53 protein-coding genes, 1 tRNA gene, 1 pseudogene and 1 riboswitch (1 of these 56 only partly in view) are annotated in these 57,671 nt (G+C 41.6%); of the genes and pseudogenes, 36 read left to right on the top strand and 19 right to left on the bottom strand.

All coding sequences use genetic code 11. The annotated features are described in order from the left end of the window. Both JZO70_RS02380 and JZO70_RS02375 read left to right on the top strand, forming a co-directional pair. Positions 1 to 9: the 3' end of a FeoB-associated Cys-rich membrane protein gene (locus JZO70_RS02380; RefSeq protein ID WP_207671938.1), read on the top strand. The gene continues 123 nt to the left of window position 1, outside the view; the window shows 9 of its 132 coding nt (coding positions 124–132); its start codon lies beyond the left edge, outside the window; it ends in the stop codon at positions 7 to 9. A 76-nt stretch (positions 10 to 85) separates the two neighbouring features. Further along, a complete protein-coding gene (locus tag JZO70_RS02375; RefSeq protein ID WP_207671937.1) occupies positions 86 to 340 on the top strand; it encodes a hypothetical protein in 255 nt (84 codons plus the stop codon). A gap of 36 nt (positions 341 to 376) precedes the next feature. On the opposite strand, the gene JZO70_RS02370 is transcribed toward JZO70_RS02375, so the two are convergent. Then, positions 377 to 1,159: a MerR family transcriptional regulator gene (locus JZO70_RS02370; protein ID WP_207671936.1), complete on the bottom strand. Its 783-nt coding sequence runs from the start codon at positions 1,157 to 1,159 to the stop codon at positions 377 to 379. A gap of 419 nt (positions 1,160 to 1,578) precedes the next feature. Here JZO70_RS02370 and JZO70_RS02365 point away from each other — a divergent pair, with 419 nt between their 5' ends. Both JZO70_RS02365 and lepB read left to right on the top strand, forming a co-directional pair. Beyond that, positions 1,579 to 2,913, top strand: a complete 1,335-nt coding sequence (locus JZO70_RS02365; RefSeq protein WP_207671935.1) for a dihydrolipoyl dehydrogenase family protein — start codon at positions 1,579 to 1,581, stop codon at positions 2,911 to 2,913. 95 nt (positions 2,914 to 3,008) lie between these two features. Further along, positions 3,009 to 3,536: a signal peptidase I gene (lepB, locus tag JZO70_RS02360; protein ID WP_207671934.1), complete on the top strand. Its 528-nt coding sequence runs from the start codon at positions 3,009 to 3,011 to the stop codon at positions 3,534 to 3,536. Between the two features lie 39 nt (positions 3,537 to 3,575). Here the strand turns inward: lepB and JZO70_RS02355 are convergent, their stop codons facing one another. Next, complete coding sequence (locus tag JZO70_RS02355; protein ID WP_207671933.1) at positions 3,576 to 4,286, bottom strand: GntR family transcriptional regulator; 711 nt, start codon at positions 4,284 to 4,286, stop codon at positions 3,576 to 3,578. Positions 4,287 to 4,413: 127 nt separating this feature from the next. Between JZO70_RS02355 and JZO70_RS02350 the strand changes: the two genes are divergently transcribed. Together JZO70_RS02350 and JZO70_RS02345 are read left to right on the top strand one after the other, a co-directional pair. Next, positions 4,414 to 6,291: a beta-glucoside-specific PTS transporter subunit IIABC gene (locus JZO70_RS02350; RefSeq protein ID WP_207671932.1), complete on the top strand. Its 1,878-nt coding sequence runs from the start codon at positions 4,414 to 4,416 to the stop codon at positions 6,289 to 6,291. A gap of 21 nt (positions 6,292 to 6,312) precedes the next feature. After that, entirely contained in the window at positions 6,313 to 7,743 is a 1,431-nt protein-coding gene (locus tag JZO70_RS02345) for a 6-phospho-beta-glucosidase (RefSeq protein ID WP_207671931.1), read from the top strand. Between the two features lie 47 nt (positions 7,744 to 7,790). On the opposite strand, the gene JZO70_RS02340 is transcribed toward JZO70_RS02345, so the two are convergent. After that, the gene (locus JZO70_RS02340; RefSeq protein ID WP_207671930.1) at positions 7,791 to 8,177 is read right to left on the bottom strand and encodes a hypothetical protein; all 387 of its coding nucleotides are present in this window, start codon (positions 8,175 to 8,177) and stop codon (positions 7,791 to 7,793) included. A 99-nt stretch (positions 8,178 to 8,276) separates the two neighbouring features. Between JZO70_RS02340 and JZO70_RS02335 the strand changes: the two genes are divergently transcribed. Further along, complete coding sequence (locus JZO70_RS02335) at positions 8,277 to 8,633, top strand: winged helix-turn-helix transcriptional regulator (protein ID WP_207671929.1); 357 nt, start codon at positions 8,277 to 8,279, stop codon at positions 8,631 to 8,633. Positions 8,634 to 8,682: 49 nt separating this feature from the next. On the opposite strand, the gene leuD is transcribed toward JZO70_RS02335, so the two are convergent. Genes leuD through JZO70_RS02315 form a run of 4 tightly spaced genes read right to left on the bottom strand, consistent with a single transcriptional unit; the run spans position 8,683 to position 13,208 of the window. Continuing rightward, positions 8,683 to 9,264, bottom strand: a complete 582-nt coding sequence (gene leuD, locus JZO70_RS02330; RefSeq protein ID WP_207671928.1) for a 3-isopropylmalate dehydratase small subunit — start codon at positions 9,262 to 9,264, stop codon at positions 8,683 to 8,685. Then, positions 9,264 to 10,637, bottom strand: coding sequence for a 3-isopropylmalate dehydratase large subunit (leuC, locus tag JZO70_RS02325; protein WP_207671927.1), 1,374 nt, complete (start codon positions 10,635 to 10,637; stop codon positions 9,264 to 9,266). Before leuC ends, leuD begins: the two co-directional genes overlap by 1 nt. Positions 10,638 to 10,639: 2 nt before the next feature. Then, positions 10,640 to 11,689, bottom strand: coding sequence for a 3-isopropylmalate dehydrogenase (gene leuB, locus JZO70_RS02320; protein WP_207671926.1), 1,050 nt, complete (start codon positions 11,687 to 11,689; stop codon positions 10,640 to 10,642). A 4-nt stretch (positions 11,690 to 11,693) separates the two neighbouring features. Continuing rightward, a complete protein-coding gene (locus JZO70_RS02315; protein ID WP_207671925.1) occupies positions 11,694 to 13,208 on the bottom strand; it encodes a 2-isopropylmalate synthase in 1,515 nt (504 codons plus the stop codon). A gap of 380 nt (positions 13,209 to 13,588) precedes the next feature. Between JZO70_RS02315 and JZO70_RS02310 the strand changes: the two genes are divergently transcribed. Both JZO70_RS02310 and JZO70_RS02305 read left to right on the top strand, forming a co-directional pair. Beyond that, a complete protein-coding gene (locus tag JZO70_RS02310) occupies positions 13,589 to 14,575 on the top strand; it encodes an ornithine cyclodeaminase family protein (protein ID WP_207671924.1) in 987 nt (328 codons plus the stop codon). A 21-nt stretch (positions 14,576 to 14,596) separates the two neighbouring features. Continuing rightward, the gene (locus JZO70_RS02305) at positions 14,597 to 16,177 is read left to right on the top strand and encodes an L-serine ammonia-lyase, iron-sulfur-dependent, subunit alpha (RefSeq protein ID WP_207671923.1); all 1,581 of its coding nucleotides are present in this window, start codon (positions 14,597 to 14,599) and stop codon (positions 16,175 to 16,177) included. A gap of 88 nt (positions 16,178 to 16,265) precedes the next feature. Here the strand turns inward: JZO70_RS02305 and JZO70_RS02300 are convergent, their stop codons facing one another. The 4 genes from JZO70_RS02300 to JZO70_RS02285 all read right to left on the bottom strand — a co-directional run bounded on the left by JZO70_RS02300 (position 16,266) and on the right by JZO70_RS02285 (position 19,606). Then, entirely contained in the window at positions 16,266 to 16,499 is a 234-nt protein-coding gene (locus JZO70_RS02300) for a putative Se/S carrier-like protein (protein WP_207671922.1), read from the bottom strand. A gap of 23 nt (positions 16,500 to 16,522) precedes the next feature. Then, a complete protein-coding gene (gene yedE / locus JZO70_RS02295; protein WP_207671921.1) occupies positions 16,523 to 17,584 on the bottom strand; it encodes a YedE family putative selenium transporter in 1,062 nt (353 codons plus the stop codon). A gap of 5 nt (positions 17,585 to 17,589) precedes the next feature. Further along, a complete protein-coding gene (locus tag JZO70_RS02290; RefSeq protein ID WP_207671920.1) occupies positions 17,590 to 18,732 on the bottom strand; it encodes an aminotransferase class V-fold PLP-dependent enzyme in 1,143 nt (380 codons plus the stop codon). Between the two features lie 274 nt (positions 18,733 to 19,006). Then, positions 19,007 to 19,606, bottom strand: a complete 600-nt coding sequence (locus tag JZO70_RS02285; protein ID WP_207671919.1) for a TetR/AcrR family transcriptional regulator — start codon at positions 19,604 to 19,606, stop codon at positions 19,007 to 19,009. Between the two features lie 99 nt (positions 19,607 to 19,705). Here JZO70_RS02285 and JZO70_RS02280 point away from each other — a divergent pair, with 99 nt between their 5' ends. From JZO70_RS02280 to JZO70_RS02265, 4 genes are all read left to right on the top strand, one after another. Continuing rightward, positions 19,706 to 20,311 (top strand): ECF transporter S component, encoded by a 606-nt coding sequence (locus tag JZO70_RS02280; RefSeq protein ID WP_207671918.1) that lies wholly within the window; start codon positions 19,706 to 19,708, stop codon positions 20,309 to 20,311. Positions 20,312 to 20,626: 315 nt separating this feature from the next. Next, positions 20,627 to 20,797, top strand: a riboswitch (M-box (ykoK) riboswitch). Positions 20,798 to 20,988: 191 nt separating this feature from the next. Beyond that, on the top strand, positions 20,989 to 21,384 hold the full coding sequence (locus JZO70_RS02275) for a GNAT family N-acetyltransferase (RefSeq protein WP_207671917.1): 396 nt from the start codon (positions 20,989 to 20,991) through the stop codon (positions 21,382 to 21,384). 209 nt (positions 21,385 to 21,593) lie between these two features. Beyond that, positions 21,594 to 24,248 carry a magnesium-translocating P-type ATPase gene (gene mgtA, locus JZO70_RS02270; RefSeq protein WP_278252583.1) on the top strand — a complete coding sequence of 885 codons (2,655 nt, stop codon included), beginning with the start codon at positions 21,594 to 21,596 and terminating at the stop codon, positions 24,246 to 24,248. A gap of 62 nt (positions 24,249 to 24,310) precedes the next feature. Next, positions 24,311 to 24,694, top strand: a complete 384-nt coding sequence (locus tag JZO70_RS02265; RefSeq protein ID WP_207671915.1) for a VOC family protein — start codon at positions 24,311 to 24,313, stop codon at positions 24,692 to 24,694. Positions 24,695 to 24,742: 48 nt separating this feature from the next. On the opposite strand, the gene JZO70_RS02260 is transcribed toward JZO70_RS02265, so the two are convergent. The 3 genes from JZO70_RS02260 to JZO70_RS02250 form a co-directional block, all read right to left on the bottom strand. Beyond that, positions 24,743 to 25,822, bottom strand: coding sequence for an LPXTG cell wall anchor domain-containing protein (locus JZO70_RS02260; protein WP_207671914.1), 1,080 nt, complete (start codon positions 25,820 to 25,822; stop codon positions 24,743 to 24,745). A 255-nt stretch (positions 25,823 to 26,077) separates the two neighbouring features. After that, entirely contained in the window at positions 26,078 to 26,935 is an 858-nt protein-coding gene (locus JZO70_RS02255; RefSeq protein WP_207671913.1) for a DegV family protein, read from the bottom strand. Further along, positions 26,928 to 27,467, bottom strand: coding sequence for a DUF1836 domain-containing protein (locus JZO70_RS02250; protein ID WP_207671912.1), 540 nt, complete (start codon positions 27,465 to 27,467; stop codon positions 26,928 to 26,930). The genes JZO70_RS02255 and JZO70_RS02250 overlap by 8 nt, the downstream gene beginning before the upstream one ends. Before the next feature lie 163 nt (positions 27,468 to 27,630). Between JZO70_RS02250 and JZO70_RS02245 the strand changes: the two genes are divergently transcribed. From JZO70_RS02245 to dhaM, 9 genes are all read left to right on the top strand, one after another. After that, positions 27,631 to 27,703, top strand: a tRNA-Lys gene (locus JZO70_RS02245). 214 nt (positions 27,704 to 27,917) lie between these two features. Next, positions 27,918 to 28,622, top strand: coding sequence for a response regulator YycF (gene yycF, locus JZO70_RS02240; protein ID WP_207671911.1), 705 nt, complete (start codon positions 27,918 to 27,920; stop codon positions 28,620 to 28,622). Positions 28,623 to 28,630: 8 nt separating this feature from the next. Further along, positions 28,631 to 30,469, top strand: coding sequence for a cell wall metabolism sensor histidine kinase WalK (gene walK, locus JZO70_RS02235; protein ID WP_207671910.1), 1,839 nt, complete (start codon positions 28,631 to 28,633; stop codon positions 30,467 to 30,469). Further along, positions 30,466 to 31,791 (top strand): YycH family regulatory protein, encoded by a 1,326-nt coding sequence (locus JZO70_RS02230; RefSeq protein ID WP_207671909.1) that lies wholly within the window; start codon positions 30,466 to 30,468, stop codon positions 31,789 to 31,791. Before walK ends, JZO70_RS02230 begins: the two co-directional genes overlap by 4 nt. Further along, entirely contained in the window at positions 31,792 to 32,628 is an 837-nt protein-coding gene (locus tag JZO70_RS02225) for a two-component system regulatory protein YycI (RefSeq protein WP_207671908.1), read from the top strand. A gap of 48 nt (positions 32,629 to 32,676) precedes the next feature. Beyond that, positions 32,677 to 33,486, top strand: a complete 810-nt coding sequence (locus JZO70_RS02220; RefSeq protein WP_207671907.1) for an MBL fold metallo-hydrolase — start codon at positions 32,677 to 32,679, stop codon at positions 33,484 to 33,486. A gap of 146 nt (positions 33,487 to 33,632) precedes the next feature. After that, on the top strand, positions 33,633 to 34,616 hold the full coding sequence (dhaK, locus tag JZO70_RS02215) for a dihydroxyacetone kinase subunit DhaK (protein WP_207671906.1): 984 nt from the start codon (positions 33,633 to 33,635) through the stop codon (positions 34,614 to 34,616). A gap of 39 nt (positions 34,617 to 34,655) precedes the next feature. Next, entirely contained in the window at positions 34,656 to 35,234 is a 579-nt protein-coding gene (gene dhaL, locus JZO70_RS02210; RefSeq protein WP_207671905.1) for a dihydroxyacetone kinase subunit DhaL, read from the top strand. Continuing rightward, positions 35,227 to 35,595, top strand: a complete 369-nt coding sequence (dhaM, locus tag JZO70_RS02205; RefSeq protein ID WP_207671904.1) for a dihydroxyacetone kinase phosphoryl donor subunit DhaM — start codon at positions 35,227 to 35,229, stop codon at positions 35,593 to 35,595. The genes dhaL and dhaM overlap by 8 nt, the downstream gene beginning before the upstream one ends. Positions 35,596 to 35,687: 92 nt before the next feature. Here the strand turns inward: dhaM and JZO70_RS02200 are convergent, their stop codons facing one another. Together JZO70_RS02200 and JZO70_RS02195 are read right to left on the bottom strand one after the other, a co-directional pair. Continuing rightward, entirely contained in the window at positions 35,688 to 36,317 is a 630-nt protein-coding gene (locus JZO70_RS02200; RefSeq protein WP_207671903.1) for an NAD(P)-dependent oxidoreductase, read from the bottom strand. Between the two features lie 77 nt (positions 36,318 to 36,394). After that, the gene (locus JZO70_RS02195) at positions 36,395 to 37,033 is read right to left on the bottom strand and encodes a CPBP family intramembrane glutamic endopeptidase (RefSeq protein ID WP_207671902.1); all 639 of its coding nucleotides are present in this window, start codon (positions 37,031 to 37,033) and stop codon (positions 36,395 to 36,397) included. A gap of 199 nt (positions 37,034 to 37,232) precedes the next feature. On the opposite strand from JZO70_RS02195, the gene groES reads away from it, so the two are divergent. The 12 genes and pseudogenes from groES to JZO70_RS02135 all read left to right on the top strand — a co-directional run bounded on the left by groES (position 37,233) and on the right by JZO70_RS02135 (position 53,825). Next, a complete protein-coding gene (gene groES, locus JZO70_RS02190) occupies positions 37,233 to 37,517 on the top strand; it encodes a co-chaperone GroES (RefSeq protein WP_010755750.1) in 285 nt (94 codons plus the stop codon). A 22-nt stretch (positions 37,518 to 37,539) separates the two neighbouring features. Next, the gene (groL, locus tag JZO70_RS02185) at positions 37,540 to 39,165 is read left to right on the top strand and encodes a chaperonin GroEL (protein ID WP_207671901.1); all 1,626 of its coding nucleotides are present in this window, start codon (positions 37,540 to 37,542) and stop codon (positions 39,163 to 39,165) included. 526 nt (positions 39,166 to 39,691) lie between these two features. Beyond that, on the top strand, positions 39,692 to 40,630 hold the full coding sequence (locus JZO70_RS02180) for an FAD:protein FMN transferase (RefSeq protein ID WP_242703726.1): 939 nt from the start codon (positions 39,692 to 39,694) through the stop codon (positions 40,628 to 40,630). A 57-nt stretch (positions 40,631 to 40,687) separates the two neighbouring features. Next, a complete protein-coding gene (locus tag JZO70_RS02175; RefSeq protein WP_207671900.1) occupies positions 40,688 to 43,597 on the top strand; it encodes an NADH-dependent flavin oxidoreductase in 2,910 nt (969 codons plus the stop codon). A 194-nt stretch (positions 43,598 to 43,791) separates the two neighbouring features. Next, on the top strand, positions 43,792 to 44,145 hold the full coding sequence (locus tag JZO70_RS02170) for a DUF1827 family protein (protein ID WP_207671899.1): 354 nt from the start codon (positions 43,792 to 43,794) through the stop codon (positions 44,143 to 44,145). A gap of 89 nt (positions 44,146 to 44,234) precedes the next feature. Further along, positions 44,235 to 45,722 carry a nicotinate phosphoribosyltransferase gene (locus JZO70_RS02165; RefSeq protein WP_207671898.1) on the top strand — a complete coding sequence of 496 codons (1,488 nt, stop codon included), beginning with the start codon at positions 44,235 to 44,237 and terminating at the stop codon, positions 45,720 to 45,722. Next, positions 45,706 to 46,533, top strand: a complete 828-nt coding sequence (nadE, locus tag JZO70_RS02160; RefSeq protein WP_207671897.1) for an NAD(+) synthase — start codon at positions 45,706 to 45,708, stop codon at positions 46,531 to 46,533. The genes JZO70_RS02165 and nadE overlap by 17 nt, the downstream gene beginning before the upstream one ends. Positions 46,534 to 46,597: 64 nt before the next feature. Beyond that, positions 46,598 to 47,752 carry an NAD(P)-dependent oxidoreductase gene (locus JZO70_RS02155; protein ID WP_207671896.1) on the top strand — a complete coding sequence of 385 codons (1,155 nt, stop codon included), beginning with the start codon at positions 46,598 to 46,600 and terminating at the stop codon, positions 47,750 to 47,752. Positions 47,753 to 47,812: 60 nt separating this feature from the next. Further along, entirely contained in the window at positions 47,813 to 49,645 is a 1,833-nt protein-coding gene (locus JZO70_RS02150) for an LTA synthase family protein (RefSeq protein ID WP_207671895.1), read from the top strand. 2 nt (positions 49,646 to 49,647) lie between these two features. Next, a complete protein-coding gene (locus JZO70_RS02145; protein ID WP_207671894.1) occupies positions 49,648 to 50,427 on the top strand; it encodes a tRNA 2-thiocytidine biosynthesis TtcA family protein in 780 nt (259 codons plus the stop codon). Between the two features lie 229 nt (positions 50,428 to 50,656). Next, positions 50,657 to 53,329, top strand: a complete 2,673-nt coding sequence (locus JZO70_RS02140) for a cation-translocating P-type ATPase (protein ID WP_207671893.1) — start codon at positions 50,657 to 50,659, stop codon at positions 53,327 to 53,329. 76 nt (positions 53,330 to 53,405) lie between these two features. Next, positions 53,406 to 53,825: pseudogene (locus tag JZO70_RS02135) on the top strand (flagellar biosynthesis anti-sigma factor FlgM). Positions 53,826 to 54,060: 235 nt separating this feature from the next. Here the strand turns inward: JZO70_RS02135 and JZO70_RS02130 are convergent. Next, positions 54,061 to 54,222, bottom strand: a complete 162-nt coding sequence (locus JZO70_RS02130) for a hypothetical protein (protein ID WP_207671892.1) — start codon at positions 54,220 to 54,222, stop codon at positions 54,061 to 54,063. Between the two features lie 15 nt (positions 54,223 to 54,237). Next, entirely contained in the window at positions 54,238 to 55,257 is a 1,020-nt protein-coding gene (locus tag JZO70_RS02125; protein ID WP_207671891.1) for a lactonase family protein, read from the bottom strand. 106 nt (positions 55,258 to 55,363) lie between these two features. Between JZO70_RS02125 and JZO70_RS02120 the strand changes: the two genes are divergently transcribed. After that, complete coding sequence (locus JZO70_RS02120) at positions 55,364 to 55,708, top strand: PTS glucitol/sorbitol transporter subunit IIA (protein ID WP_207671890.1); 345 nt, start codon at positions 55,364 to 55,366, stop codon at positions 55,706 to 55,708. Between the two features lie 11 nt (positions 55,709 to 55,719). Beyond that, positions 55,720 to 56,889: an AI-2E family transporter gene (locus tag JZO70_RS02115; protein WP_207671889.1), complete on the top strand. Its 1,170-nt coding sequence runs from the start codon at positions 55,720 to 55,722 to the stop codon at positions 56,887 to 56,889. A gap of 107 nt (positions 56,890 to 56,996) precedes the next feature. Here JZO70_RS02115 and JZO70_RS02110 read toward each other — a convergent pair whose 3' ends face one another. Further along, on the bottom strand, positions 56,997 to 57,617 hold the full coding sequence (locus JZO70_RS02110) for an FMN-dependent NADH-azoreductase (RefSeq protein WP_207671888.1): 621 nt from the start codon (positions 57,615 to 57,617) through the stop codon (positions 56,997 to 56,999). Positions 57,618 to 57,671: the final 54 nt, after the last annotated feature.

Genomic DNA, 57,671 nt, shown 5'->3' with positions numbered 1-57,671 from the left:
GAAAAATAATGCTCTAAGCCGCAGCGAGAAAATTTCTCCTGCGGCTTTTAAATTTACTATATAATAGTAGAAAAAGGGGTTAACTATGCTGACTAAAACACAAGGTATCGATATCAAACTGGGAATCTTTTTTCTTTGGTTGGTGCTTATTTTCACTGTAGCAAATCGTTGGACGCCGTTTGCTAAGAATCTGTTGGTAGTAGTCGTTTTTCTGCTCTTTTCCTTTATCAACTTTCTGATGGAAGAAAATCGCGGCATTTTCAAAAAGCGCAGAAATAATCTGCTATTTGAGCTGCTGTTGGTTTTTCTGCTATTTTTAGTAACGCTCTATGTCCGCTAAAAGACCACGACTCTACGTGTTGAGTCATGGTCTTTTTCACTCGATCGGCAAATAAATCGTGACTTCATTTTCATCTGGTGAAGTCGTATTAGGATCAGTCACACACAACTCCATCGCCGGACCGACTATTTCCAGCTGCTGCTCTTCCACCCATTGACTTAACTGCATATAAACTTCTGTCAACCGTTCATAATTTCCTTTATAATGCAGCTTCGCGCAAGGTCGAGGCGCCAATTCATACGTTTTATAGTTGGCTTCGGCTACCGGGACAGCAAACTCCATGTCATAATGTTCGGGCGTATACTCTGGACTGTGATAAATAGACAAGGGCGGGCCAACTGGGATCATGCCTTCTTGGGCAATCATTTCGAAAACCTCCGTCAACAGCTCACTGAAATCTTGCACGTTCAATATGCGGCGGATGGAAAATACCGTCATTTGCGGGCTGTCTACTCGCTCAATTTTCTCCTGATGCTGCATGTATAAGCCGCCATCTGATAAAGTGGCTAAATCCTTATCAATCAGGGCTTGTAAGGAAGCATAGGTGACCATTTTTTCGCTGATTTCCGCTTGTTTTCGTTCCAAGGTAGATTTTAACAAAGCTGGATCAACTAGGATTTTTTTAATTTCTTCCAGAGAACACTCATAGCTTCTTAGTTTTTGAATTAGAAAAACCGTCGCCATTTGGTTGCTGCGGTAATAGCGATAGCCGTTATGAGGATCAATTTCCGCCGGCTTCAGCAGTTGGATTTCATCGTAATAACGCAAAGTCTTAGTAGTAATGTGAGCGATTTTTGAAAATTGGCTGATGGTTAACATGCGACTTCTCCGTTTCTTTCTTAGTTGCTTCTTATTATACAGCTTCCAGTTACAGGAAGGTCAAGAGGGATTTTTTTCTAGGAGATTATGAGCAAATGGTCTGATTCGCAGACTGTTCAGTGGTAAGATTAAGAAGAGACAGATGAATAAACCAATAATGGTGTCCGGCTTCACAAACTAGCTTTGTCGGCAATAAGCGAAAATTTTGAGAAACTTGAAGAGCACCAAGTAGGTACCAATCAACATCAGCTCCTACGATCGCTGTGTTTCTTGGCAGTTTATCAAAATTTTAGTCTTATTGCTGTGATACACAACGACTGCCTTAGCAGAGTTGATGTAGAACAGTACCTAATCGGTGCTCCAAAGCTGAGCGAGTTCGTGAAGCCTTTCTTATAAAAAATAAATGAAGGAGCGATTTGATGGATTTTGATGTATTATTTCTTGGCAGTGGGCAAGGTGCTTGGAACGGCGCCATTCCTATGGCAAAAGCAGGGTTGAAAGTTGGGGTAATTGAAGAAGGCTTATTTGGTGGTGTGTGTACCAACCGCGGTTGTAACGCGAAAATTACCTTGGACCGTCCAGTCGAGCTGCTGCGCCAAGTGGAGCAGTTGAAGGGGCGCGGTTTTGACAGCCTGCCTAGCTTGAATTGGCCGGACTTGATGGCCCATAAGCACGAGGTAATCGATTCCTTGGCTGAAAGTAATAAGCAAAAGCTGGAAAATGCCGGCGTTCAAACGATTATTGGTCGCGGAACCTTTGTGGACAGTCATACCATCGAAGTTGACGGTACAGCTTATAGCGCAGACAAAATTGTGATTGTTACCGGTCAACTACCTCATCGCTTAGACATTCCTGGCAGTGAGCTGTTCCATGACAGCACCGACTTTTTAGTGCTGGAGGAAATGCCGGAAAAAATCACCTTTATCGGCGGCGGCTATATTGCGATGGAATTTGCGACGGTTGCCAATGCGTTCGGCAGTGATGTTACGATGATTTTACGGGGAACGAAGGTTTTGAAAGATTTCCATCAGCCTTATGTAGAAGAAGTCGTGAAGGATTTAAAACGCCGCGGGGTAAAATTCCAATTCGATGTCGCATTGGAGTCGGCGGAGAAAACCGATCAAGGCATTGTTTTGCACGGTAAAGAAGGCTATCAACACACGACTGATTACGTGTTAGATGCTACCGGCCGCGTTCCGCAAACCGCAAACATGAACTTTGAAGGGATTGGCTTAGAATTTGATCCAATTAAGGGAATTCCGGTGAACGATCATTTGGAAACCAATCTAAAAGGTGTTTATGCAACGGGGGATATTTTAGATAAGAAGCAGCCAAAGATTACACCAGTGGCCGCTTATGAATCTCAATATTTGTCCCATTTATTTACGGGTGATACGGATGAGGGGATTGTTTATCCGCCAATTGCTTACAACGTCTTTACTTCACCGCGAATTGCATCAGCCGGTGTGACACCAGAAGAAACCCAAGCAAATCCAGACGAGTATACGGTAACAGCTGTCGACTATGCCGCCAAAGACTGGTTCCACCAAGTGGGGAATGATGACATCAATAAGATCACCTTTGTTTACGACAAAGAAGACTACATGGTTGGCGTAACCAATGTCGGCAATGATGCAGTGGAAACAGTGGACGGACTGCTGGATATAATGAACGCCAAAATGAAAGCACCAGACCAAGAGGAATTGATTTATATTTTCCCAAGTATCGCCCATTCTTATATGAAGTACATTTAAATCTAGCTTCTTTTGGCTGGGAATAAATAAAAAGCACCTGTTTTTTCTGAATCTTTCTTGATATAATGGGAAAAAGCACCGTAGGAGGTTGTTGATTGAAGAAAAAAAGCTGGATTACTTTTGCCGATATCGCCTTTTTTGTGGGCGCGCTAGCTGTCGTTTTATTAGCACGTCATTTCATTTTTACCCCGATTGAAGTTGTTGGGGCATCGATGAATCCCAATTTAGAAGATAGCGAACGCCTTTTTGGCTTAAAGGTAGGGGAGATTAACCGTCTAGATATTGTCTCATTCCATGCACCGGATGATAAAGACAGAGATTATATCAAACGGGTGATTGGTTTACCTGGTGAAGAGATTCTTTACGAAGAGGACCAATTGTACATTAACGGCGAAGAAATCGCTGAACCTTACTTGGATGAGTTTAAGGCTGAGATGCCTGATGGCCTTCAGTTGACGGATGATTTCAGATATACCGTGCCGGAGGGAACCTATTTTGTAATGGGGGACAATCGTCAAAACTCCAAGGACAGTCGCATGCTTGGACCGATTGATCAAGAGGAAATTTTTGCCAATGCTAAGTTGAAGTTTTGGCCGTTAAACAAAATTGGAACACTTGACTAATAATAAAAAATCAGCAGACCACGCGGCCTGCTGATTTTTTTAATGATTTAAACTGCTGCTTTGAACAAAGAATTGGGAATGCTCATAATGATAAACGGTTCGGGAAAAGTCAAAAGGGACTCCTGAAGACAAGTAAAATAATTCTTCAATAAACAGGCCAGGATCACCAGGTTTTAAATCTAGCAAAGGACTATTGTCTTCGTTCAGTTTGATCATATGCAAGTATTTGTCAGAAAAACCAATATTCAATTTCAATGCTTCATTCAAGTAGGTAAAAATTGACCCCATCACAATTTCCTCATTTAGATAAGTCACAATATCACTTTTGAAGAAAGATTCCTCGACACATAGGATTTGTTCATTAATGTAGCGAATCCGTTTCACATGATAAACCTCTTCGCCCTCTTGGCAATTCAAGTTCTCTTTAACTTCCAAATCTGGCAGGACTTTTTCCAAAGACAGAACCTTAGCAGTAATATCAAAATGATCCAGATTCGTGGTGAAGCCTTGATTTTCGATCATATTAATGTAGCCAAGACGATTCCGACGACGCACAAAGACCCCGCTGCCTTGAATTTGATAGATAGCCCCGCGTCCTTCTAAAATATTTAATGCTTTAACGATTGTACTTTTACTTACACCGTATTTACGAATCAGCTCATCAAACTTCGGCAGCTTAGTTCCTTGCTTCAAATCCTCTTCGACAATACTTCTTTCAATATCTGCCGCAATCTCCATATACTTCAGCATTCATTTATCTCCTCGTCTGTTTTCTCCTATTCATCATACCACAACAAAATATCATTTTACAGGTCTTGACAAATTGTGCATTCACAATTATAGTATGAGTGTACAATAAAAACGGAGGTTGTTAAAGATGAGTAAAGTAAGAGATTATTCGAAACTAGCCCAAGATATTCTGGATATCATCGGTGCAGACAAGATTGCAAACGTTACCCGATGTGCTACCAGATTACGTTTGGTGTTAACAGAAATTCCAGAGGACGCGAAGGAAAAAATTTCTCAACTGCCAGGTGTCATTTCAGTTGTGATCAACAATGGTCAATTCCAGATTGTCATCGGTACCCATGTTGGGGATGTGTACGATGCGTTTGTTCAATTAGTAGACATAGACACTGATTCTGGAGTAGAGGAACCAAAGGGAAGCATTCTAAATCGAATTATTGCTACCATGTCAGCGGTATTTGCACCATTCATTTATGTTTTAGCAGCAGCTGGTATTTTGCAAGGTGTACTTATTCTAATTAATTTAGCTTTTCCAGCTTTTGCAACATCTGATACGTATCGTGTGTTCAGCTTTATTTCCTGGGCGCCGTTCACCTTCTTGCCGATTTTCATTGCCATTACGGCATCGAAGCATTTTAAAGTAAATATGTATATCGCGGTCGCTTGTGCGATGGCATTGGTTTCACCAGACTGGGCAACCATGGCAGCTGAAATTGCTGGCGGCCAAAGCTTAGCCTTCATGGGGATTCCATTGTCTGAAACAACATATACGTCATCTGTCTTACCGCCACTTATCTTAGTTTGGCTATTGTCTTACTTGGAAAAAGGCATCGAAAAGATTTTACCTGCAGTGGTTAAACCATTGTTTACACCATTACTATGCATAGTGATTATGGTTCCTTTAACTATTTTAGTCTTAGGTCCAGCCTCATCTATGACTGCAACAGCAATTGCAAATGGCTACAACTTCTTAGTTTCGGTTGCTCCAGCATTAGCCGGCGCAGTTATCGGTGGTTTCTGGCAAGTAGTCGTAATCTTCGGGGTTCACTGGGGGATTACACCAATGGTTCTTGCCAACTATGAAATGTACGGTCGGGATTCATTCCAAGCCTTCCAAACGATTGCCGTAGTCGCACAAGTGGGTGCAGTGCTAGGCGTGTTCTTAAAGGCGAAAAGCAGAGAATTAAAAAATGTTTCTCTATCCGCTTTTATCACTGGGATCTTTGGGATTACTGAGCCAGCTATTTATGGGGTAACCTTGCGTTTCAAAAAACCATTTATCTTCGGCTGTATTTCAGGAGCAATCGGTGCGATCGTAGCCAGCTTCTTCCAGCCTTACTACTTTGCTTATGCGGGTTTACCAGGTTTATTGACAATTGTTAACGGGATTGACAGCAGTGTTCCGACTTCATTTATCGGAATTGCAATTGGTTGTGCCATTGCCATCGTTGGACCGGTTATCCTAACTCAAATCTTCGGCTTTGGCGAAACCATTGAAGAGGATGTAAAAATGAATCAAGAAATTGAAACAGATAGTACTGTTCCCAATGCATTAATTTCTCACTTGATTTGCGCACCACTAAAAGGGGAAGTCATCAGCTTGAAGGACGTACCAGATGAAGTATTTGCCAGCGGCGCAATGGGGAATGGTATTGCCATTAAACCAACGGACAACAAAGTCTACGCACCTTTTGACGGCGTAGTAACAAGCTTGTTTGCATCAAAACATGCGATTGGTTTAACTTCAAATGAAGGCATTGAAGTACTAATTCACGTAGGTTTAGATACCGTTAACCTAGAAGGTAAACCATTTACCTGTCAGGTCAATCAGGATCAGACCATCAAAAAAGGCGATGTGTTAATGGAAATCGACTTAGCCGCAATTGAAGAAGCCGGTTATTCAACCATTACCCCAATTATCATTACTAATACAAATACTTATGAATCAGTTGCCGAAGAACACCTAGGCAGCGTATCTTTTGGCGACGCCGTATTGAAAATAAACTAAACTAAACTTTGGAGGAACAACATGAATAAGAACTTTTTATGGGGCGGCGCATTAGCCGCTCACCAATTTGAAGGCGGCTGGGACGCAGACGGCAAAGGCCCAAGCGTAATCGATGTAATGACTGCCGGTGCTCACGGAGTACCACGCGAAATTACTGAAACGATTGAAGAAGGAAAATTTTATCCCAACCATGAAGCGATTGATTTTTATCATCGTTATAAAGACGACGTGAAAATGTTCGCGGAAATGGGCTTAAAATGCTTACGTACGTCCATTGCCTGGACCCGTATTTTTCCAAAGGGCGATGAAGAAACACCAAACGAAGCTGGTTTGCAATTTTACGATGATTTGTTTGATGAGTTATTAGCAAACGGCATTGAACCAATTATTACTTTGTCTCACTTTGAGCTGCCGTTACACTTGGCTCGCGAATACGGCGGCTTCCGCAACCGTAAAGTGATCGATTTCTTTGAAAAATTTGCCATTACTTGTTTTGACCGTTACAAAGACAAAGTAAAATACTGGATGACCTTCAACGAAATCAATAACCAAATGGACACTAACAACCCGATTTTCCTATGGACCAACTCTGGTGTGATTGTTGAAGAAGGCGAAAATGCTAAAGAAGTAATGTATCAAGTGGCTCACAACGAATTAGTCGCTAGTGCGAAAGCAGTCATTGCCGGCAAAAAAATCAATCCTGATTTTGAAATCGGCTGTATGATTTCTCATGTGCCAATTTATCCTTTTTCATGTAACCCAGCTGACATCATGGCAGCTGAAGAAGCGATGCACCAACGTTTCTTCTTTGCTGATGTGCATGTTCGCGGCTATTACCCAACCTACGCGTTAAAAGAATTCAAACGCGAAGGCTATCAAATCGATATTCGCGACGAAGACTTGGAAGTATTAAAAGCTGGTACCGTGGATTACATCGGCTTCAGCTACTATATGTCAACCGTTGTTAAAGCTGATGTCAGCAACAATAATTTGGATAACGTAGTCAACGGCGGTCTGCCAAACGGGGTGGAAAATCCGTATATCGAAAGCAGCGATTGGGGCTGGGCGATTGATCCTGAAGGTTTGCGCTACACCATGAATCGTTTGTACGATCGTTACCAATTACCGTTGTTCATCGTAGAAAACGGCTTTGGCGCCATCGATCAAGTGGAAGAGGATCATTCGATTCACGATCAAAACCGGATCGACTACTTAACCAAGCATATCGAAGCGTTGAAAAAAGCCGTGGATTACGACGGGGTTGAGCTGTTAGGCTACACACCTTGGGGCATCATCGACTTAGTATCCTTCACCACCGGCGAAATGAAAAAACGCTACGGCATGATCTACGTAGATCGTGACAACGAAGGCAACGGAACGATGGAACGCTACAAAAAAGATTCCTTCGACTGGTACAAACAAGTCATCGAATCAAACGGTGAAAAACTATAAACTAGTAACAGGATGGGACTTTCTAAGGAAGGTTCCATTTTTTTCGGTTAAAGCAGAAAGAGAATGCAGCTGCTGAGGATGAAGGTGATTAGACAAAAGGGAGTCATTACTAAACGTTCCTTTTTACTAGAGGTCAAAAAGGCATTTGAGAAAATCGCAAAAAACAGAAAGACAGTGGCTGCGAGCATAACAATTCTATCCAAACGCTCCAACTTAACTAAATGCAGAAACCCGCCATAATTCAGGTAACAGATTCCAATACCATTCCAAACAATAAAAAGCAGCCCGCTAATGATTCTCATGGAATAGGGGAGCACAACATGTTTGCCGCCGAGTACGTATTCACCCAATGGAAAACCTACGATTAATAATAAATGAAGCAGTCCATTAACGAAAAAGCCAATCGCTGCAACCAAACAAAAAAATTCTAACATAGCAGTTTTCTCCTTTGCTGATTTTTTTCAGTATATAATAGGTAGAAACCAAGTACAATTACGCACAAATAAGTAAGATACTAACCAGGAGGTAAGCCGATGGGCACAGAAAACAACCATCATTGCGCAGTAGAAGATTATGGATTTGAGAATCTCGAGAAAATCTTATCGGTCATTGACGGCAAATGGAAAATCCAAATCATTTACCATTTGGGCCAAAAGCATACGCTGCGTTATGGAGAATTAAAACGACTTCTACCAGAGATCAGCCACAAAGTCTTATCTGCTCAATTGAAGGATTTAGAAAAGAGTGGATTAATTCAACGCATCGAGTATCCAGAGATTCCCCCGCGAGTGGAATATTTGCTGACGGAGGCAGGGGCAGGACTTGTGCCAGTTTATCAAGCGATGAGTCAGTGGTGCGAAGAAAACAGCGACTTGCTGCAAAATCTATAGGCAAAAAAACCGGACTCAAATTTCGAGTCCGGCTTTCATTTACCTATGTTTAGTAATTTGGCATTTTTTCTTCGTAAGCGGTAATTGCCGCTTCATGTTCCAGCGTAATTGCGATATCATCCAAGCCGTTAACTAATTTATGTTTCCAAGTTGGATCAATCGGAAATTCGTAGCTGGCAGTTGGTGTAACAATCGTCTGATTAGGTAAATCAATTGTAATTTCCGCATCAGCTGGCAATTCGCTCAATTCTTTCCGCGCATCCTCGGGCATGCGAATTGGCAACAAGCCATTTTTCAAGGCGTTCATATAGAAAATGTCGCTGTAGCTGCCGGCAATTACCGCATGGAAGCCATAATCCTGCAAGGCCCAAGCCGCATGTTCACGAGATGATCCTGAACCGAAGTTTTCACCTGAAACTAAGATCGTTGCCGCTTTGCGTTCCGGCGCATTCAAGATAAAGTCAGGATTCAATGAACGATCATCCAAATAGCGCCATTCGTCAAACAAATGCTTGCCGAAGCCCTTTTTATCCACTTGCTTCAAGTAGTTTTTCGGAATAATTTGATCGGTATCAATATTATCCTGCATAAAAGGAACCGTAGTCCCTGTATAAACAGTAAATTTCTCCATTAGATTGCCTCCTTGCGAATATCAACAAAGTTCCCGTTCAAAGCAGCAAGTGCCGCCATTGCCGGACTGCATAGATGGGTCCGAGCGTCTTTACCTTGACGGCCTTTGAAATTCCGGTTAGACGTTGATGCACAGTGAACACCAGGCGGCACACGGTCAGGATTCATTCCTAGACACATAGAGCAGCCAGGCTCCCGCCATTCAAAGCCAGCTTCTTTGAAAATCTTGTCCAAGCCGATTTTTTCCGCCGCTTTACGTACCGGACGTGAACCAGGTACTACAATCGCAGTAACATTTTCGTCAACCTTCTTGCCTTCAACGATCCGAGCAGCTTCCTGCAAGTCAGAAAGGCGGCCATTGGTACAAGAGCCGATAAAGACATAACCAATTTCGATGTCTGATGGTTTTTGACCTGGCTTCAAATCCATATATTCATAGGCTTTTTTGTATTCTTCGGTTTTGGGCTCTGGGAAGGTACCGTCAACTGGCACACCCATTTCCGGGTTGGTTCCCCAAGTAACGAAAGGTACCAATTCATCCGCATCTAGCGTCAAAATCGTATCGTATTTCGCATCTTCGTCAGTGTACAATTCTTTCCAGTCATTAATTGCTGCTTCCATATCCTTCGGCGCATATTCGCGACCTTCAACGTAAGCAAAAGTTTTTTCATCAGGAGCAATCAAGCCGATTTTCGCGCCGCCTTCAATTGACATGTTGCAAATCGTCATGCGTTCTTCCATTGATAGCGAGCGAATCGTGTCGCCGTAAAATTCTGCCGCATAGCCAACGCCAAAGTCAGTGCCGTATTTGGCAATCAAAGCCAAAATAATATCTTTCGCGTAAACGCCCTTCGGCAAATCGCCGCTAACTTTCACGCCCATGTTTTTCGGTTTGTCTTGCCATAGTGATTGGGTAGCAAAAACATGCTCCACTTCACTGGTACCAATTCCGAAGGCCAAAGCCCCGAAAGCACCGTGAGTAGCGGTATGAGAATCCCCGCAGACAATCGTTTTGCCTGGCTGGGTCAAACCAGTCTCTGGTCCAACCATATGGACAATCCCTTGACGGTCGCTGCCGTTGTCGCAAAGGGTTACGCCAAATTCTTCGCAGTTGTCCCGCAAAGTATCAATTTGTTTTTTCGCAATTAAATCCGTGAAGTTGAAAATATCCACGGTTGGGGTGTTGTGGTCCATTGTCGCAAAGGTGCGTTCTGGACTGCGCAATTGGCGGCCAGCTTCCCGAATCCCAGCAAAAGCTTGAGGAGAAGTCACCTCATGAATCAGATGCAAATCAATATAAAGTAGTTGAGGAGCTCCTTCTTCGCCGTAAACCACGTGGCGGTTCCATAGTTTGTCAAATAGTGTTTGTGCCATAATTAGGCTCCCTTCATTTCTGTTAAAACAGCTTGTGTAAATTCGTTCGTTGAAGCCGTACCGCCTAAATCACCCGTGAAAATGCCTTTGTTTAAGACTGCATCACAAGCAGCTTCGATCGCTTGGGCCGCTTTTTCTTCCTGGAAGGACTGACGCAGCATCAAGGCTACTGATAAGATCATCGAGATCGGATTAGCAATGCCTTTGCCGGCGATGTCTGGTGCCGAGCCGTGAATCGGTTCGTACAGTGATGGTCCCTCAGAGCTGTGGCTGGCACTTGGCAGAACGCCTAGTGAACCAGGCAAGACCGACGCTTCATCGCTTAGGATGTCGCCAAACAGGTTCTCGGTGACAATCACGTCAAAGCTGCTAGGCGCTTGAATCAATTTCATAGCTGCCGAATCAACATATTGATGCTCCAGCGTGCAATCAGGATAATCCTTCGCCACTTCTTCAGCTACTGAACGCCATAATTTGCTAGTAGCTAAAACATTGGCTTTATCCACTGAAGTGAGTTTTTTACCACGAGTTTGGGCAATTTCAAAACCCTTACGTAAAATCCGTTCGATCTCAAATTTTTGATAACGATTGGTGTCATACGCTTCTTCTAAACCTAGCTCTCTTGGTTCGCCAAAGTAAATCCCGCTAGTCAATTCACGAACGATGACTAAATCCGTTCCATTAATAATTTCCGGTTTCAAAGGGGAGAGATGCAACAAGGCCTCCGATACAGTCACCGGACGAATATTTGCAAAAAGATTCAAGGCTTTACGTAATGCAAGCAAACCTCTTTCCGGTGTTTCTGGTCCTTTTTCCCATTTAGGTCCGCCAATGGCACCTAACAAAATCGCGTCGGCTTCTTCGCAGGCTTTCAAGGTGGTTTCCGGCAAAGGTTGACCAGTTAAATCAATCGCTGCTCCGCCAAAGGGTTGTTCCGCGATTTCAAAACTTTCTATCGTTAATGCTTCGGCAGCAGCTAATACCTTTAAGCCGCTAGCCATAATTTCTGGTCCGATGCCGTCGCCGGCTAATGCAACAATTTTCTTCGTCATTTGGTTACTCCTGTTCTTTCATTTGATTACTTGCTTGGATGTAAGCTTTCGCTGAAGCCTGTAATACGTCAAAATCAATTCCGATTCCCCGGAAGACTTGCTTGGTTTCTCGATCATTTAACGTAACTCGCACTTCGGCTTGGGCATCTTCACCGCCAGTAATGGCTTGAATTTCATACTCAGCTAGTTGCGGATCATGCTGGAACAGTTCATCGATGGCATTGTAAATCGCTTGAATACTCCCAGAACCAATCTTAGAAGCAACTTTAGTAGTACCTTCAGCATCAATAATCGAAACGATCGCTCCTTGATAACCGCCTGAGCTGTACTGCACCTGAACGTTTGCCAGTTTGCAGGTTTCGCTTTCTTCCCGCGACTGATCCGTCAGCAAAGCAATCAAATCTTGATCGGTGATTTGTTTCTTCTTGTCGGCCAAATCTTTAAAGCGAATGAAGGCTGCTTTGGTTTCTTCCTCCGACAATTGATAACCCAGCTCTTTCAGTTTTTCTACAAAAGCGTGGCGACCAGATAGTTTGCCCAACGGCAGTGAATTTTGGCTGACGCCCACCAGAGTAGGGGTGATGATTTCATAGGTTTCTGGATTTTTCAACACACCATCTTGGTGAATTCCTGATTCGTGAGCGTAAGCATTGTCACCGATAATCGCTTTATTCCTTGGTACCGGAATTCCTGACAATCTAGAAACTAGGTCACTAGTACGTTTGGTTTCATTCAACACAATGTTAGACTCGCAGCCGTAAAAGTCTTTACGAATATGCAGAGCCAAAGCCACTTCTTCCAAAGCGGTGTTACCAGCTCGTTCGCCGATTCCGTTAACCGCACCTTCCACCCGGTTGGCCCCATTTTCAATCGCAGCTAGCGCATTCGCTGTTGCCATACCCAAGTCGTCGTGACAATGAGAGGAGAAGGTGATTTCCTGATCGCTTTTAATGTTTTCGATCAAGTACTTGAAAATCCCACCGTATTCAGTTGGATTAGAATAACCAACCGTATCCGGTACATTGATGATGGTCGCCCCAGCATCAATCGCTGTTTGAACAGCTTCCAGCAAGAAGTCGCGGTCGGTACGAGAAGCATCCTCAGGTGAGAACTGAACTTTTTCAAAAAGCGTGCGGGCATAGCCGACATGTTCTTTAATAGAAGCAATGACTTCTTCTTTAGTCATTTTCAGCTTGTATTCCATATGCACATTACTAGTTGCCAGGAAGGTATGGATTTGCGGGTCCACGGCATTCTTCAACGCTTCATAAGCCCGGTCAATATCTTTTTTCTGACAACGTGCCAGACCAACGACGGTCATCCGTTTAGCACTTTCAGCAATTGCTTTAACTGCTTCAAAGTCCCCCTGTGATGCAATCGGGAAGCCGGCTTCGATCACGTCGATACCCCATTTTTCCAGCTGCATTGCAATTTGAATTTTTTCCTTTGTATTGAAATTAACGCCGGGTGTTTGTTCACCATCTCGCAGGGTGGTGTCAAAAAATTGAATCTTTCTCATTTTCATCCGCTCCTTTTGACAAAAAATAGGTATAAAAAAAGCATCCCATCTAAGAAGAACCTTTTTCTTCTCGATGCAATGCGAATAGGGACTCTCTTTTAATTTCTTAAAGAGTCCCTGTTATAATAATAAGTTGTTGAAGCTGCTAGTTGTATATGTCATGGTATTCACCTATCAATTGTCAGAATTTTTTGTTGATAAAAGCATATAAAATATTCCTTACAAAGTCAATAGATTTATGAAAAAAAGATTAAATTTCCATGATCGGTTCCATTTGCCCGACTGTTTTCGAAATATCTGCCGCGGTGTTTACAGGGATCAAATAAATGGCTTATACTCTAACTAGTGAACTCGTTTACAAACAAAGGAGAGTGGATGGAATGCTATTATTGTCGAAAAAAGATATTCAAGAAGTATTTACCATGAAAGACGCGATCGAAGCTGTGAAGGAAGCTTTTTCTCTTTTTTCTGCTGGAAAAAGTGAAGTGCCGCTGCGTACCCAAATCGCTAGTGAAGATCAAGACGGAACGTTTCTATTTATGCCGGCGTATGTACCTACTATGAAAGCCGCCGGGATCAAGGTGGTGAATATCTTTCCTAACAATCTAAGTAAAGGTTTGCCCTCAGCACCGGCCCAGGTCTTGCTAATTGATGGGGAAACCGGACTAGTTACTTCGGTTTTAGACGGCACCTTTGTTACTCAACTAAGAACTGGTGCTGCTTCTGGTACCGCCTTCGATATCTTAGCTAGAAAAGATGCCAAAAAAGGCGCTTTGATCGGAACCGGCGGACAAGCCGCTTGCCAGCTGGAGGCAATGATTTGCGCCCGAGACTTAGAGGAAGTCAAGGTTTTCGATAGGAATCCGGAACGAACCGCAGAATTTGTGAAACGAATGAATCAGGAGTTAAGCAGTTACGACACACAGATTGTTGCTGCGGAAAGTTCGGATGAAGCGATTGAGGATGCGGACGTAATCATTACCGTTACACCATCGAAAAAACCAGTTTTTGACGGAACCAAAGTCAAACAAGGGGCGACAGTCAGCTGTGTGGGAGCCTATCAGCATGACATGCAGGAAATGGATCCGGTGATTTTGACTCGGGCGGACAAAATTTATTTCGATTCTGAAGAAGCTGTGTTGTCAGAGTCTGGCGATATTTTGATTCCCTTAGAAGAAGGAACCATTACTAAAGAAGATTTTACTGGTGATATCGGTGAAGTTATTCTTGGCAAATTAGTTGGACGCGAAAATGATGACGAGATTATCGTTTTCGAAACCGTTGGGATTGGCACACAAGATTTAGTCACTGCTAAAGCCATTTTTGATAAAGCAGCTGAAAAGAGTGTCGGCACGGTCTGGGAATAAACTGCTGAAGGAGGAATTCAGATGGCAGAATATGCAAGTATTTTTAACGATGTGCTAGGTCCGGTTATGGTAGGACCTTCCAGTTCTCATACTGCCGCTTCTGTTCGAGTCGGCAAAGCCCTGCGACAAATGGTGAAGGGGAAGATAGTTTACTTTCAAGCCGATTTTGATCCCAAAGGTTCTTTAGCTGCCAGTTACGTCAGCCAGTGTTCAGATGTTGGTTTAGTTGGTGGCTTGTTAGGAATGGAGCCGACTCACGAAGATTTACTGCGATCGATTGAAATAGCGGAAGCTGACGGCATGGAGATCAATTTTCGCGTTGTTCCCTATGAAGCCGATCACCCAAACACCTATCGCATGATTATTCGCAGCGATCAAGGCGAAGAGGTCAGAGCAACCGCACTATCTGTCGGTGGCGGGATGATTGAGTTTATTCTGATTCAAGACGAACCGGTTCGGATATCAGGCGGATTTTACGAAACCTTGATTTATGGAGGCTCTTTGAAACAGACATCAGCCGATATTACTGCCTACGCAGAAAGTCAGGTAGCTGGTTTTTGCCAAATGGAACAGCGGGAGGAACAGGATCGAGTATTTTTGAATATTAAAACTCATGAACCGATCCCGGAAGAAGTCCTCGAAGGATTTAATCAGTTTTTCAAAGTAGATGAAGTGATCGCTTTTGATCCAGTCTTGCCAGTGATGTCGCAAAAAGAAAAACAGGTTCCTTTCAAGACAGCTGCCGAAATGCTGGAAATTGCTGAGGAGCAGAAGCTGGAGCTGTGGCAGATGGCCGCTATGTATGAAAGTGCTCGCGGTAATATTAGTGAAGAAGAAGTTTACAATAAAATGGCAGACATTGTTGCTATTATGAGTAAGGGGATTGAGACGGGCCTACAAGGTACAGAATACGAAGACCGTATTTTGGGCTATCAATCCTACAAAATCGAAGAAAAGAAAGCCCAAATGATTGGCGGCACACTGACGGCTGACATTATTGCTTTCATTACCGCAATGATGGAAGTTAAAAGCTCCATGAACGTCTTTGTAGCAGCGCCCACTGCTGGTTCCTGCGGCGCGTTGCCGGGAACGGTTTTTGCAGTAGCAAAGGAATACAACAAGTCCAACGATGAAATCATTAAGGCGATGCTGGCCGCCGGCATGATCGGCGTGTTTATTGCTGAGTATGCCACCTTCGCAGCCGAAGTTGCTGGTTGCCAAGCCGAATGCGGATCTGGTTCCGGAATGACTGCCGCCGCCTTAGTTCAGTTAATGGGCGGCTCGGCCCGAACGGCTGCCAACGCCGCCTCGATGGCTTTGCAAAATATTTTTGGGATGGTCTGTGACCCAATCGATGTTCGAGTAGAAGTTCCGTGTCTTGGTAAAAACGTGATGTGCGGCATGAATGCCTTAGGCGCTGCCAACATGGCGATCGCCGGCTTCGATGTAGTGGTACCATTAGATGAGACCATCGACAGCTTTGATAAAGTAGGACGCATGATTCCGCCGGAGCTGCGGTGTACCGGTTTAGCGGGTCTAGCACAAACAAAAAGCGGCCTCGAAATATCCCGTCAACTAGCTTGCCGCAAGGGCTGCTGTTAAGTTAATCAGAAAAAAGCGTTGCGAATATTTCGCAGCGCTTTTTAATCGGGCAAAAAACCTGCGAGCACGACCACTCGCAAGCAACTATTTATAAGGTGACTCGCAGAACTTCACAGGAAAGATCAGCCGTATGCTTTTGAACCAATTCTTGGATCGCCGATTCGCAGGCCAAGTCAGAACGCCAGGAAATCCCACAGCCCGCAGAAAGCTTGCGGGGAATCGGCATCAAGCGACCCTCAATCTGTTCGTTTTTGCAAAGGCTAGAAAACTGCAAAGCCTCATGCTCTGTATCGAAGGTCACAACCAACCATTCATTTGCCACGTCAACTCCTCCTTACTCATAATTTAGCGCAGTGCACTCGCTTTTTTATTACGATTCGTAATCGCAATAACGAATAATAAAACAATACACAGAATGACAGCAATTCTGCCGAAGCTGGTGGTGCCCTCACCAGAAGAAGCCAACCCGAAATTATGGGCAAAGGCCGCACCAACTAGCATTCCGATAACCGTTACACCAGCGTCCGATGAACCTTGCCCGGTCAAAATCAACTGTCGCAACGGGCAGCCGCTTAATAACACACCAGCAAATCCTACAACGTACAAGCCTAAAATATTCCATAAATGTTCAGTATGAGCAATCGGCTGATCAGCAAAACTTAAATGAAAATTGCCAGTCACCAAGTTGTAAATCAACACAACTACAAACAAGGTCAGCACACCAGTAATTCGATTGAAGTTTTTCATCAAAATAATATCACGAATACTGCCGGAAAAACAAATCGCCGATAGTTGAGCCAAACCGCCAAAGATCAAGCCGCCAGCCAATGAGATCAAAATAGGAGCCCGGAAGCTTCCAGGTCCTTCAGTGCTGACACTAAACAACGCCGGCACTGCTAGAAATAAGACGAACAAAGCTAGGAAAAATCCCGGAATCATTAATCCGCTGGCCGTTTTTGTTTCCTTGGCTTTTCCTAAAGAGTAGCCTTGTTTAAGAAACAGACTGCCAGTTAACACGCCGCCAGCAAACCCGATCAAGCCAACGTAAGCATTCAAATCTCCGCCGCTCATCCGTAAAATCATCCGTAAGGGACAACCTAGAAAAACTAAAGCGCCAATCATCATCACAAAACCTAGCAAAAAGCGGGTAGCTGTAGATGAACCGCTCCTAGCCGCAAATTCTTTTCGCGGAATCGCCATAAGCATGGCGCCAAAAATAATGCCAATAATTTCAGGTCGTACATATTGAACTGGCGGAGCCGTGTGGAGCTTGGCTGACCCAGCGATATCACGAATAAAACAAGCAACACAAATGGCCATGTTCGCCGGGTTGCCAAAATAAGCTAATGCCGCAGCGACTAAACCAAATCCTAAACCAACCGCAACATACATCTTTTTGCTTTCCATATTATTTACCCCTTTTGACTAATTTTTTGTAAAGCGTAGATGGCTTCCATAATCTCATCATCAGTCGTAAAGGAGGAAAAACTAAAACGAACCACTCCTTGATCAGTGGTTTTCAACGCTTGATGCATTAAAGGCGCACAATGACCACCGCTGCGAGTAGCGATACCATACTCATAAGCTAGTAAATCACTAATTTCTGCCGAATCTCGATCCCCAACATTGATGGAAACAATTGGACAGCGCGATTTAGCAGCGAAGTCCCCGTAGACAATCACATTGTCAATTTTAGTTACCTCATCATAAAAGTGCTGCATCAAATCATTCGTTTGTTTACCTATTTTTTCAAGAGTCTCCGCTAGAAGATAGTCTACGCCAGCCGCTAAACCAGCAATTCCATGACCATTTAAGGTTCCTGCCTCTAAGGCCGTGGGGAACATCGTCGGGTGTTTTGGATTAAAGGTATCAATGCCGCTGCCGCCAACCTTTAAAGGACGCAAGTTTACTCCAGGCTGAACATATAATCCACCGGTTCCTTGAGGGCCGTAAAGACTTTTGTGACCAGTAAAGCACAGCACGTCGATGTTCAAGGCCTGAACATCAATCGGCAGCAAACCCGCTGATTGTGAAGCATCAACAATAAAATACAGACCATATTTTTGACAAATAGCACCAAGCACCTCTAGATTCACTAAATTTCCAGTAACATTAGAGGCATGAGTAACAATAATTGATTTCGTATTTTCTTGGACCGCTTCTTCAAAGGCATCATAATCCAAATTTCCTAGCTGATCGGCCGGAATAATGGTCAGCTCCAGCCCTTTTTCTTCTTGCAGGCGATAAAGCGGGCGTAATACCGAATTATGTTCCAAGGCGGTAGTAATCACATGGTCTTTCCCAGTGTGTAATCCTTCGATAGCTAAATTCAAGCTCTCAGTTGCACCGGATGTAAAGACTATCTGTCGTGCTTGCTGGCCATTAAATAGTTGGCACAAAGCATGACGGGCTTGAAAAATAACTTCAGATGATTTCAATGAATCCTCGTGGACACCGCGTCCAGAGTTTCCTAATTGTGTCAGTGCCTTAGTGACGGCATCAATAACGGACGCCGGTTTTTTTAGTGTCGTAGCGGAGTTGTCTAAGTAAATCATGTTCATTTCTCCTTTGTGAAAAATCCTAAACCGGAGGAATAGGAAAGACTGCATTGAGCAGGAAATACCAAATAATTCTTAGAAACTTCTAAGTAAATGTGACCTCATAATCAGGTAAATCTATCGATGTATTTCTGCATCTTTCCCACCACCTTTTTCACAATGATCTACTGAATGTTCAGTAGATCACAAGTCAAGTGTAGCATTCCAGTAGCGAAAGTAAAGACAAAACGGCAAAACAAAACACCTGTCTCGTAAAAAGACAGGTGCATTTCTAAACTCGTGGTAATAATGATTTCATCAGTGAAAATTGTCGATCAATTTGTGCCTCGCTGATATCACCGATCAGTGCTAACACGCTCAATCCTTCAATGACAAACATAAAATTTTCCGCCAGCAGATCCAGCGGCTTAGATTCTAGCACGCCTTGTTGAATACCTAATTCCAAAATTTCAGAGATGGTTTGTTTAGTAGCCCCCATCTGAGCCTGTTGGAATTCCCGGTCTGCATCGGATTTATGGGTAAAATAGTACTCATACATGGCCCGCAGCATACTGTCATTAATGGTATCCAACAGACGCTTCTTGTGACTGTTAAAGTAGCTGTCCAGCAGCTCATCAAAAGGTTGGTTTTCCTTAATAGCAGAACGAATCGAATCAAACTTCCGACTATTTCGTTGCTTAACAGTCTCAATAAAAATCTCATCAACAGAATCAAAGTACAAATAAATCCCACCACGGCTAATCCCGCAGGCATCAATAATATCCTTCATAGTAACATCAATTAATCCCTTTTTGGCAAAGACTTTGCGGGCACTTTTTAAAATGGCTTCACGCTTTTGACGCTTCCGCTCTTCATTCGAATTATGTTTCATACATCACCTCGGTAACCAATTAATGACACAGGTGTCATTTTTATGTATAATCAATCCAATGACATGCGTGTCATCGAAAATTGACTTAGGAGTGAAAAAATGAATACTAAAAATAAAACTTACCGGTTAACGATCCGTGCCGTGCTGACAGCCTTAATTATGCTTCAGGCCATGGTTCCCTTTTTAGGCTTTATTCCGTTGGGGGTTATCGACTTAACCATTATTCATATTACAGTAATTATTGCAGCGGTCGTATTAGGAACAAAAGACGGCATGTTTATCGGGCTGGTTTGGGGCATCTTTACCGTTGTTCGGGCGTTCACTTCGCCAACCAATCCGCTGGACACGTTAGTTTTTACTAACCCGATTATATCGGTTGTTCCCAGAGTACTGGTGGGATTAGTAGCTGGTGTCCTATTCACTTGGCTTTACAAAAAGTACCATAAATTAACCATGGCAACAGTCGTTGCAGCTGTCTTCGGTTCACTAACCAATACGGTTTTAGTATTGACACTCATGGGCTTATTATACACCAGCAGCGTAGCGAATGCCTATGGGGTAAATCCTTCAGGTTTAGTCAAAGTATTAGGTACCTTGATTTTGACGAATGGGGTTGCTGAAATGATCGGGGCAGCAATCATCACCCCTTTGATCGTTCGAGCACTGTTTGCAGCGACTCATTTAAGTGCCGATAATCGAAATTAGATAAAAATATTTGTTATTTAAACGTGTGATTTTCATTTGCTTAGTTTATCGGAGAACAGAAATTTCAAAAAAATATCACGTTGGCAAAAATCAGGAGTTAGCTGGTAAAGCATTTGTATCATAAGCTTAAGTGTTAAAGATACTCGATTTTCAAAACTAAAAATTAGTTGGAATAAAAAAATCTCATTTAGCAACATAATAAAAAACATATCTGCATAAAAGAACGATCGTTATTATTTAGTCGATTGTTCTTTTATTTTTTTAGTGTTGACAAGGTAAATCCAATGATGGTATTCTTACCTCGGAAAAACGAATAACTTGATTTGTTAGGTGAGGCTCCTATACAAACACAGGCTACTGCCCAAAAATGTCGAGAGACGCCAATGGGTAGAACAGGAACTGTCGATTACAAGGCTTTTCTTAAGGTAGCTAAAAGCTCTGCTTTTTACGTTGTATAGTGCCAAAACTCAACGACTAGATCGCAATAGGCTTTTTTGTGTGCTTATTTCAGACCTTTCGCTGAGTTTTGGGCGAAAGGTCTTTTTGCGTATCAAGCGTCAGTTTTCCAAGAAAACACCAAAAAGAGGAGGAACTATCATGGTAAAACAGTGTTCACATTGACTAGTTGGAACAGTCAAGATTACTGGAAAGGAATCCAGCTGCGCAACGAGCTTCTGATGAAAAGCGCCGGAAAACCAGTAATCATTTATGCACCCGTTAAAGAAAAAGAAGATCTGCACTTGATTGTTTGCATGGATAGACAAGTAGTGGCGACTTTACTGCTTCATCCCATCAACTCAGAAATCATTCAGGTCAAGCAAGTCGCTGTATCGCAAAACTGCCAAGGCCTAGGAATCGGCCGAAAGCTAATCGATTATGCCGAAAAAGTAGCAAGCAACTTAGGTTACACATTGGTCTTTCTAACCGGCCGCAAGCAAGCGTGGCATTTTTACGAAAAACTAGGCTACGACAGCCTTTTGGAAACATATTTCGATCATGAAGTAGAACTAAAAGTATTTAAGAAAAAACTAGCAGCACAATCAAAGGAGATGAAAACAAATGGACGACAGTAGTTCGCATCAACAGAGACTTTGGAAAGAAAAACACTCGCTGACAGCAACAGACTATTGTCTATTTGTTTTCAGCTAACTCGTTTGAGGACCTTCTTTTCATTGTCTCTTCCTAAGGAGGCAACATTATGGAAACCATCCTAGAAAATATTGTGTTCTTTACGATAGGCACAGTGATCTGGTATGCGATGATCGGAAAGAAGGTAAAGAAATTGGAAAAACAAATCAAAAATACAGCCATTGTAAACTATGAACAAATGGCAAAAAGTACCGTCGAAAATATTTTGGACTTCTTTAAAACACCCAAAAGAGGTCTTTCAGAAGTCCAGGTCGGGATGCTGAGAGAGCAATACGGCGACAATAAAATTACTTATGGCAAAAAGACACCACTTATTATGGAAGTCATCAAAGCTTATATTACACCGTTTACTTTAGTTTTGATTGCATTAGGAATTGTTTCTTTTATTACGGAATTTGTTTTAGCAGCACCTGGAGATAAAGACCTGTTCGGTGTTATTGTCATCTCTACGATGGTAATCATCAGCGGAACAATGACCCTGATTCAATCGGTTAGATCGAATCAAGCAGCCGAAAAACTAAAATCAATGGTTAAAGTGACCGCCACGGTTAAACGCAACAATCGGTTCAGCGAAATTCCGATGGAGGAGATCGTTTGCGGCGATATCGTCAAATTGTCCGCCGGAGATATGATTCCAGCCGATATCCGCTTAACCCGCACCAAGGACTTATTTATTTCGCAATCCGCCTTAACCGGCGAGAGCTATCCAGTAGAAAAAACAGCCCAGCAAACGACTATCAGTTACGACACCGAAACCAGCTACGAAAACTTAGTATTCATGGGCAGCAACGTTATTAGCGGAACCGCTGAAGGAGTAGTGGTTTCTACAGGCAACCGGACCCTGTTTGGCCACGTAGCTAAGGATTTATCTGGCAAACCGGTCAAGACCAGCTTTGAGTTAGGGATTCGAAAAACCTCCTTCTTGCTGATCAAATTTATGTCCTTGATGGCTCCAGCTGTAATTGTGATCAACGGCTTCACAAAAGGTGACTGGATGGAAGCTTGTCTGTTTGGCCTATCCGTAGCTGTCGGATTAACACCAGAAATGCTGCCAATGATTGTGACTACTAATTTGGTTAAAGGCGCTTCTGGCATGGCGAAAAAAGGAACGATTATTAAGAATCTAAATTCGATTCAAAATTTTGGTGCCATCGATATATTATGCACCGACAAAACCGGTACCTTAACCCAAGACAAGATCATTTTAGAATACCATCTTGATTGCGAAGGCAAAGAAAACGACCGTGTCTTGCGTCATGCTTACCTAAACAGCTATTATCAAACCGGCTTGAAAAACTTGTTGGACATTGCCATTATTGATGCCTCTAAAGAAACACTGAACACTGACAAAATTCAATACCACAAAGTGGACGAAATTCCTTTTGATTTTGAACGCCGCCGCATGAGCGTAGTGGTAGAGGATGATCAAGGCAAGACTCAGATGATCACAAAAGGGGCAATCGAAGAAATGCTGGTCATTTCCAGCTACGTGGATTTTCATAAAGAAGTAATTCCATTGACAGAAGATGTTCGCAAAGAAATCTTGGAAAAGGTCAAAGAATTAAACGAAGATGGGTTACGGGTTTTAGGCGTCGCTCAAAAAACGAACCCAAGTGTCGTTGGCGAATTCTCCGTTAGAGATGAACAAGACATGGTGCTGATTGGTTATTTAGCTTTCCTAGATCCACCAAAGGAAACCACCAAGCAAGCCTTAGAAGCCTTGAAAAAACACGGAGTAGGGGTCAAAGTTTTAACTGGCGATAATGCGTTAGTCACCGAATCCGTTTGTAAACAAGTCGGATTGGAAGCTGAAGTGTTAGTAAGCGGCGAAGAAATTGCCCGCATGACGGATATCCAACTGGCAAAAGTAATTGAGGACTTCAATATTTTTGTCAAATTAAATCCACAACAAAAGGCCCGAATTACCCGCCTGTTGAGAGACAATGGTCATACAGTTGGTTTCCTAGGTGACGGTATTAATGATGCACCAGCCATGAAAGCTTCAGACGTCGGAATTTCGGTGGACACTGCTGTCGATATTGCTAAGGAATCCGCAGACGTGATTTTGCTGGAAAAAGATTTGATGGTTTTGGAGCGAGGAATTATTTCTGGCCGTGAAACCTTCGGCAACATCATGAAGTATATTAAAGCAACAGCCAGCTCAAATTTTGGCAATATGTTTTCAGTCTTAGTTGCCAGTACCTTTTTACCATTTCTGCCAATGATGCCGCTGCAGCTGCTGATTCTTAATTTAATTTACGATGTTTCTTGCATGTCAATTCCCTGGGATCGAATGGATAAAGAGTATCTGGATGAACCAAAACACTGGGAAGCCTCTAGTATCGGCAAATTTATGGTATGGCTGGGTCCAACCAGTTCAGTGTTCGATATTAGCACCTACCTGCTAATGTATTTTGTGATCTGTCCTGCAGTGATCGGTGGCAGCTATCATACACTAGCACCAGCACAACAGGTTGCTTTCATTGCCTTGTTTAATGCTGGCTGGTTCGTTGAATCTCTATGGACGCAAACCTTGGTGCTGCATGCCTTACGGACACCAAAAGTTCCGTTCCTGCAAAGCCGCGCATCCTTTGTTTTAACCGTTGTAACAGGAGCAGGGATTGCTGTAGGGTCATTCTTACCATTTACTGCTTTGGGAAGAAGCTTTGGATTAAGTGCATTACCAGTTAATTTCTGGGTGTGTCTAATGGTTACGATTGTCTGCTATCTAATGCTAGTGACCATCATCAAAAAAGTCTATATTCGAAAATACCAGGAACTATTATAATAGAAGAAACACGGATCGATTTGAACTGATCCGTGTTTCAGTACGATATAAGGAGCGAGAAAATGATTGCCCATCATGTCTGCATTCAAACCAATACGTATCAAGAATCACTAGCCTTTTATCAAAAATTAGGCTTTGAATTAGTGCAAGAAAGCCCAAATTTCCACGGCCGAAGCTACAATACTTGGCTGGCATTATCCAATTTTTATATTGAACTGCAAACCGGAAAAGATAGATTGGAAACCCACGACCCGCAAGTGTCAGAAGGTATCGCACATCTTTGCTTGTGGGTAGAGGACTTACCCGCCTTTTTAAGCGAGAAAAAATTCCCAGATGAACTTTACGTGAAAAAAGAAAAAATCTATACAGTCGAAAATGGCCAGTTAACTAAACTTCGTGCCCCGGAAGGAACAATCATAGAAATTCGGAACAATCCAGGAATATAAAAATAGTCAAAAAATCCAGCCCTCTATTTTGGAAGGCTGGATTTTTAACTAGTGGGCACGTTTCTTTTTAAAAACAAGGATACAACCTGCTAGGATGATAATAATTCCTCCAGCAACAGTTAAGTAAACAGTCGTCTTTTCACCAGTTTTTGGATATTCTTTCTGAGCTGTCGTTTGAACTTCAGCTTTTTTCGCAGTTACTGGTGTTGGCTTGGTAGTAGTAACGACATTTTGAGTACCTGTATTTTCAGATTTTTCATTTTTTCTAGGTCCGTTATCAATTGGTGCATTTCCATGTGAAGAAGCTTGAATCCAGTTGACAACTCCGGCAAATAGGCTGCCGTGCTGTCTAATCAAATCTTGTTGGGCTGGTGCTAGATGATTCAACATATGCACCAATTCTTCTTTAGAATAATGGCTTAATGCAACGAAGCCATTACCAGCAGGGTATAGAACTTGAATATAGTTGTACAATTGGTCGACATTTTGAATTAATTCATCGCAGGTAGTGTATAGATTTGGATTGAAGGCTAATGCTTTTTCAGTTGCTTCCCAAGAAATCACTTTATCTTTATGCACCATCCGCAGAACTCTTACATAAGTACCCATGTCCATTCCAATGATGTCGTAATTGTATCGTTCAAATAGTTGCCATGCGCTAGCTAGTTGCTGATCTGTATAGCCTGCTAATTCTGTTTGATCAATTCCATAATTGTCTTTTGATAATAAATCACGAATGACTGCTGGAGTGTACTCTTTAGGCTTTTCTTTTTCAGCAGGTTCTTCGGATTCTTTGGTTTCATCTTTTACTTCAGGAGTTTCAGACTCTTTGGTTCCAGTCGATTCAGTAGTTGATTCCTTTGTTGTATCTTCAGTCGTTTCATCTGGAACTTTATTTTCTTCGACAGTTGAAGCTGTGGTTGCATCATCATTGACAGCTTCAGGCGTAGAACTGTTAGTCGTTAAGTCTGAATCTATCGTTTCTTCTACTGCTGGCATACTGTCAATTGTCTGCTCTTGAGTAGCGTTAGTGGCAGTAGTTGCGTTAGGGACAGACTCGGTGGTTTCAGCAAATGCGGCAATTGGGACGAACAATACCAACAAACTAAACAAAACAACTTTTTTCATTCTAATCACTCCTTGTAATCTTTCTGTAACATAATTGTAACACAAGAAATCTAATTGTAAAGTGGGAAATCGAATTTTTCAAAAATATTTTTTGCAGACAACATTATGAGAAAATTCTGGAGAGTTTTGTTGGTAAAAAGCTACCACTGGATGGTTGATTGTCTAGAGTATTGAAACTAACAAAAACACTGGACACAAAAAAAATGAATGGCTTGGAAGCTAATAAAAGCATCCGAACCATTCATTTTTCCAAATTTAATCCAAAATCTGAACTGCTACTCCAATTGTATTTGGTCCTGTATGCACTGACAAGGCTGGTGATATAGGGCCAAAATAAATATTTTCCACCTTTGGAAAAGTTTCTTTCAAGCGCTGCTTCATCTTGATGGCATTCTCCATAGCATCCGCATGAGCGACAGCTAGGTTAAAACGGTCGTGGCCTTTTATTAAATCATCCACAATCTGGATGGTCTTGTCAAAGCTCTTATTCAGGCCGCGAATTTTCGCCACAGTGTAATAGATACCGTCATCGTTACAAGAAATAATCGGCTTCAACTTCAATGCACTGCCGAGAAGGGAAGCGACCAAGCCAATCCGTCCTCCTCGTTGCAAATACTCCAAGGTATCTACATTGAAGAAAACTTTTGTTTTTGGCAAACAGGCCTCTACGCCAGCAATTACTTCCTCGAATGATTTTCCTTGCTGAACTAAATCAGCCGCCAAGATAACTGAGAAACCGGCTGCTATTCCAATATTTTTTGTATCGATTCCATGGAAGGTTAAGCCTTCGTAATCCTCCGACAAGACTCTCAGTGCGTTGAAGGTTCCGCTAAGGCCGCTGGAAATCGTAATAATGATTACATGAGTAAATCCTTGGCCTTTAATATCATCAAAGACTTTCGTAATCATTTCCCCGTTTGGTAAAGAAGTTTTTGGCAATTCTTCTTTTAATAGAGGGAAAATATTATCTGAGCTGACCTCTATACGGTCCAGCAATTCTTTGTCTGAAAAAATAATTCGTAAAGGAACCATGAAAATCGGCGCATTATCGACAACTTCCTGCGGCGCATCCGTTCCTGAATCTACTAAAATTGCAATTTTTTCTTTAGTCATCTGTTTTCTCCAATTCAATGATTTTTTCCACTAGCAGCTTGCTTGCAAAAGACGCGACAGCATTTTCGACTGCCAAGTAACGATAATCAGCTTGTCTAACCGGTAAAAAAGTATTTTCTTCCGCTAAAACCAACTCTGCAACATACTGCAGAGATTCTTCTTGCTTTTGACAAAAATTATTGTAAGCCATTTTCGGTTCATCAATCGTTAACTGCATGACAATCAATTGCTTGATGTCTGGAATCGTTAACACTTGTTTGATCAAAGTAATGGCGATTAAATAGGCTAAATGATTCTTGTTGTAGCGTTTTTTGACTGGTGGCGGAACTAGTTTGTGTTTTACATAGTTATTTACCATGGCGCTGGAAAGCAAATGATGCTTCTCAGGTTCAATAATTGGGGATAAATACCGGTCAATCAACGTAATTACTTGATCCATGTATAATTCTAATTCCGGAAGTTCTTCCCAGCGAGGTAAGCGAACTTCCTTTAAAGACTGAGCCCATTGCTTCAGTTCTGCATTTTCTTCCATCTATGTCTAGCTCCCTTCTCATTCATTTTAACAAAATCAACGTGATTATACAATGTAGTTATCGAAACTAGGTGGTTTATTCTCATGATTATCTAACAATTTTTTTCATCTTTCTTCTTGCATTTTTAAATCGCCAGTGCTAACATATTGAAGTAGCTTATTTGGGCCGTTAGCTCAGTTGGTAGAGCAGCTGACTCTTAATCAGCGGGTCGCGGGTTCGAGCCCCTCACGGCCCATTGGGTGCCAAACCCACGAGAATGGTATTCTGTCGGCGTCTTCGGACGTTTAGAAGATGGAATACGCATTCTCTTTTTTTATGGTCTTTTTCATTTTTACGTAAATGAATGCCTAGAAAAGGACTGAAAACCTCGAGAGGATGAAACACATCTCGAAATAAGGTATAATAAGGAAGCATAGAAATTTAGATGAAAAAGTTTGAGGTGACTCTTAGTGAAGAAAATTTTAGTTGTAGATGATGAAAAGCCGATTTCAGATATCGTTAAATTTAATTTAACGAAGGAAGGTTATGAGGTGTTTACCGCTTATGACGGTGAAGAAGCATTGGAAAAAGTTGAAGAAGTCCAACCGGATTTGATTTTACTTGATTTAATGCTGCCGAAAAAAGACGGGTTAGAAGTGGCACGGGAAGTTCGTAAGACCCACGATATGCCAATTATTATGGTAACTGCCAAAGATTCAGAGATTGATAAGGTACTAGGTTTAGAATTAGGAGCGGATGATTACGTAACAAAACCTTTTTCTAACCGGGAATTAGTTGCTCGGGTAAAAGCGAATTTGCGCCGTGGCGGCCAAGCACCGAAAGAGGAAGATGACATGACCCAAGGGGATTTAACGATTGGGGATTTAACCATTCATCCTGATGCCTACATGGTTACCAAACGGGGGGGCACGATTGAATTAACTCACCGTGAATTTGAATTGCTGCATTACTTGGCGAAACACATCGGACAAGTGATGACTCGTGAGCACTTGCTGCAAACAGTTTGGGGCTATGATTATTTTGGTGATGTACGGACAGTGGACGTAACCGTTCGCCGTTTGCGTGAAAAAATTGAAGACAGTCCAAGCCACCCGACTTACCTAGTAACAAGAAGAGGTGTGGGCTACTACCTGCGCAACCCTGAACAGGAGTAATGAACTAAATGAAAAATAAAGTCCGTTTTTTTCAATCAGTGAACTTCAAGATTGCGTTCTCGTTTATCTTGATTCTATTGATCTCGATTGAAATTATCGGAGCGTACTTCATTCGCGGATTAGAGAAAGAAACCATCAACAACTTTACCAATGACATGAACCAGCGGGTGTCCATTTTATCGAACTCGTTAGGAACCACTATGTCGCAAAAGCAAGGTACGGATACCAGCTGGGAAGACATCCAACAGTTGTTGGAGAACAACAGTGCTTCAGATATTGAAGAGATGTGGGTGGTTGATGACAAAGGAATCGTACGGGCAACTAATGATGTGGGTCGTAAGGACTCCATTGTTGGTAAGAAGAACGAATACAGCGATATTGATGATTTCTCTATGAAACAATATGTTGCGCTCGATGATGATAGTAATAAACGGGTATATATCAATGTCCAACCTATTCAGTCCCCGACAGGCGATTCAGCCGTGCTCGGGGCTCTTTATGTTAAAAGTGATATTGAACAAAAATATACCGAAATAAGCGATACCGCAATCATTTTCTTTACGGCGTCCTTAATTGCCGGAGTTATTTCCATGATTGTGGCTTTATTAGTAGCGCGCTCAATTACTAAACCAATTGAAGAAATGCGACAACAGGCGATCAAGATTGCCCAAGGGGATTATTCTGACAAAGTCGAGGTTCATGGACATGACGAGCTGAGTCAGTTGGCTGAAACCTTTAACAAGCTCTCTGATCGGATTGAGGATGCGCAAGATACTATGGAGGCCGAGCGTAATCGGCTGGATAGTGTCCTAACCCACATGACAGATGGGGTAATTGCCACTGACCGTCGTGGGAAAGTCATTACGATTAACGAAATGGCGTTATCTTTATTAGGCGTAAAAAATGAAGATGCGATTGGCGAGTCGATTTTAACACTGTTAGATTTAGAAGAAGAATATACACTGCGGAAATTATTAGAGGCCCAGGAAGAATTATTACTGGATCGATCAAAGTCTGATCTGGAAGAAGACCGGATGATTTTGCGAGCCGATTTTGCTATGATTCGGCGAGAGTCTGGTTTTATCAGCGGGTTAGTTGTTGTTTTGCATGACGTTACCGAACAAGAAAAGACAGCTGAAGAACGCCGTCAATTCGTTTCAAATGTTTCCCATGAATTGCGTACGCCGTTAACGAGTGTTCGCAGTTATTTAGAAGCTTTGGATGAAGGGGCTTGGCAAGACGAGGAGGTTGCTCCTGAATTTATTCAAGTTACTCTAGGGGAAACTGACCGGATGATTCGTATGATCAACGATCTGCTGAACCTTTCGCGAATGGACTCAGGCAACCAGCAGTTGGATTTGGAATTTGTCAATTTCAATGAATTGGTTGATTACGTCTTGGATCGCTTTGACATGATGATAACCAATCAGAACAAGAAATATACGATTATTCGTGATTTTACTGAACGAGACTTATGGGTAGAAATTGATACTGATAAAATTATGCAAGTGATTGATAATATTATGAACAATGCCATCAAGTATTCGCCAGACGGTGGGAAAATTACAGTTCATCTATTAGAAACGCACAATAATATCGTATTGAGCATTACAGATGAAGGTTTGGGAATTCCCAAAAAAGATTTGGAAAAAGTCTTTGAACGTTTTTACCGAGTGGATAAAGCACGGGCTCGCAAGCAAGGCGGAACAGGCTTGGGCTTAGCTATATCCAAAGAAGTAATCAAAGCCCATAAAGGATCCATTTGGGTTGAAAGTGTTGAGGGCAAAGGTTCAACCTTCTCCTTCTCCTTACCTTATGAACCTTATGAGGAGGATTGGTGGGAATGAGAGTATCTGGAAAAATAATGCGTCCCCTCCTAGCTCTTTTAATTTTGCTAAGCTTGTTTTTTACCTATTCTATTTGGGTAAGTCCAGCAGGGCGTACGCCAAGTTTAGACTCTAGTACGCAAGTGCAAAGCAATGAGCAAAACTATACCAAGGCAACCGACGCCTTTTTGCCTTTAAGAGGGATTTGGGATTTAGAAGAGGGTCATTTTCAAACCAATAGTGAAAACTTACTGGCTACTGTGCAGGCTCGTTTGACTGAAAGCACCTATGGTCAGTTAGAAATAGTGGCGAGCACAGAAGAAGAGTCGGCCAATTATTACCAACTGGCAAATGGTGTGGAGCTAAATTATGAGGGAACTTTTTCCCTGGCAGAATATGTGAAGGTATTTGATATTCCCTTGGATTTAAGCGGGTTGAACGATGAAGAATCGATTTCTTTTGGAAAAATACAATTGGATTTTAACAGTCAAAAGATTCGTTTCTTGGATTACCAGAAACATTTAGTTTATGAAGCATCGATCTCTACTAATTTTCAAAATATTGAAGATATCTATCATCAAAATACGGATCGATACTTAACAATGACGCTTGAAAATCAACTGGTTCCTCGTTTGATGCAGACACAGAATGACGTTCGTTTAAAAAAATACAGTTATATTTTGACTACTCAGTCTTATTCTTTATTCCGTAATGCCTTTTTCCAAGATCCGGAACAAGCTAGAGGGGAACAAGATGATGAGAATTCACGGTCCTTTGTCAGTGGTCGTGAGGAATTAACGATGGATGAGCAAAATCGTTTAGTGAGATTTTCTGGAGAATTGCCGACTGATTTAGCAGATCAAAGTTTATATAGCCAAAGCTTCAGTTATGTTAGTCGTTTAGGAACGGCAGTAGGCAATTTGCGCTACTTTGACCAGCAAGACAACATGATATACTATCGAATCTTTGTGGAAGGTTATCCGATTTTTAGTCAATCTTCTAAAGGGAAAATGATTGTATCTATTAATCCTTCTCAAAATAATCAAGCCAGTCACGTTGATATTGAAACTAGTATGGATACGGTACAAGTTCCGATCCCGGCTGAGGAAGAAGCTGTGTTGCCTAGCTCCATCGGGATGGAAGAACAGCTGCTTGCTGCAGGTGTAGATATCAGCCAAGTTCAAAGCTATATCATCGGCTATACTTGGGAGGACGTAGATAGTGGAAATAGTGCGTACCGGGTAGTGGCCTTAAACCCGGAATGGTACGTAAAATACAATGGTCAATGGCGCACGTTCGATGAGTTGCTGCGTATAAACTTCGTAGAAACGGAGGCGAGCTAAGTGGATTTTCGCAAAATCGAATGGATTTTCTTTATCGCCTTTTTAGGAATCAACATTTTCTTATTCAGTATCTATTGGAGCAGTCAGCACGAACAGAGTCTGGTAACTAACTCTAATCAAAGGGAAGATATTACACAACGCTTGCAAAATGATGATATTCATTATAAGGGAACCATTTCTGATCAACATTTAGAAGGCTACTATTTAAGTGCTGAACAATCTGGTTTTGAGGAGTTGTCTGAAGCAGCTTATCCTGATATTTATGCTTCATCTTTTGTAGACAACAGAGTTTTGAACAACACCCCTTATAACAATAATGAGTTTGATTTAGATGACAGAAAACAAAGCTTCAACAATTTGATGAAAGACTCGCGGTTTATTATTTCTGGAGATCAATACACGTATGTTCCAAGCATTTCACGAAAAGATGATGAGGGAATAAAAATTGTCGGAGCACAATCTTATGAAAATATCCCCTTTATTGATGAAACGTCTAGGGTTGTCTTGGATGTCGACAGTACCGAAGGGAAGGTCACTAAATATACTCAAACCATGCTGAAGGATATCGAGCCGTTGCGGGAAAAAATGAATCTGTATTCGGAAAAAGAAATTTTGAATACTCTGTATATCAACAATAATATTCCCAATGGTTCGACCATTCAGGAAATTTATCTAGGTTATTTCCGTACGCTTGAAGTTGGTGAAAAGAATGTGTATGTCCCAGCTTGGTTTGTGCGAATTGAATACCCAGATAAAGTTGTTCAAGTAGAAAAAGTAAATGCCATCAGCAACCAGGTTATTTCTAATAATTTAGTGCCAAAGGTGGAAAATCCATAAAAAGGGTTGTATACTAAGTACAGTTTTACAAAGAGAGGACAATCACTTATGTTGGAAATGAATCACGCCTTTCAAATCAGCGTTCTGGCCAGCGGCAGTACAGGAAACTCACTGTATCTGGAGAGTGCTGAAAAGAAGGTTCTAGTGGATGCTGGATTGAGTGGAAAGAAAATAACCTCATTGCTGGCGGAAGTGAATCGCAAGCCGGAAGATTTGGATGCTATTCTAGTAACCCATGAGCACCGTGATCATATTCATGGTGTGGGTGTTCTAGCGCGAAAATATAAATTACCTGTGTATGCCAATGAAAAAACCTGGGAGGCAATGTCAACGTTGATTGGAAATGTGCCTCTTGAACAAAGACAGGTTTTCGAAATGGGCAAAGTATTGACCTTTGGCGATATGGATATCGAAAGCTTTGGAGTGTCTCACGATGCTGCTGCTCCTCAATTCTATCGTTTTTACAAAGACGGTCGTTCTTTTGTTATGTTGACGGATACCGGTTATGCTAGTGATCACTTAAGAGGAACGATCCGAAATGCCGATGCCTACTTGGTGGAAAGCAATCACGATTTGGAAATGCTGCGCATGGGTCCTTACCCTTGGAGCTTAAAGCAGCGTATTTTGGGAGATCGTGGTCATTTGTCTAATGAAGACGGCGCGCTGGTAATGACTGATATTATCGGTGATAATACCAAACGAATTTACCTAGGGCATTTAAGTAAAGAAAACAACATGAAGGAACTGGCACATATGACGATGGAAGAAACCTTGACTCGTTATGATTTAGGCGTTAATTACCAATTTAACGTTTATGATACCGACCCTGAATGCTCAACTGAATTATTCGCAATCTAAAGATAAAGCCTATAGAATGAGTAAAATCATTTTATAGGCTTATTTTGTTCAGTTGCACAATATTGTTCAATGGTTTCTTGCAACTTCTCGTTTAATCGGCTTAGTGATAGAATGAAAGAAGCAAGATAAATAAAGGAGGAGTCAAATTGAAAAAGATTATTAATCAGCCCCAAGATGTTGTAGATGAAATGGTAGCCGGTTTGGTAAGCGCTTATCCTGATTATTTAGTACAAGTCCCTGAAACATTGGTAGTCGCTCGTTCTGATGATTTTGACCAAGTTGCTTTAGTCAGCGGAGGAGGCAGTGGACATGAACCTTCCCATGCTGGATTTGTCGGTGATGGAATGTTGAGCTCGGCTGTATGCGGGCAAGTCTTCACCTCGCCAACCCCAGATCAAATTTTCGAAGCAATCAAAGCCTCTGATAAAGGCAAAGGTGCCTTGATGATTGTTAAAAATTATTCAGGCGATGTGATGAATTTCGACATGGCGAAAGATTTAGCTGAGATGGAAGATATCGAAGTTGCTTCTGTTTTAGTTGACGACGATATTGCGGTAGAAGACAGTACCTATACGCAAGGCCGCCGTGGAGTTGCCGGCACAGTGCTTGTTCATAAGATTTTAGGGGCGATGGCTAGAGAAGGTAAGAGCGTGAGCGAACTTGCTGACTACGGCAAGTCACTTGTAGCGGACATTAAAACAATTGGTGTCGCGTTATCTGGAGCAACTGTACCAGAAGTAGGTAAACCTGGATTTGTTTTAGACGATGACGAGATGGAATTTGGTGTTGGAATTCATGGTGAGCCAGGCTATCGTCGTGAGAAAATCAAAACTTCTCGTGAAATGGCTGAAGAGGTAGTAAGCAAGCTGAAAGCCGAATACAATTGGCAGGAAGGCGAAAGCTATGGTTTGTTTGTCAATGGCATGGGCGCAACACCATTAATGGAGCTGTTCATCTACTTTAATGATGTCAAAGCGTTGTTAGCTGCTGACGGTATCGAAGTGGGATTCTCTAAAGTGGGCAACTACATGACTTCTCTAGATATGGCAGGTGCCTCAGTAACATTAATTAAACTGGATGAAGAACGTTTACGCTTATTAAACGAACCAGTTCATACGATCGCTTGGTAAGCTGTTTAATCAGAACCAACGCGCAATAGGAGGATGACGATGTTTACACCTGAAAATTTGAGAGAATCACTGCAATTGTTTAACGGAAAAATTCAAGCCAAGAAAGACTATTTGAGTGAACTGGACACGCCCATCGGTGATGGTGACCATGGAAATAATATGGGACGCGGCATGGATGCTGTGATGGCAGCGAATTTAGATGGAGATTTGTCAGCTATATTCAAAGCCGCAGCAATGGCTTTGATTAGTAAAGTGGGCGGAGCTTCTGGTCCGCTTTACGGAACAGCTATGATGGAAATGATGAAAGCTAGTAAAACTTCAGCTGAACCGACTGTATTGTTAGCGGCTGCGGCCGCCGGTATTGCTAAACGCGGCGATTCAACAGAAGGTCAAAAAACAATGCTGGACTTATGGTTCCCAGCTATTGAACAATTAAAAGAAGGTACATTGACCAAGGACGTGCTTCAAGAATTAGCAGAAAAAACTAAGGATTTGAAAGCAACGAAGGGTCGTGCTTCCTATGTAGGTGATCGTTCCATTGGTCATATCGATCCAGGAGCAATGTCTTCGGCTTATCTTTTTGAGTCGTTTTTAGAAGCAGGTGTATTTGATGACTAAAGGGGTTCTCTTGGTTTCCCATACGTCAGAAATACCAGAGGGATTAAAACGGCTGATCTGTGAAGTGGCACCTAATCTCTCCATCACGACTGCAGGTGGACTAGAAGATGGTACAGTGGGCACTTCGATGGAACGAATTTTAACCGCTATTGAAGAGAATGACAGTGATGAGCTGCTGGCCTTTTATGATCTAGGCAGTGCAAAGATGAATTTGGAAATGGCAATTGAGTTTACTGATAAGAGTGTGGAGCTTTTCGATGTGGCAATGATCGAAGGTGCTTACACAGCGAGTGCTTTATTGTCAGCTGGTGCTGGTGAAGACGAGATCAAAGCACAATTGGAAGAACTAAAGATTAAATAAGCAAATGACCGAGTGATGTATTGACGGCTCAAATGTTAGACTAAAAACTAACATTTGGGGTCAGTACAGTGGGCGCTCGGTCATTTGTTTTTTTATAGACTTACTACACTAAAGTGTTGATTAGCATGTTGATTTTTCAAAGCTTCATCCACCATAGCAATGGCATAGTCAGCCATGCTGATCTCGCTATTACCTTGGCTGTTAGCTTTTAGGCGATCATCACTAAGCTGATACTCTCCTGTTCGGCGGCCGTTTGGAACAAAGTTTGCTGCCGGGCTTAGGTAACCCCAATACAAGTTCTTAGTTTTCGGCAGTTCCAAGAAGGCTTGGTACATATTATAAGCCGTTGGATAATAGGGAGCTTTTGGATCAGAAACATCAATCATACGCTGTGTTTTTTGATCGTCTAAATATAGGGAAGAAGCGCCGCCTACTACTAGCAAACGCGTGTCAGTTCCTGACAGTATATCAATCAAATGCTGTAATGAGGTTTGGTGAAGCTCTTCTTTTCCTAATGGTGGACGAAACGCATCAACGACAACATCAAATGGCGTAAGATCCTCCTTAGTTAAATCATACAAATCTTTTTTGATATAAGGAACGCCCACCACCAATTTTTCAGGACTGCGGACAATGGCAGTTACATCCACCTGACGTTCCAACGCTTCATTCAAAATCAATGAACCAGCTTGGCCTGTTGCACCGATAATCGCTAATTTCATAAAAAATTCCTCCTAACTAGTTATGTTTAGTGTAGGAGGAATTTTGTGAAAAGGCAAAGATTAGGTCTTTAGTTAATTTATTGAAGCGTTAGCTGAGCTAAAATGACCACCAAATTCATACCAACATGGGTAATCATAGATGTCCAGATTTTTCCAGTGTGAGCAAATAACCAGCAGAAGAATAGTCCTAATCCGCTATACAGCAGGTAGTGCCCGTCTTGATGAGCAAAGGCAAACAGCAATGAACTGATGATCGCTGGAAGTAGGAAACCAAATCTTTGGCTTAATCCGCCGAAGATCGCTCGCCTAAAAACCATTTCTTCCATGATTGGCCCAGCAACTGTAGTCGCAACGATAAAGACGGAATTTTCCCGAACTAGTTGAACAATATCTTGGGTATTTTGTGAAGCTATCGGCTGATTGGTTAACCGGATTTCGATTTGCATCAGAATCATTTGCAGAATCATCGACAAGAAAATGCCGGCAATGCCAAACAAAATCGTCGACGAAAAGCTGCGGCTGTTTTGCTCAAGGGTCAGCGCCTGGCTTTTTCTCCAATAAAAGAGCAGTAAGAGAGCACCAGCAATATAAGTATAGGTCGTAACCTGAATCAGCTGTTGAACATTTGAACCGATAAAGGGAGCAAAAATTATCGGGGAAAACAATACGATCCCATAAGTGAAAATCGTTAGAAAAAGGTATTTTGTTATTCTCATAGCTATTCCTTTCCATGTCGCGGATTTGTTAGCCATTATAGCATAAATCTTCACAAATCTTAGTTTTAGAAAATTTAAAAAAAGGGAAGGTATGACTTGCAAAAGACATAAAAAATGGTATGATAAGAATTGTGAGTTAGCACTCTAAAGTTGCGAGTGCTAACGACTTTATAATCATTACTATTTGGAGGGATTTATCGTGTTAAAACCATTAGGTGATCGCGTCATTCTTGAAGTCGCTCAAGAAGAAGAAAAAACAGTAGGCGGCATTGTTTTAGCCTCTGCTGCTAAAGAAAAGCCACAAACAGCGAAGGTTGTAGCTGTGGGTGAAGGCAACGTGTTAGATAACGGTGAAAAAAGTCCAATGCCCGTAGCGGTTGGCGACACAGTAATGTTTGAAAAATATGCTGGTACAGAAGTAAAATATGACGGAACAGAATATTTGATTCTTTCTGCCAAAGATATTATGGCTATTGTAGAATAAAACAGATTGAGGTGGAGAAATTATGACAAAAGAAATTAAATTTTCAGAAGACGCACGGGCAGCAATGCTTCGTGGAGTTGATAAATTAGCTAATACAGTAAAAGTAACCTTAGGGCCAAAAGGTCGTAACGTTGTTTTAGAAAAATCTTATGGCTCACCATTGATTACCAATGACGGTGTGACTATCGCTAAAGATATCGAATTAGAAGATCATTTTGAAAACATGGGAGCAAAACTTGTTTCTGAAGTTGCTTCTAAAACAAATGATATCGCAGGTGACGGTACAACTACTGCCACTGTTCTAACTCAAGCAATTGTTCGTGAAGGCTTGAAAAACGTAACTGCCGGTGCAAACCCAATGGTTATCCGCCGCGGAATCGAATTAGCAACAAAAACAGCGGTTGAAGAATTGCATAGCATTTCTAAAGAAGTAGATTCTAAAGATGCTATCGCACAAGTTGCCGCAGTTTCTTCTGGCAGCGAAGAAGTTGGTCAATTAATCGCGGAAGCAATGGAAAAAGTTGGCAACGACGGCGTTATTACAATTGAAGAATCTAAAGGGATTGATACTGAATTAGATGTAGTAGAAGGTATGCAATTTGATCGTGGTTACTTGTCACAATACATGGTAACTGACAACGATAAAATGGAAGCAGCTTTAGAAAATCCTTACATCTTAATTACTGATAAGAAAATCTCTAACATCCAAGACATCTTGCCATTGTTAGAACAAGTATTGCAACAATCTCGTTCATTGTTAATCATCGCTGATGATGTAGATGGTGAAGCATTGCCAACATTGGTATTGAACAAAATCCGTGGAACATTCAACGTGGTTGCTGTTAAAGCTCCTGGCTTTGGCGATCGTCGTAAAGCAATGTTAGAAGATATCGCAGTTTTAACAGGCGCGACAGTGATTACTGAAGATCTTGGTTTAGAATTGAAAGATGCGACAGTTGAAAACTTAGGTTCTGCTGGTAAAGTGGTTGTTGATAAAGACAACACTACAATCGTAGAAGGCGCTGGCAACAAAGAACAATTGCAAGAACGTGTTGAATTAATCAAACGTCAAATTGACGAAACAACTTCTGATTTTGACCGTGAAAAATTACAAGAACGTTTAGCTAAATTAGCTGGCGGGGTTGCAGTTGTTAAAGTTGGTGCTGCTACTGAAACTGAACTGAAAGAATTAAAACTACGCATTGAGGATGCATTGAACTCTACGCGTGCAGCAGTTGAAGAAGGAATCGTTTCTGGTGGGGGAACTGCCTTAGTCAATGTGATTAAGAAAGTTGCGGCATTAGAAGCTGAAGGCGACGCTGCAACTGGTGTCAGCATTGTTGTTCGTGCGTTAGAAGAACCAGTTCGTCAAATTGCTGAAAACGCTGGTTATGAAGGATCAGTTGTTATCGACAAATTGAAAAACGCAGAAAAAGGCGTTGGTTTCAATGCTGCAACTGGCGAATGGGTAAACATGATTGAAACAGGAATCGTTGACCCAACTAAAGTAACTCGTTCAGCTTTGCAAAATGCAGCTTCTGTATCTGCTTTATTGTTAACTACTGAAGCAGTAGTTGCTGACAAACCAGCTGAAAATGGTGCTGCTGCACCAGCAATGGATCCATCAATGATGGGCGGCATGATGTAAGAAAGTCTGAGGAATCTTGTTAAATCAAGGTTCCTTTTCTTTTTCTTCAAAAGGGATAAAGCATTTCTAAATCATTCAGCTTATCTATTAGCTTCTGTTTCGATTTATTAGTCATGTGACTTTAAATCGAAAGGACGTAAGAATATATTAAGGAAACCCCTCGAATTATGAAGGGTTTCTTTTTTTCTACTATTTAATAGGAAGAGTTTTTCGAATGATCGGTCCGCATAAAAGTGTAAGCGTTAACCTTTCGCGCGGATTGATAAACTATTTTTATCGATATCATCCAAATAAAGTATTAGATTTTATAGTTTTTGTCTCTTACAATAGGTCATGGAACGGTGGGATCGTTTTGCATATAGGTTTTGTAGCTGTCATTAAAGGAAATAAATGCTGAAACTTTTGTAAGGGATGTAAATACATAGTGAAGCATAGCTGGTAAATTTTTATAATTTTAAAGGTGAATGTATCATTTTATTCTACAATGCTCACAAAATAACAATCTTTTAAAAAGGGAGGTCTTTTATTGTCATTAAAGACCCGTGTGCTGGAAATGATGGGGACAGTAATTACCTTATCTATCGAACATCCAGAAGCCCCGCAGCTATTGGATTACGCGCAAAAAATGCTTGAGGATTTTCAGCAGCGTTATAGCGCAAATCAAAATAATTCAGATTTAATGAAGGTTAATGCACAAGCTGGGATAAAACCAGTCAAAGTGGCACCTGATTTATATGAATTAATAAAAAAAGGGTCCGATATGGGAATCTCTTCACATTCCAAGCTGAATATCGCTATTGGACCTTTGATTAAGCTATGGCATATTGGATTTCAGGATGCACGTGTTCCAACGAAAAAGGAAATTGAAGAACGGTTAGCCCTTATTGATTTAGAAGACATTGATTTAAATGATAGTAATCAGACGGTCTACCTAAAGAAAAAGGGAATGGAAATTGATTTAGGCGCTTTGGCGAAAGGGTATTTTGCTGATGAATTGAAGCTTTATTTTAAAGCACAGGGTGTTCAATCAGGGATTATTGACTTGGGCGGCAATGTCCTGACAATCGGTTCATCGTTAAAGAATCCTGAAGGGGTTTGGAATGTGGGGATTCAAAATCCGCTGAAGGAACGAGGGAATCTGGTTGCTGTTATTGAAAATCACGATCAATCAGTCGTAACTTCGGGTATTTATGAGCGGGTATTAAAAATAGGTGAAACGCATTACCATCATATATTTGATTCCCAGACAGGCTATCCGGTTGAAAATGATGTTGCTAGTCTCACGATTGTGTCAGAGCAGTCTTTGGACGGAGAATTTTGGACAACTATCTTGTTTCACGACTCATCCCGAAAAATCCTTAACTGGTTAAACCAAATGCCTCAGGTTGAAGGATTAGTGATTACCCGCAACAACGAAATACTCATCTCTGAAAAGCTGAAAGCATCCGTTACTTTATTGGAATAAATTTTTTACTTATATATAGGAAAATAAATTTAGAGAATTATAGGAGGAAAAACAACAATGGCAAGAGGTCTATTTGATGCAGTCAAATTAAATTCAGGTGCTACTTTCAAGAATCGTCTATTTATGTCACCAATGACTACACAATCCGCATTTTACGATGGGGAAGTGACACAACAAATTATTGATTACTACAAATTCCGTTCAGGAGATGCAGCTGCGGTTATCGTTGAAAGCTGCTTTGTAGAAGATAAAGGGCGCGGCTTCCCAGGGGCAGTCGGCGTAGATACAGATAAAAAAGTAGCAGGCTTAACTGAATTAGCGTCTGCTATTAAAGGTGAAGGTTCACAAGCAATTATGCAGATTTACCATGCTGGACGGATGGCGTGGCCTGAATTAAACGGCGGAGCTGTACCGATTTCGGCAAGTCCAGTTGCTGCATTGCGTCCGGGTGCTCCTGTACCAAGAGAAATGACTGAAGAACAAATTGAAGAAATGATCACGCTGTTTGGTGATGCGACTCGTCGTGCCATTCAAGCCGGCTTTGACGGTGTGGAAATCCACGGCGCCAATACCTTCTTGCTGCAACAATTCTTCTCTCCTCACTCTAACCGTCGTCAAGACAAATGGGGCGGAAGCCGCGAGAACCGTGCACTATTCTCAATGGAAGTGATGAAGGAAGTTCAACGCGTGATTGAAGAACAAGGCGCGGAAAACTTTATCGTTGGGTATCGTTTCTCTCCAGAAGAATTAGAAGAACCAGGTATTCGTTTTGAAGATACAATGTATTTATTAAATACTTTAGCAACCTTGAAGCCGGATTATTTCCACTTCTCAATGGGTGCGTATACTCGTCCATCAATCGTTGAATCAAATGATCCTGAACCATTGATTACTAAATATTTGGCACAACGTTCACTTGAATTGGCAACTATTCCAATTATGGGTGTAGGTGCGATCCTGCAGCGTGAAAATGCTGACGAAGCTTTACAACTAGGCTATGACTTATTAGCAGTTGGTAAAGGATTCTTAGTAGAACCTAACTGGGTGCAAATGATTAAAGATGGTCAACCTGTTCCAGAATATGCTCACATCGCTAAACAAAAAGAATTGTTAATCCCTACACCACTATGGGACTTCATGGACTCAATGGTTATGGTAAAAGATCCAGAAGAAGAAAAACGCAAATACGAGCGTTTGAAAGAATTGCAAAAAATGAAACTAGAGTTCAAGCCAGGAACTTATACGGTTGCGGCTAAAGGACATAACAGCGAAATCGAAATGAAAGTAACCTTCTCAACAGAACGAATCGAAAGCGTTGATATCGATTCTGGTGCAGAATCTGAAGGTTTATCAGATCAAGTATTCGAACGTTTGCCACAACAAATCATTGATGGTCAAACATTAAACGTTGACGTAATTTCAGGTGCTTCTGCATCTAGTCAAGGGGTTATCGACGGAATTGCTGAAGCAGTTGAATTAGCCGGCGCAAGCTCTGAAGTCTTAAAAGCTCGTCCAAAACCAACTGTTCAATGGTCGAAGGAAGTGGTTGAAGAAACAGCAGATGTAGTGATCGTTGGTTCTGGTGCTGCCGGTATTTCAGCAGCCTTAAGAGCAGATCAATTAGGTCTGAAAACAATCGTAGTCGAAAAAATGAGCTTCGTTGGTGGAGCAATCTCTATCAGTGGCGGGAACCAAGTTGTATTGGGCTCGAAACTGCAAGCAGAAGCTGGCGTCACAGATGATTCAGTTGAACTAATGGTTGAAGACTTCATGAAAAACGGCAGTGGCAAAAACGTTCCAGAACTAGTTACCTTGTTAGCTAAAAACGTTGGACCAACCACTGACTGGGTTCATGAATATATGGGCGTTGACTACGACATGGAAGGCGGCTTGCATGTATTAGCTGAGTACCGTAAAAACCGTGAGTTGGCTTACAAAGATGGTGGACACGGATTTGCTGCAAGTGCTCGTAAAGCTTTGGACAACAGCAACGTAACAATCTACTTGCAAACAAAAGCTGAGGAATTATTCATTGATGATAACGGCAAAGTAACTGGACTTAAAGCAGTTGAAGAAACGGGTAAAACCCACAATATTACTGCTAAAGCAGTTATCTTAACGACTGGTGGTTACGGAAATAATCCAAACCTATTAAGCAAAGAGTTGAATAAAGTCTTGTTCTATGGTACGAAATCTTCTACAGGTGATGGTTTGCTGATGGCAACTGCTCCTGGTATTGATGCGGATACTCGCTTGATGGAATACGGTAAAATTTATCCAAATGGTGTAGAAGTCTCTAAAGGCTATGCGAAATCAACGATCGGCGGGAACATTGCCGTGTTGAAAGAAAATGGCTTATTAGTAAATATTGATGGTAAACGTGTTGTAAATGAACGTGCCAGCAATAAAGAAGTACTAGAAAAATTATTGGAGCAAAATCCACAAATGCTTTATATCTTGTTGGATCAAGAACATTTTGGAAAATTCGCTGAAGCAGTTGCTGAAGGCGGCATTACCAATGAAGATTTAGAACGTTGGATTTCTAACAACGGTATGGGTAATCCAAAAGCCTTCCGTGCAGAATCATTAACTGAATTAGCGGCTAAAGCCGGCATGCCTGGTACTAGCTTAGCTGAAACAGTGGCTCTTTATAACGAATATGTTGAAAAGGGTGTTGACGAAGAATTTGGTCGTCAATCTGAATTCTTGCAAAAACCAGTTGGTGAAGGTCCTTACTACTTAATCGAACAAAAACCACGTTTTGCAACAACCATGGGTGGATTAGTAGCAAACGATCACCTAGAAGTGCTTAACAAGGCTGGTGAAGCGATTCAAGGTCTGTATGCAGCCGGAGAAGTTGTCGGCGGCGTAATGGGTACAGACTCACCTTCAGGAGCAAATAATGCATGGGCATTAACTTCTGGTAAATTAGCAGCTGAAAGTGCAAAAGAAATAGTAGCTGAATAAGTTAATAAGTAAGGCCAGAGACGAAACGATGTCTCTGGCTTCTTTGTCGCAGATTATTAAATTGGAGTTTTACTGGCTAGTCTTAAAAAAGGAAAATTCTGGCTTTTTTAGAAAAATTTATTCTTTCACTAATTCCCTTCACTAATTTGTTCACATTCTTGTGATACAATAGTTGGGAAAGGGAGGGATGACTGATGAAACTAATCGAGACACCTATTACCAGCAATGTAAATCTTGAGACGCTGTATCCAGAGTTGTCCAAGCAAACTTTTGCAAACCAGCAAGCTATTAAATTATATAAACTATTTGCCTATGATCGGACGAAGATTGTTTATTTGGATCGCTTTGATACGATTACTTTACTGTTGCTGAATCGTCAAAGAAAAATAAAACATGACGAAGTGGATACGATTATTCACCGTATTCTAAAAGTAGATCGTAAAGAGGTTGAAGTAAACGTCGGTTATAAAAAACAGATCCTTGATGCGGGGATTCGACCACGTCATAACTACAAGGACATCATCATGATCGAGTACAAAGTGAAGTAGAATTTGTGATAAAAGAGGAAAAGCAATACGCTTTTCCTTTTTTTTGATATAATAGAACCATTGAATTTACAAAAAAAGGGAGTTTGATTATGAGAAAGCTATACGAGGATGACAGTTTGACGCTGCATACAGATTTGTATCAAATCAATATGATGAAAACATATTGGGAAACTGGACGGGCAAATTTGCATGCGGTTTTTGAATGTTATTTCCGCAATATGCCATTTGAAAATGGGTATGTCATCTTTGCAGGCCTAGAGCGCTTGGTAAACTATTTGGAAGAGTTAACCTTCAGCGAAAGTGATCTAGCCTATTTAGCTGAAGTAGAAGAGTATCCGGAAGAGTTTATCGAGTATTTGCGGAACTTCAAGTTTGCTTGTACCGTTCGTTCTGCTGTCGAAGGGGAATTAGTTTTTAACAATGAACCGATTATCCAGGTGGAAGGACCTTTACTGCATTGTCAGCTTGTTGAAACGGCACTGTTGAATATTGTTAACTTCCAAACACTGATCGCAACCAAAGCAGCTAGAATCAAATCAGTAATCGGGGACGATCCTTTGTTAGAATTTGGTACACGACGGGCTCAAGAAATGGATGCAGCGATCTGGGGAACGCGGGCTGCCTTTATTGGCGGAGCAGATGCGACCAGCAATGTCCGGGCAGGCAAAATTTTCGGTATTCCTGACAGTGGTACCCATGCGCACTCGTTGGTTCAATCGTATGGAAATGATTATGAAGCCTTTAAGGCCTATGCACAAACCCATAAAGATTGTGTGTTCCTAGTTGATACTTATGATACGTTGAACTCAGGTGTTCCTAGTGCTATTCGGGTGGCGAAGGAAATGGGCGACAAAATCAATTTCATGGGTGTGCGAATTGACAGCGGCGATATGGCTTATATTTCTAAACGTGTGCGTCAGCAGCTGGACGAAGCCGGCTTCCCAGATGCTAAGGTTTACGCTTCTAATGATTTAGACGAGAGCACGATTCAGAACTTGAAGATGCAGCATGCCAAAATTGATGTTTGGGGTGTTGGTACGAAATTGATTACGGCCTATGATCAACCAGCTTTAGGGGCGGTATTCAAGATAGTCACGATTGAAAATGAAGAAGGCGAAATGATCGATACGATTAAACTTTCCAGCAACGCGGAAAAAGTGACTACGCCAGGTAAAAAGCAAGTATGGCGGATTACCCGTAATTCTGATGGTAAATCTGAAGGTGACTATGTAACCTTGTGGGATGAAGATCCTCGCGAGGAGGATGAAATTTTTATGTTCCATCCTGTATATACGTATATTAACAAAACCGTTCGCAATTTCACTGCGCGTCCAATTCTGCATGATATTTTTGTCGATGGTAAACGAGTATATGACTTACCAACGCTTGAAGAGGTCAAACAAACAGCGAAAGACAATTTGGATTCATTGTGGGAAGAATACAAGCGTGATTTAAATCCGCAAAAATATCCGGTTGATTTGTCTCAGGATTGCTGGGATCATAAAAATCGAATTATGGATGAAGTTCGAAAATCTGTGGCAAAAATGAAGGAGCGATACAATGACAGTACAAAATGAGATTATTAAGGAACTAGGCGTTAAACCAACGATTGATCCAAAGGCTGAAATTTTGAAAAGTATCGATTTTTTAAAAGCCTATTTGAAAGCTTATCCGTTCTTGAAGACTTTTGTTTTGGGAATTAGCGGCGGTCAAGACTCATCCTTAGCTGGCCGTATCGCCCAATTAACGATGGAAGAGATGCGCAAAGAAACGGGTGATGATTCCTATCAATTCGTCGCTGTCCGTTTACCTTATGGCGAACAATCGGATGAAGCAGATGCGCAGCGAGCATTAAAATTCATTAAACCAGATGTTAGTTTACGCGTAAATATTAAACCAGCTGTCGATGCGCAAGTGGCTGCTCTAGCTGAAACTGGCGTAGCAGTTAGCGACTTTAACAAAGGCAATATCAAAGCCCGCCAACGGATGATTACTCAATACGGCGTTGCCGGTGAGATGAAGGGTGCGGTAATTGGTACCGATCATGCGGCCGAAAATATTACTGGCTTCTTTACTAAATATGGCGACGGTGGTGCCGATATCTTGCCACTGTTCCGTTTGAATAAACGTCAAGGTAAAATGCTGTTGAAGGAATTAGGCGCGGAAGAAGCAATTTATTTGAAAACTCCGACGGCCGATTTAGAAGACGGCAAACCATTGATTGCCGACGAAGTAGCATTGGGTGTCACTTACGATGATATTGATGATTACTTGGAAGGCAAAGAAATCAGTGATAAAGCCCGGGAAACGATTGAGGGCTGGTGGAATAAGACGGAACATAAGCGTCATTTGCCAATTACAATTTTTGATGACTTTTGGAAACAATAAATTTGAGAAAACTGGGAGACTAAAACTTCCAGTTTCTTTTTTTAAATTTTAAAGAGGTGAGAAAATGTATAATATTCAATTATTGGCCGATTTTGAAGAGGATCAGTTAAAGGCACTAGAGGAAAAACATTTTCAGCTAACCGATGAGGCACCCGACGCCTTAATGGTTCGCAGCGGTGAAGTTGAAGGCGACTTATTGCAAGCGGATACGTTGGCGATTGCTAGGGCGGGTGTCGGCGTAAATACCATCGATGTGCCAGCAGCTAGTCAAAACGGAACGATTGTTATGAACACACCAGGGCAAAATGCCAACGCGGTAAAGGAATTAGTTTTAGCCAGCTTGCTGTTAACGGCCCGGCCGATTTTTCAGGCAGCCGAAATGGTGGAGCAGTTAAAGAGTGATGATCTTTTGACGACGGCTGAGGAAAAACGCTCAGACTATGTCGGTCAGGAATTACAAGGCAAGACGATCGGTCTTTTGGGTATTGGAGCGATCGGCTCGTTAGTAGCGGAAAATTGTTATGAGCTGGGGATGGATGTTTTAGGTTATGCGCGCAATGATCCTGAAAGCGACATTATGGAATTTGCTTCGTTGGAGACCATCTTGAAGGAAGCCGATTATATTGTGGTACTGCTGCCGTTATCGGAAAATACCCAGCATTTACTATCAGAGCAGGAATTCCAGCAAATGAAAGCGACTGCTTATGTGCTGAATTTTGGTCGGGGTGAAATTGTTGATAGTTCTGCTGTATTAAAGGCGTTGGAAAATGAGCAGCTGGCCGGCTACATTACTGATTTCCCGGAAGAAAAGCTGCAAGGTCACAAGAACATTCTACAGCTCCCTCATATTGGCGGGACTACGGAAGAAGCGCTGAGCGGAAGTGGGAAAGCGGCGGCTAAGGCTCTCAAGGCTTTTCTGTTAAATGGCACGGTCAAGGATTCGGTTAATTTTCCCACGGCGAAGCTGCCTTTTAGAGGAGATTTGCGTTTTACTTTGTATTACGAGAATCAACCGAAAATGTGGCAGGAAATCATCGGCATCTTTTATAAGCATCAGTTGGAGATTGTCGATATGATTAGTAACCGCAAACAGGAATTTATTTACGTGATTATTGATGTTGAGGCGACGGACTCAACTGTGCTTGAACAGGCGGCTGAAGAATTGAAACAAATAGAAGCGATGAAGCGAGTTCGAGTGTTGAACAATCCTCATCATTAGGGTCAGCTTTACTTTTAGTTGATTTCTAGCTAAAATGATCAATGATTGCATTAGTAGGAGTTGACTTGTATTAATAAACTACGTAAACATAAAAAACTGATCAAAATTATTGGCGGCATTTTAGCTGTGGGATTGTTGATTATTGCTTCCAATCTGTTTTTGCAGCTGGGCCAAAATGATTTTTCCTTTGATTTAGCATTCAAATTTGCTTTTTCTTGGCATACGGAGAAATTTTTCCTAGGCTGTTTGGTGCTGCTGATTTTCTACCTGTTTTTAACGAGTATCATGGGATCGTTTCTATTCGGCAGCCTATTTTATACCTTTTTGATTGTCGGTATCGGCATTGCGGATTTTCTTAAAATGAAGTATCGATCTGAACCGATTTATCCTGATGACTTAAAAATGGTTGGCGAATTTGGCATGATCCGAGATATAGTTGGCTGGCCTTTATTTATCGGTTTTCTGCTGCTGCTGATTTTAGGAACAGCTATGACTATTTTTAGTCTTTACAGAAGCCGGAAATTGTCCAAACGAAAGCAGATTATTCGTTTAGCAACATTGGTCATTAGTACGCTGGGATTAGTTTACATCAGTCATTTTAACAACCCGGATAATTTGCTGCGGAAAGCCTACAATAAAACGGCTTTGTGGATTCCTTACAGCCAGCAAATGAATTACTATAATACCGGATTTATGGGTGGCTTTTTGTATAATTTGCGGGTGGAGCCAATGGAAGAACCGGCCGGCTATTCGCGAGAAGCGATTAAAAAAATTACTGAGAAGTACAATTCTGAGGTGAAACAGGAAACTTCAGAAGAAACACCAAATATTGTTTATATCATGAATGAGAGTTTTTCTGATCCAAGTCGTTTAGAAGGGATTCAGATTAATGGTGGTGATCCATTAGCGGATTATCGTTCGATTGCTGATGAAACGTATAGCGGTCAGATGCTTTCGCAAAATTATGGCGGCGGTACGGCAAATATCGAGTTCGAGGCCTTAACCAGCTTCTCGATGGAGCCGTTTAATCCGCAAATGACCACGCCTTATACGATGCTGGTGCCTAAGATGGAGCAGATTCCTTCGCTGGTTTCGCTGTTAAAGGAACGAAACTATCGGACAACGGCGATTCATCCCTATAACACCTCCATGTATAAGCGTAAGGATGTCTATGATGTTTTCGGTTTTGATCAATTTTTAGATGAAGACACGATGGAGCATACGGATAAGCAGGAGAACAATGAATACATTTCTGATGCCTCGGCTTATGAGGAAATCTGGGACCTGTTGGATCAAAAAAGTCCGCAGTTTGTCCACTTAGTAACGATGCAGACCCATATGCCTTATGATGGTAAATACAGTGTGAATGACTTCCAAGCCTTTGGCGACAATAATGGTTCGGTAAACAATTATTTGCAGGATATTTATTACGCAAGTCAATCGTTAAAAGCATTTCTGGAAAAATTAGATACCTTGGACCAGCGTACTTTGGTTGTTTTCTGGGGGGATCATCTGCCAGGGATTTACAATGATACGATTCAAATCGAGAATGCCGGTCATACCTTGCATGAAACGGAATTTTTCTTATACGACAACAAGCATCAGTTGAAAAATCAAGATCAGCAGGGAGTCGTTACCAGTCCCTTTTATTTCACGCCGGACTTATTCAGTCAAGCTGGCTTGCAGACAACCGGTTTTCATCAGCTGCTGCTGGCCTTGCAAGAGGAAATACCGGCATTTGAAAAAGGGATGTATTATCAGTCAGGACAATGGGGCGAAACGGTCCGTTTGAATCAGGCGCAGGAAAAAATTTATCAGGACTACCAGATGATTCAATATGATGTTACAGCAGGCGAACAGTACAGCCTGCAAGAAAATTTTTTTGAGGAGTAACTATGAGTTTTAAGAAAAAGGATAATCAAAATTATTACAATCCGATGCGGCGGGCTATTTTGAATCATCGCATGATTGAACCAGGGGATAAAGTAGCTGTTGGAATGAGCGGCGGCAAGGACAGCACCTCTTTATTTTACTTATTGGAAAAAATTCGCAGTCAAGGTCGTTTAGGCTTTGATTTCGAATTGGTTCCGATCTCTTTAGACATGGGGTTTGAAGGCTGTGATATTTCTCCGATGCAGCAGTTTGTAGAAGAGCTGGGCTATCAGCTGGAGGTGGTTCCTACGAATATCGCCAAAGTGGTATTTGATATTCGCCAGGAACGCTCTCCTTGTTCTTTGTGCGCTAAGCTGCGAAGAGGGATTTTGTATAATCGCGCAAAAGAATTAGGTTGTCAAAAGGTTGCTTTGGGTCATCATTTAGATGATGCTATTGAAACTTATTTTATGAATTTTCTTTTTCATGGTCGCTTAAACAGCTTTGAACCAAAAAGCTATTTGACTAAAACCGGGGTGACTTTGATTCGTCCGCTGATTTATATTGAAGAAAAACAGGTGATTCGTTTTGTTAAGCGTGAAGAGATTCCAGTGGTGTTTAATCCTTGTCCCGTGGACAAAAAAACTAAGCGTGAAGAGATAAAACGATTGGTTACCACCCTTTCTGCTGATTATGGCGATATTCGGGAAAAGTTCATTATGGGTATGGAACAAGGAACAAATCAGGATTTTTGGTCGAAAAGTTTGGATGAAAGCCCTTTATCGCAAAAGAAATTCTTGTGATCGATTGAATTGTAGTTCTTCCTCGTGGTATAATTCATCTTGTATAATTCATGAGGGAGTAACTAGCAGCGGTAGCTGTGGCAACGCCACCAACAAGAAAGAAATTTCTGGTGTTGTCTTAAATAGTGAGACTTATGTATGTTCTTAAAGCATACAGAAGTCTATTTTTTTTCCTTTTTATTAGGAACTGGAGTAGACTTGTATTGCAGAATATTGAAGGAGGAAGAACATGTCAGAGGAAAAAAAGCAACAATTGTCGCATCCGTTTTATGCTGAGGATACCGAAACGGTCTTAGCTAAGATGCAGTCAACCGAGGAAGGTTTGTCTTCAAGTGAGGCCCAAAAACGTATTGACGAATACGGCACCAATGAGCTAGATGAAGGCGAAAAGAAAAGTATGGTTGTCCGCTTCTTCGAGCAATTCAAGGACATGATGATCATCGTGTTGATTTTTGCAGCGATTATCTCAGCCGCTGTTTCCCATGAAGTAGTGGATTCAATCATTATTTTAGCAGTTGTCATTATTAATGCAGTAATGGGTGTACTACAAGAATCGAAGGCTGAACAAGCAATTGAAGCGCTGAGAGAAATGTCTACTCCTAATGCTAATGTGCTGCGGGACAATCACGTAAAATCAATCAAATCAACTGAATTAGTACCCGGTGATGTCGTTATGCTGGAAGCCGGTGATGTGGTACCAGCTGATTTGCGTTTATTAGAAGCTGCATCATTGAAAATTGAAGAAGCAGCTTTAACTGGAGAATCGGTGCCAGTTGAAAAAGAAATGATCGTTATCGACGAACAAGATGTTGGTATCGGCGATCGCGTAAATATGGCTTTTTCAAATAGTAATGTTACTTACGGTCGCGGCCGCGGTGTGGTAGTCAGCACAGGGATGAATACCGAAGTTGGTAAAATTGCCGGTATGCTGGCTCAAGCTGATGAAACCGAAACACCATTGAAAAACAACTTGAACCAATTAGGTAAATTCTTGACGATTGCGATTATCGTGATTGCGGCAATCATGTTTGTAGTAGGGATTGCGATTAACGGTACTTCATGGGATGAAATGTTCTTAACATCTATTTCCTTAGCAGTAGCAGCGATTCCAGAAGGGTTGCCAGCGATTGTAACGATTATTTTAGCTCTAGGTACACAGGTTATGGCGAAGCGTAATTCAGTAATTCGTAAATTGCCAGCAGTTGAAACTTTAGGTTCAACTGATATTATCGCTTCTGATAAAACCGGTACTTTGACTTTAAACCAAATGACCGTTGAAAAGCTTTATGTCAACAACCAACAAATTGGTGCTAAAGAAGAAATGCCTAATGATCTAATGGCGATTAAAGTTATGAACTTTGCTAATGATACGAAGTTTAGCCAAGAAGGTACTTTGATTGGTGACCCAACTGAAACAGCGTTGGTTCAATTTGGTTTAGATCGTGGCTTCGACGTTCGGGAAGAAACGAAAAAAGAAACTCGAGTAGCTGAACTGCCATTTGATTCCGATCGTAAATTAATGAGTACTATTCATGAACAAGCAGACGGCAAATTTTTAGTAGCTGTTAAGGGTGCACCAGATGTATTGTTAACTCGTGCGAATAAAGTATTGCTGAATGATACGGTAGTACCAATGACCGAAAAAGAAAAGAATGATATTTTAACTAACAATACCGACATGGCACAACAAGCATTGCGTGTCTTAGGTATGGCTTACAAAATGGTGGATCAAATTCCGACTGAAATGGAATCGGAAATTGTCGAAAATGATTTAATCTTTGCTGGACTTGTAGGGATGATTGACCCTGAACGTGCCGAAGCAGCTGAAGCAGTACGTGTTGCTAAAGATGCTGGCGTTCGCCCAATCATGATCACTGGTGACCATAAGGATACCGCTGAAGCGATTGCTGTACGTTTAGGCATTGTCGAAAAAGGAAATGACGCGGCTGTTTTAACGGGTGCTCAATTAAATGAAATGAGCGATGAAGAATTCGCTGAAAAAGTTGTGAACTATTCGGTTTATGCTCGGGTATCGCCAGAGCATAAAGTACGTATTGTAAAAGCTTGGCAAACAGAAGGTAAAGTAGTTGCCATGACTGGTGACGGTGTAAATGATGCACCAGCCTTGAAGCAAGCTGACATTGGTATTGGTATGGGTATTACTGGTACGGAAGTATCTAAAGGCGCTTCTGACATGGTACTGGCTGATGACAACTTTGCGACAATCGTTGTTGCTGTTGAAGAAGGCCGTAAAGTCTTCTCTAACATTCAAAAATCAGTTCAATACTTGCTGGCAGCCAACTTAGGTGAAGTACTGACCTTGTTCTTAGCGACACTATTTGGTTGGGATACGTTATTACCAATTCATTTATTGTGGATCAACTTAGTAACGGATACTTTCCCAGCGATTGCGCTAGGAATGGAGCCAGCCGAAAAAGATTTGATGAAGCACAAGCCTCGTGGACGGAATTCCAACCTGTTCTCTGGCGGCGTGTTCTCTAGTATCATTTACCAAGGGATCTTGGAAGGTGCCACCGTGTTGTTCGTTTATTGGTCAGCGATTCAATGGCCGGTTCATAATACCTATGATGCAATCCATTCAGATGCGTTGACAATGGCCTTTGCAACGTTAGGCTTGATGCAGTTGTTCCATGCCTTTAACGTTAAGTCGGTTCATCAATCGATCTTCAAGGTAGGACCATTCCGCAACAAGACCTTCAACTGGGCAATCTTGCTATCCTTTGCTTTAATGATGGTTATCATCGTTGTTCCAGGACTGAACGATCTGTTCCGGGTAGCTCACCTTGATATGTATCAATGGGGAATTGTACTGGGCGCATCCTTTGCGATTATTCCAATTGTAGAGATTGTGAAGTTCTTCCAACGCAAAACGATGAATTAAGGTATAATAGTTACAGGAAAGCTGTCGCTTTGCGGCAGCTTTTTTTAATAATCAAAATTGTTAGAGGAGAGATTGTATGCGTCCAAATGTAGGGTTATATGCCGGAAAAATTAATGAACTCATAAAAGATACTGAAGAGATGGGTGAAAAGCTTCACCCCAGCTACGAAGAAATTCGTACCGCTATTGATGAGAAAAAAGAAGTAGATGCAGCCAGAGTTTCTGAAATTCATCAGCTGTTTGCTGAAGGAACAAAATTTTATCAGTTAAATCTTGAAAAAATCGAATTATTGAAGCCGCCAGCAAAAGTGATGGGAAATCACATAAAATTTAAAAAAGCTTATCGTCAATATGTCGATGGCTGTCAGGAAATGACCGACAGTTTAGTGCCGGAAATCAACGCTGAAGCCTTCGATGCAGCTGAAGAATAGCAGGATCAAGCAACCGATACTATTTATAAAACCATCCAAAAAATTACGAATCTTTTGCTAAAATAAGAAATGACGGCTTGTATAACGAGTGTTTTCTAATTTTAATATAACTGAATTCTAAATACAAAGAGGGCTGTTTAGGTTATATTATATCCATAACCTAAACAACCTTTTCTTTTCATTACGTAAGTATTTTCTCCTTAAAATATTTACTCCTTTTCCACCGATCCCCAGTCGGTGGTTTTTTTGTGCCTAAAAAAGCTGAGGAAGCATGTGTAACCTGCTCCCTCAGCTTCATCAATTAGTTTTCGATATTTCTCACATAGTTTTCGAAATAGTCGTTTAGATCATTTTTCAGCTTTTGATATTCTTCTTCGGTGTATTCTTTGTCTTCAATTTTCCCTGCGAAACGCGGGATTTCTAAATCTTTACTTAGTCGTGCCAATACTTCTTCTTTATCCATTAAGCAAAATCCTTTCTAATCAAAGTAGACGCAAACACATTCAGGGGCATAAATATCTTTTTGCAGCAGTTCCAATAAGCCGGTTGCCGCATCCCGACGATATAAGCTCAGGTTGTCGGTATTTTGATTGCCGCATACAACGTAGTCATTTTCCGGGGATAAGTTAAAGTCCCGTGGGCCGTCACCTTCAGTTGAAATGAATTGAATCGTTTCTAATGATTTTCCGTCTTCTGAAATTTGATAGACCACTATCGAGTTGTGGCCGCGATTGGAAGCATACAGGAATTTTCCGTCTTTGGAAATACGAATCGCTGCTCCAGCACTTTCGCCAGTGAAGTCATCTGGCACAGTTGAAATAGTTTGCAACAGACTGAAGCTGCCGTCTTCACTGTTATAAGCCAATACAGCAACGGTATTATCCAATTCACCAAATAAGTAGGCGATATCCTCTTGCGGATGGAAAACCAGATGACGAGGCCCGCAGCCTGGTTGTGTGACATAAGCAGCCACTTCAGTTAAGCTGCCTGATTGGTCAACATCATAAGTCTGCACATGGTCAGTTCCAAGGTCGCAGACTACTAAACGATTGTCAGGTGTTAGATCGGTATAATGTACGTGAGCGGTGTTTTGATTTTTGTGGGGACCCGTTTCCTCATCATGGTAAACAGCCGCAGCAGCGTCTAGAGAGCCGTCTTCTTTGATGTGATAGACATTGACTTCACCTTTGTGATAGTTTGCGCCATAAAGCAGTTGGCGGTCTTCGTCCACGGCTACGTAGCATAGGGGTGCGCCTTCTTCAGTAACTGCATTTAAAAAGTTCAGTTTTGCATCATAGCTGGATGCGCCGCCTTCGTCATTTTGGGTAGTTACAGAATAAAGATTGCCGGCCTGGCTTTTCGTTAAGTAGGTTGGGCTGGTTTCTTTAGTGACTAAAGTTAAGTTGTCCAGCACACCTTTTTCGGTATCCAGCTGGATTTGATAGATGCCTTCACTTTTATTGCGGGTATAAGTTCCTAAAAGAATATTTTTAATCATAGTGTCCTCCTTTGTTTGCTGTCTTTATTTTACCAGTATGTAGGGGACTTGGATAGCTGGAAGTTTATGATATAATTGAAAAAGAAACGAGAAAAGAGCGTGAATGATGACAAAAACAGAGATTATGCAAGTTGGAAAACAGGCAATTAACGATGAACCGATTCTGATTCTTTTTGATGAATCCGTAACACCTGAACTGGCAATGCATTCAATTGTTCAACGTAAGAAAGATCAGCAGCCGATTGAATTGAAGGTTGGCAGCGAAATTCACTTTGGCGATCAGATTTATCATGTGACCGCACTGGGCCATTTAGCCAATCAAAACTTAAATGAGATTGCTCATGCTACATTGTTTTTTAAAGCGAGTGAAAACGAAAGTGCAAATGGGGTTTATTTGGAACCAGAAGTTGTACCCAACATTGAGGTAGGAATGGAAATCAGCTTCTTGTAGGAGTGAATGCTTTGGATAAAAAGAAATTTACAGAAAAGACTTCCTGGTTTTGGAAGTGGTTTTTAAATAATCAAGTGGTAGTGAGCTTGATTGTGGTTTTACTCTTACTTTTAATTTTACTGGTGTTTACTAAGGTTTCTTACTTGTTTGAACCAGTGGGACAATTCTTTGCAATTGTAGGTTTGCCAATGGTTTTAGCGGGGATTCTTTTTTACTTGATGAATCCAGTAGTGAATCACTTGGAGAAAAGGGGAGTAAAGCGACAATACGGCATCATCTTACTATTTATTGTAGTATTGGCCTTGCTGATTTGGGGTATCGTGGTAATCGTGCCGGAAATTCGCCAGCAGATTCAGTCCCTGGTTAACAGCTTTCCAGGCTATATTGATACGATTGAGGGTAAAGCTGATCAAATCTTTAAAGACCCGTCCTTCCGACCAGTACAAGAGTACATTGAAAATAGTGCTCAAAGGATTTTAGAAACAATCACCAACATGACCCAAGACCTTTCCCGAGTAACCTTGCAAGGATTGGGCAGTGTGGTTTCGGTGGTTACCAATATTGTGATTGCCTTGTTTACGGCGCCGATTATTCTGTTCTTTCTATTGAAAGACGGTAAACGTTTAGGGCCTTACTTGGTTTCCTTTTTGCCTAACAGAATGCGTCGTCCATCGTATCGGGTGTTAAGAGAGATGAATCAGCAGTTGGCTTCCTATATTCGGGGTCAGCTGACCGTTGCTTTTGCAGTTGCGGTTATGTTCATGCTGGGTTTTTCAATTGTTGGCTTGAATTACGGAATTTTACTGGGAGTCTTAGCCGGCTTTTTAAACCTGATTCCTTATTTAGGTTCTTTTCTGGCAATGATTCCGGTGGTTTTTATCGCGATTGTTACCGGACCGGTGATGCTGCTGAAGGTCATTATTGTCTTTGCAATTGAACAAATGATTGAAGGCCGGATTGTCTCGCCATTAGTTTTGGGAAGTCAATTGGAAATTCATCCCGTCACGATCATGTTTGTTTTACTGACTGCCGGAAAAATCTTCGGTTTGGCAGGAATTATCTTGGGGATTCCATTTTATGCAGTGGCTAAAGTAATTGCCAGCCATGTCTTTGATTGGTATAAGAGTGTATCTAATTTGTACAATGAAGAAGAGGTTGAGGAAGAAACAGTCGATACGTAAATAAAAAAGTGGTTAGCAGATCCTGCTCCTTACAAGGAGGGGGTACTGCTAACCACTTTTTTCAGTTTAGTATTTCACAAATTGAAGCCTGTGAAGTCTCTTTTATTCTAAAAGTTTTTGGCAATCTCGATCGCTTTATCTTTAGCAGCATCGACAATCGCAACTCGTTGGTTTGGATCATAATCAGCACCCTCAATGTAGACAGATGAGAAGTCAGTGATGCCGACGAATTTCAACATTTCGCGTACGTACATCGCAGAGAAATCTTTGCCGTCATAAACGCCGCCGCTGGATTGAATATGCAGCGCTTTTTTGCCTTCAGTTAAACCAACTGGGCCTTCTGCAGTATATTTGAAGGTTTTGCCGGCAACATTGACTGTATCAAACCAGGCTTTTAAACGTGTTGGAATGTTTAGGTTCCACAAAGCATTGGCAATCACAATTTTATCGCTAGCTAAAAATTGTTCAGTGAAATCATTGAACAAGCGAACTTTTTCCTGCTGGTCAGAGGTTAATTCAGTATATTCTTTTCCTTGGCTTAGTTCTTTCCAAGCTAATAATAGGTCTTGATCGATTTCTGGCAGACTAACCTGAAACAGATCAACGATTTCCATCGTGTCCTCTGGATGGGCAGATTGATAAGTTGAAATAAATGCATCTAAAACGGTAAGTGTTTGTGAATCATCATTTGTGAGCGGGTGCGCTTTCACAACTAGTACTTTTGACATTAATATACTCCCTTTCTTGCAATGTAACCTAATAGTATCGGAAAACTGCAAAAT

Source organism: Candidatus Enterococcus moelleringii, assembly GCF_017377575.1.
In the GTDB taxonomy this organism is placed as follows: Bacteria; Bacillota; Bacilli; order Lactobacillales; family Enterococcaceae; genus Enterococcus_A; species Enterococcus_A moelleringii.
Note: the sequence above shows the minus strand (reverse complement) of the source record. Positions and strands in the feature narration are given on the sequence as shown.

What these genes read in the sequence shown, in the direction of transcription:
- JZO70_RS02375 (WP_207671937.1), top strand. Translation starts at nt 86, where the DNA reads ATGCTGACTAAAACACAAGGTATCGATATCAAACTGGGAATCTTTTTT.
- JZO70_RS02370 (WP_207671936.1), bottom strand. Translation starts at nt 1,159, where the DNA reads ATGTTAACCATCAGCCAATTTTCAAAAATCGCTCACATTACTACTAAG.
- JZO70_RS02365 (WP_207671935.1), top strand. Translation starts at nt 1,579, where the DNA reads ATGGATTTTGATGTATTATTTCTTGGCAGTGGGCAAGGTGCTTGGAAC.
- JZO70_RS02355 (WP_207671933.1), bottom strand. Translation starts at nt 4,286, where the DNA reads ATGCTGAAGTATATGGAGATTGCGGCAGATATTGAAAGAAGTATTGTC.
- JZO70_RS02350 (WP_207671932.1), top strand. Translation starts at nt 4,414, where the DNA reads ATGAGTAAAGTAAGAGATTATTCGAAACTAGCCCAAGATATTCTGGAT.
- JZO70_RS02345 (WP_207671931.1), top strand. Translation starts at nt 6,313, where the DNA reads ATGAATAAGAACTTTTTATGGGGCGGCGCATTAGCCGCTCACCAATTT.
- JZO70_RS02340 (WP_207671930.1), bottom strand. Translation starts at nt 8,177, where the DNA reads ATGTTAGAATTTTTTTGTTTGGTTGCAGCGATTGGCTTTTTCGTTAAT.
- JZO70_RS02335 (WP_207671929.1), top strand. Translation starts at nt 8,277, where the DNA reads ATGGGCACAGAAAACAACCATCATTGCGCAGTAGAAGATTATGGATTT.
- leuD (WP_207671928.1), bottom strand. Translation starts at nt 9,264, where the DNA reads ATGGAGAAATTTACTGTTTATACAGGGACTACGGTTCCTTTTATGCAG.
- leuC (WP_207671927.1), bottom strand. Translation starts at nt 10,637, where the DNA reads ATGGCACAAACACTATTTGACAAACTATGGAACCGCCACGTGGTTTAC.
- leuB (WP_207671926.1), bottom strand. Translation starts at nt 11,689, where the DNA reads ATGACGAAGAAAATTGTTGCATTAGCCGGCGACGGCATCGGACCAGAA.
- JZO70_RS02315 (WP_207671925.1), bottom strand. Translation starts at nt 13,208, where the DNA reads ATGAGAAAGATTCAATTTTTTGACACCACCCTGCGAGATGGTGAACAA.
- JZO70_RS02310 (WP_207671924.1), top strand. Translation starts at nt 13,589, where the DNA reads ATGCTATTATTGTCGAAAAAAGATATTCAAGAAGTATTTACCATGAAA.
- JZO70_RS02305 (WP_207671923.1), top strand. Translation starts at nt 14,597, where the DNA reads ATGGCAGAATATGCAAGTATTTTTAACGATGTGCTAGGTCCGGTTATG.
- yedE (WP_207671921.1), bottom strand. Translation starts at nt 17,584, where the DNA reads ATGGAAAGCAAAAAGATGTATGTTGCGGTTGGTTTAGGATTTGGTTTA.
- JZO70_RS02290 (WP_207671920.1), bottom strand. Translation starts at nt 18,732, where the DNA reads ATGATTTACTTAGACAACTCCGCTACGACACTAAAAAAACCGGCGTCC.
- JZO70_RS02285 (WP_207671919.1), bottom strand. Translation starts at nt 19,606, where the DNA reads ATGAAACATAATTCGAATGAAGAGCGGAAGCGTCAAAAGCGTGAAGCC.
- JZO70_RS02280 (WP_207671918.1), top strand. Translation starts at nt 19,706, where the DNA reads ATGAATACTAAAAATAAAACTTACCGGTTAACGATCCGTGCCGTGCTG.
- JZO70_RS02275 (WP_207671917.1), top strand. Translation starts at nt 20,989, where the DNA reads ATGAAAAGCGCCGGAAAACCAGTAATCATTTATGCACCCGTTAAAGAA.
- JZO70_RS02265 (WP_207671915.1), top strand. Translation starts at nt 24,311, where the DNA reads ATGATTGCCCATCATGTCTGCATTCAAACCAATACGTATCAAGAATCA.
- JZO70_RS02260 (WP_207671914.1), bottom strand. Translation starts at nt 25,822, where the DNA reads ATGAAAAAAGTTGTTTTGTTTAGTTTGTTGGTATTGTTCGTCCCAATT.
- JZO70_RS02255 (WP_207671913.1), bottom strand. Translation starts at nt 26,935, where the DNA reads ATGACTAAAGAAAAAATTGCAATTTTAGTAGATTCAGGAACGGATGCG.
- JZO70_RS02250 (WP_207671912.1), bottom strand. Translation starts at nt 27,467, where the DNA reads ATGGAAGAAAATGCAGAACTGAAGCAATGGGCTCAGTCTTTAAAGGAA.
- walK (WP_207671910.1), top strand. Translation starts at nt 28,631, where the DNA reads ATGAAAAATAAAGTCCGTTTTTTTCAATCAGTGAACTTCAAGATTGCG.
- JZO70_RS02230 (WP_207671909.1), top strand. Translation starts at nt 30,466, where the DNA reads ATGAGAGTATCTGGAAAAATAATGCGTCCCCTCCTAGCTCTTTTAATT.
- JZO70_RS02220 (WP_207671907.1), top strand. Translation starts at nt 32,677, where the DNA reads ATGTTGGAAATGAATCACGCCTTTCAAATCAGCGTTCTGGCCAGCGGC.
- dhaL (WP_207671905.1), top strand. Translation starts at nt 34,656, where the DNA reads ATGTTTACACCTGAAAATTTGAGAGAATCACTGCAATTGTTTAACGGA.
- dhaM (WP_207671904.1), top strand. Translation starts at nt 35,227, where the DNA reads ATGACTAAAGGGGTTCTCTTGGTTTCCCATACGTCAGAAATACCAGAG.
- JZO70_RS02200 (WP_207671903.1), bottom strand. Translation starts at nt 36,317, where the DNA reads ATGAAATTAGCGATTATCGGTGCAACAGGCCAAGCTGGTTCATTGATT.
- JZO70_RS02195 (WP_207671902.1), bottom strand. Translation starts at nt 37,033, where the DNA reads ATGAGAATAACAAAATACCTTTTTCTAACGATTTTCACTTATGGGATC.
- groL (WP_207671901.1), top strand. Translation starts at nt 37,540, where the DNA reads ATGACAAAAGAAATTAAATTTTCAGAAGACGCACGGGCAGCAATGCTT.
- JZO70_RS02175 (WP_207671900.1), top strand. Translation starts at nt 40,688, where the DNA reads ATGGCAAGAGGTCTATTTGATGCAGTCAAATTAAATTCAGGTGCTACT.
- JZO70_RS02170 (WP_207671899.1), top strand. Translation starts at nt 43,792, where the DNA reads ATGAAACTAATCGAGACACCTATTACCAGCAATGTAAATCTTGAGACG.
- JZO70_RS02165 (WP_207671898.1), top strand. Translation starts at nt 44,235, where the DNA reads ATGAGAAAGCTATACGAGGATGACAGTTTGACGCTGCATACAGATTTG.
- nadE (WP_207671897.1), top strand. Translation starts at nt 45,706, where the DNA reads ATGACAGTACAAAATGAGATTATTAAGGAACTAGGCGTTAAACCAACG.
- JZO70_RS02155 (WP_207671896.1), top strand. Translation starts at nt 46,598, where the DNA reads ATGTATAATATTCAATTATTGGCCGATTTTGAAGAGGATCAGTTAAAG.
- JZO70_RS02145 (WP_207671894.1), top strand. Translation starts at nt 49,648, where the DNA reads ATGAGTTTTAAGAAAAAGGATAATCAAAATTATTACAATCCGATGCGG.
- JZO70_RS02140 (WP_207671893.1), top strand. Translation starts at nt 50,657, where the DNA reads ATGTCAGAGGAAAAAAAGCAACAATTGTCGCATCCGTTTTATGCTGAG.
- JZO70_RS02130 (WP_207671892.1), bottom strand. Translation starts at nt 54,222, where the DNA reads ATGGATAAAGAAGAAGTATTGGCACGACTAAGTAAAGATTTAGAAATC.
- JZO70_RS02125 (WP_207671891.1), bottom strand. Translation starts at nt 55,257, where the DNA reads ATGATTAAAAATATTCTTTTAGGAACTTATACCCGCAATAAAAGTGAA.
- JZO70_RS02120 (WP_207671890.1), top strand. Translation starts at nt 55,364, where the DNA reads ATGACAAAAACAGAGATTATGCAAGTTGGAAAACAGGCAATTAACGAT.
- JZO70_RS02110 (WP_207671888.1), bottom strand. Translation starts at nt 57,617, where the DNA reads ATGTCAAAAGTACTAGTTGTGAAAGCGCACCCGCTCACAAATGATGAT.